Source organism: Paenibacillus hodogayensis, assembly GCF_039536325.1.
Classification (GTDB): Bacteria; Bacillota; Bacilli; order Paenibacillales; family NBRC-103111; genus Paenibacillus_AB; species Paenibacillus_AB hodogayensis.
Genome location: NZ_BAAAYO010000012.1, coordinates 173,015 through 217,581 on the forward strand (window position 1 = coordinate 173,015; position 44,567 = coordinate 217,581).

At 52.1% G+C, this 44,567-nt stretch carries 43 protein-coding genes, 6 tRNA genes and 1 pseudogene (1 of these 50 cut by a window edge); 18 read left to right on the plus strand and 32 right to left on the minus strand.

Translation table 11 applies throughout. From position 1 onward, the window contains the following. From ABD796_RS25890 to coxB, 10 genes are all read right to left on the minus strand, one after another. Nucleotides 1-522: the 5' portion of an ABC transporter ATP-binding protein gene (locus ABD796_RS25890; protein WP_344913498.1), read on the minus strand. 384 nt of this gene lie to the left of the window's left edge; 522 of the gene's 906 nt are visible here — the first part of the coding sequence; the start codon lies at nt 520-522; the stop codon falls past the left edge of the window. A gap of 2 nt (nt 523-524) precedes the next feature. Beyond that, on the minus strand, nt 525-1,430 hold the full coding sequence (locus tag ABD796_RS25895) for an ATP-binding cassette domain-containing protein (protein WP_344913501.1): 906 nt from the start codon (nt 1,428-1,430) through the stop codon (nt 525-527). After that, the gene (locus ABD796_RS25900) at nt 1,430-1,852 is read right to left on the minus strand and encodes a GntR family transcriptional regulator (RefSeq protein ID WP_344913505.1); all 423 of its coding nucleotides are present in this window, start codon (nt 1,850-1,852) and stop codon (nt 1,430-1,432) included. The genes ABD796_RS25895 and ABD796_RS25900 overlap by 1 nt, the downstream gene beginning before the upstream one ends. Nucleotides 1,853-1,872: 20 nt before the next feature. After that, entirely contained in the window at nt 1,873-2,595 is a 723-nt protein-coding gene (locus tag ABD796_RS25905) for an ABC-2 transporter permease (RefSeq protein WP_344913509.1), read from the minus strand. A 172-nt stretch (nt 2,596-2,767) separates the two neighbouring features. Beyond that, entirely contained in the window at nt 2,768-3,220 is a 453-nt protein-coding gene (locus ABD796_RS25910; RefSeq protein WP_344913512.1) for a DUF420 domain-containing protein, read from the minus strand. A gap of 18 nt (nt 3,221-3,238) precedes the next feature. Further along, entirely contained in the window at nt 3,239-4,144 is a 906-nt protein-coding gene (gene ctaG, locus ABD796_RS25915; RefSeq protein ID WP_344913515.1) for a cytochrome c oxidase assembly factor CtaG, read from the minus strand. A gap of 139 nt (nt 4,145-4,283) precedes the next feature. Next, the gene (locus tag ABD796_RS25920; protein WP_344913518.1) at nt 4,284-4,598 is read right to left on the minus strand and encodes a cytochrome C oxidase subunit IV family protein; all 315 of its coding nucleotides are present in this window, start codon (nt 4,596-4,598) and stop codon (nt 4,284-4,286) included. Between the two features lie 3 nt (nt 4,599-4,601). Beyond that, nucleotides 4,602-5,219, minus strand: a complete 618-nt coding sequence (locus ABD796_RS25925) for a cytochrome c oxidase subunit 3 (protein ID WP_344913521.1) — start codon at nt 5,217-5,219, stop codon at nt 4,602-4,604. Continuing rightward, entirely contained in the window at nt 5,216-7,060 is a 1,845-nt protein-coding gene (ctaD, locus tag ABD796_RS25930; protein ID WP_344913524.1) for a cytochrome c oxidase subunit I, read from the minus strand. Before ctaD ends, ABD796_RS25925 begins: the two co-directional genes overlap by 4 nt. Nucleotides 7,061-7,156: 96 nt before the next feature. Beyond that, nucleotides 7,157-8,233: a cytochrome c oxidase subunit II gene (coxB, locus tag ABD796_RS25935; protein WP_344913527.1), complete on the minus strand. Its 1,077-nt coding sequence runs from the start codon at nt 8,231-8,233 to the stop codon at nt 7,157-7,159. Nucleotides 8,234-8,570: 337 nt separating this feature from the next. Between coxB and ABD796_RS25940 the strand changes: the two genes are divergently transcribed. The 5 genes from ABD796_RS25940 to ABD796_RS25960 all read left to right on the plus strand — a co-directional run bounded on the left by ABD796_RS25940 (nt 8,571) and on the right by ABD796_RS25960 (nt 13,052). Continuing rightward, nucleotides 8,571-9,248, plus strand: a complete 678-nt coding sequence (locus ABD796_RS25940; RefSeq protein ID WP_344913530.1) for a hypothetical protein — start codon at nt 8,571-8,573, stop codon at nt 9,246-9,248. Nucleotides 9,249-9,487: 239 nt separating this feature from the next. After that, nucleotides 9,488-10,297, plus strand: a complete 810-nt coding sequence (gene motA, locus ABD796_RS25945; RefSeq protein ID WP_344913533.1) for a flagellar motor stator protein MotA — start codon at nt 9,488-9,490, stop codon at nt 10,295-10,297. Further along, nucleotides 10,269-11,078: a flagellar motor protein MotB gene (gene motB, locus ABD796_RS25950; RefSeq protein WP_344913536.1), complete on the plus strand. Its 810-nt coding sequence runs from the start codon at nt 10,269-10,271 to the stop codon at nt 11,076-11,078. Before motA ends, motB begins: the two co-directional genes overlap by 29 nt. 141 nt (nt 11,079-11,219) lie before the next feature. Beyond that, nucleotides 11,220-11,816, plus strand: a complete 597-nt coding sequence (locus ABD796_RS25955) for a guanylate kinase (protein ID WP_344913539.1) — start codon at nt 11,220-11,222, stop codon at nt 11,814-11,816. 93 nt (nt 11,817-11,909) lie between these two features. Continuing rightward, nucleotides 11,910-13,052 (plus strand): conserved virulence factor C family protein, encoded by a 1,143-nt coding sequence (locus ABD796_RS25960; RefSeq protein ID WP_344913542.1) that lies wholly within the window; start codon nt 11,910-11,912, stop codon nt 13,050-13,052. Nucleotides 13,053-13,115: 63 nt separating this feature from the next. On the opposite strand, the gene ABD796_RS25965 is transcribed toward ABD796_RS25960, so the two are convergent. Further along, nucleotides 13,116-14,423, minus strand: coding sequence for a DEAD/DEAH box helicase (locus ABD796_RS25965; RefSeq protein WP_344913545.1), 1,308 nt, complete (start codon nt 14,421-14,423; stop codon nt 13,116-13,118). 200 nt (nt 14,424-14,623) lie between these two features. Between ABD796_RS25965 and ABD796_RS25970 the strand changes: the two genes are divergently transcribed. The 4 genes from ABD796_RS25970 to ABD796_RS25985 all read left to right on the plus strand — a co-directional run bounded on the left by ABD796_RS25970 (nt 14,624) and on the right by ABD796_RS25985 (nt 18,744). Further along, nucleotides 14,624-16,078 (plus strand): spore germination protein, encoded by a 1,455-nt coding sequence (locus ABD796_RS25970; RefSeq protein ID WP_344913548.1) that lies wholly within the window; start codon nt 14,624-14,626, stop codon nt 16,076-16,078. A 3-nt stretch (nt 16,079-16,081) separates the two neighbouring features. Then, on the plus strand, nt 16,082-17,278 hold the full coding sequence (locus ABD796_RS25975) for a Ger(x)C family spore germination protein (RefSeq protein ID WP_344913551.1): 1,197 nt from the start codon (nt 16,082-16,084) through the stop codon (nt 17,276-17,278). A 130-nt stretch (nt 17,279-17,408) separates the two neighbouring features. Further along, on the plus strand, nt 17,409-17,612 hold the full coding sequence (locus ABD796_RS25980; protein WP_344913554.1) for a hypothetical protein: 204 nt from the start codon (nt 17,409-17,411) through the stop codon (nt 17,610-17,612). A 43-nt stretch (nt 17,613-17,655) separates the two neighbouring features. Beyond that, entirely contained in the window at nt 17,656-18,744 is a 1,089-nt protein-coding gene (locus ABD796_RS25985) for a GerAB/ArcD/ProY family transporter (RefSeq protein ID WP_344913557.1), read from the plus strand. Nucleotides 18,745-19,003: 259 nt separating this feature from the next. On the opposite strand, the gene ABD796_RS25990 is transcribed toward ABD796_RS25985, so the two are convergent. The 5 genes from ABD796_RS25990 to ABD796_RS26010 all read right to left on the minus strand — a co-directional run bounded on the left by ABD796_RS25990 (nt 19,004) and on the right by ABD796_RS26010 (nt 20,956). After that, nucleotides 19,004-19,077, minus strand: a tRNA-Gly gene (locus ABD796_RS25990). A 19-nt stretch (nt 19,078-19,096) separates the two neighbouring features. After that, nucleotides 19,097-19,173, minus strand: a tRNA-Pro gene (locus ABD796_RS25995). A gap of 81 nt (nt 19,174-19,254) precedes the next feature. After that, on the minus strand, nt 19,255-19,362 hold the full coding sequence (locus ABD796_RS26000; protein ID WP_344913620.1) for a LuxR C-terminal-related transcriptional regulator: 108 nt from the start codon (nt 19,360-19,362) through the stop codon (nt 19,255-19,257). A gap of 180 nt (nt 19,363-19,542) precedes the next feature. Continuing rightward, the gene (locus ABD796_RS26005; protein WP_344913560.1) at nt 19,543-19,755 is read right to left on the minus strand and encodes a hypothetical protein; all 213 of its coding nucleotides are present in this window, start codon (nt 19,753-19,755) and stop codon (nt 19,543-19,545) included. A gap of 607 nt (nt 19,756-20,362) precedes the next feature. Beyond that, complete coding sequence (locus ABD796_RS26010; RefSeq protein ID WP_344913563.1) at nt 20,363-20,956, minus strand: TetR/AcrR family transcriptional regulator; 594 nt, start codon at nt 20,954-20,956, stop codon at nt 20,363-20,365. Nucleotides 20,957-21,404: 448 nt separating this feature from the next. Here ABD796_RS26010 and ABD796_RS26015 point away from each other — a divergent pair, with 448 nt between their 5' ends. The 5 genes from ABD796_RS26015 to ABD796_RS26035 all read left to right on the plus strand — a co-directional run bounded on the left by ABD796_RS26015 (nt 21,405) and on the right by ABD796_RS26035 (nt 27,520). Beyond that, nucleotides 21,405-22,331, plus strand: a complete 927-nt coding sequence (locus ABD796_RS26015; protein ID WP_344913565.1) for a TauD/TfdA dioxygenase family protein — start codon at nt 21,405-21,407, stop codon at nt 22,329-22,331. A 72-nt stretch (nt 22,332-22,403) separates the two neighbouring features. Further along, the gene (locus ABD796_RS26020; protein WP_344913568.1) at nt 22,404-24,548 is read left to right on the plus strand and encodes an arylsulfatase; all 2,145 of its coding nucleotides are present in this window, start codon (nt 22,404-22,406) and stop codon (nt 24,546-24,548) included. Between the two features lie 86 nt (nt 24,549-24,634). Next, the gene (locus tag ABD796_RS26025) at nt 24,635-25,705 is read left to right on the plus strand and encodes an aliphatic sulfonate ABC transporter substrate-binding protein (RefSeq protein WP_344913572.1); all 1,071 of its coding nucleotides are present in this window, start codon (nt 24,635-24,637) and stop codon (nt 25,703-25,705) included. A 95-nt stretch (nt 25,706-25,800) separates the two neighbouring features. After that, a complete protein-coding gene (locus ABD796_RS26030; protein WP_344913576.1) occupies nt 25,801-26,571 on the plus strand; it encodes an ABC transporter ATP-binding protein in 771 nt (256 codons plus the stop codon). Between the two features lie 133 nt (nt 26,572-26,704). Further along, nucleotides 26,705-27,520, plus strand: coding sequence for an ABC transporter permease (locus ABD796_RS26035; protein ID WP_344913623.1), 816 nt, complete (start codon nt 26,705-26,707; stop codon nt 27,518-27,520). Between the two features lie 325 nt (nt 27,521-27,845). On the opposite strand, the gene ABD796_RS26040 is transcribed toward ABD796_RS26035, so the two are convergent. The 6 genes from ABD796_RS26040 to ABD796_RS26065 form a co-directional block, all read right to left on the minus strand. Further along, entirely contained in the window at nt 27,846-28,403 is a 558-nt protein-coding gene (locus ABD796_RS26040; protein WP_344913579.1) for a peroxiredoxin family protein, read from the minus strand. An 18-nt stretch (nt 28,404-28,421) separates the two neighbouring features. Continuing rightward, nucleotides 28,422-29,144, minus strand: a complete 723-nt coding sequence (locus ABD796_RS26045) for a cytochrome c biogenesis CcdA family protein (protein ID WP_344913582.1) — start codon at nt 29,142-29,144, stop codon at nt 28,422-28,424. After that, nucleotides 29,137-30,015 (minus strand): hypothetical protein, encoded by an 879-nt coding sequence (locus tag ABD796_RS26050; RefSeq protein WP_344913629.1) that lies wholly within the window; start codon nt 30,013-30,015, stop codon nt 29,137-29,139. The genes ABD796_RS26045 and ABD796_RS26050 overlap by 8 nt, the downstream gene beginning before the upstream one ends. Beyond that, nucleotides 29,982-31,073, minus strand: a complete 1,092-nt coding sequence (locus ABD796_RS26055; protein ID WP_344913585.1) for a sensor histidine kinase — start codon at nt 31,071-31,073, stop codon at nt 29,982-29,984. Before ABD796_RS26055 ends, ABD796_RS26050 begins: the two co-directional genes overlap by 34 nt. Then, nucleotides 31,060-31,746, minus strand: coding sequence for a response regulator transcription factor (locus ABD796_RS26060; protein WP_344913588.1), 687 nt, complete (start codon nt 31,744-31,746; stop codon nt 31,060-31,062). Before ABD796_RS26060 ends, ABD796_RS26055 begins: the two co-directional genes overlap by 14 nt. Before the next feature lie 218 nt (nt 31,747-31,964). Then, nucleotides 31,965-33,062: an MBL fold metallo-hydrolase gene (locus ABD796_RS26065; RefSeq protein WP_344913592.1), complete on the minus strand. Its 1,098-nt coding sequence runs from the start codon at nt 33,060-33,062 to the stop codon at nt 31,965-31,967. Nucleotides 33,063-33,445: 383 nt separating this feature from the next. Between ABD796_RS26065 and ABD796_RS26070 the strand changes: the two genes are divergently transcribed. Then, the gene (locus ABD796_RS26070; protein ID WP_344913595.1) at nt 33,446-33,901 is read left to right on the plus strand and encodes an Lrp/AsnC family transcriptional regulator; all 456 of its coding nucleotides are present in this window, start codon (nt 33,446-33,448) and stop codon (nt 33,899-33,901) included. Nucleotides 33,902-33,913: 12 nt separating this feature from the next. On the opposite strand, the gene ABD796_RS26075 is transcribed toward ABD796_RS26070, so the two are convergent. From ABD796_RS26075 to ABD796_RS26090, 4 genes are all read right to left on the minus strand, one after another. Next, the gene (locus tag ABD796_RS26075; RefSeq protein WP_344913626.1) at nt 33,914-35,122 is read right to left on the minus strand and encodes an MFS transporter; all 1,209 of its coding nucleotides are present in this window, start codon (nt 35,120-35,122) and stop codon (nt 33,914-33,916) included. Nucleotides 35,123-35,369: 247 nt separating this feature from the next. Continuing rightward, nucleotides 35,370-37,691, minus strand: a complete 2,322-nt coding sequence (locus ABD796_RS26080) for a M13-type metalloendopeptidase (protein ID WP_344913598.1) — start codon at nt 37,689-37,691, stop codon at nt 35,370-35,372. Nucleotides 37,692-37,732: 41 nt separating this feature from the next. Continuing rightward, entirely contained in the window at nt 37,733-38,044 is a 312-nt protein-coding gene (locus ABD796_RS26085; RefSeq protein ID WP_344913601.1) for a YbjQ family protein, read from the minus strand. 284 nt (nt 38,045-38,328) lie between these two features. Next, nucleotides 38,329-38,640, minus strand: coding sequence for a YbjQ family protein (locus ABD796_RS26090; protein ID WP_344913604.1), 312 nt, complete (start codon nt 38,638-38,640; stop codon nt 38,329-38,331). A gap of 212 nt (nt 38,641-38,852) precedes the next feature. Here ABD796_RS26090 and ABD796_RS26095 point away from each other — a divergent pair, with 212 nt between their 5' ends. Both ABD796_RS26095 and ABD796_RS26100 read left to right on the plus strand, forming a co-directional pair. Next, complete coding sequence (locus tag ABD796_RS26095) at nt 38,853-39,587, plus strand: response regulator transcription factor (protein WP_344913608.1); 735 nt, start codon at nt 38,853-38,855, stop codon at nt 39,585-39,587. Beyond that, the gene (locus ABD796_RS26100; protein ID WP_344913611.1) at nt 39,584-41,323 is read left to right on the plus strand and encodes a sensor histidine kinase; all 1,740 of its coding nucleotides are present in this window, start codon (nt 39,584-39,586) and stop codon (nt 41,321-41,323) included. The genes ABD796_RS26095 and ABD796_RS26100 overlap by 4 nt, the downstream gene beginning before the upstream one ends. 21 nt (nt 41,324-41,344) lie before the next feature. Here the strand turns inward: ABD796_RS26100 and ABD796_RS26105 are convergent. From ABD796_RS26105 to ABD796_RS26120, 4 genes and pseudogenes are all read right to left on the minus strand, one after another. Then, nucleotides 41,345-41,812 (minus strand): annotated as a pseudogene (locus ABD796_RS26105) (NAD-dependent epimerase/dehydratase family protein); the annotation flags it as partial. A 116-nt stretch (nt 41,813-41,928) separates the two neighbouring features. Continuing rightward, nucleotides 41,929-42,007, minus strand: a tRNA-Leu gene (locus ABD796_RS26110). 10 nt (nt 42,008-42,017) lie between these two features. Next, a tRNA-Gly gene (locus tag ABD796_RS26115) sits at nt 42,018-42,089 on the minus strand. Nucleotides 42,090-42,399: 310 nt separating this feature from the next. Continuing rightward, nucleotides 42,400-43,137 (minus strand): glucose 1-dehydrogenase, encoded by a 738-nt coding sequence (locus tag ABD796_RS26120; RefSeq protein WP_344913614.1) that lies wholly within the window; start codon nt 43,135-43,137, stop codon nt 42,400-42,402. A gap of 206 nt (nt 43,138-43,343) precedes the next feature. Between ABD796_RS26120 and ABD796_RS26125 the strand changes: the two genes are divergently transcribed. Beyond that, on the plus strand, nt 43,344-43,943 hold the full coding sequence (locus tag ABD796_RS26125; RefSeq protein ID WP_344913617.1) for a TetR family transcriptional regulator: 600 nt from the start codon (nt 43,344-43,346) through the stop codon (nt 43,941-43,943). Between the two features lie 253 nt (nt 43,944-44,196). On the opposite strand, the gene ABD796_RS26130 is transcribed toward ABD796_RS26125, so the two are convergent. Next, nucleotides 44,197-44,280: transfer RNA gene (locus tag ABD796_RS26130), tRNA-Leu, on the minus strand. Nucleotides 44,281-44,329: 49 nt separating this feature from the next. After that, a tRNA-Leu gene (locus ABD796_RS26135) sits at nt 44,330-44,412 on the minus strand. Nucleotides 44,413-44,567 lie beyond the last annotated feature (155 nt).

The window sequence follows — 44,567 nt, forward strand, 5'->3', positions numbered from 1 at the left end:
TACCGTCGCTTTCAACAGCTCCACATTGACCGGGTCAAGGCCGCTGAACGCTTCGTCCAGAATTAGAATGGCCGGGTCGTGGATGACAGCGGCGATAAACTGGATTTTTTGCTGATTTCCTTTGGATAGCTCTTCTACTCTTTTGCCGTAGTAGTCCGGTACCTCGAAGCGCTCCAACCAATGACGCAGCCGTTTGTCCGCCTCCGAACGTTTCATCCCGCGCAATTCGGCCAAGTACAGCACCTGATCGCTGACCTTCACCTTCGGGTACAGGCCGCGCTCCTCGGGCAAATACCCCATCAGACGCCGCAGCTCGACGGAATAGCCCTGGCCTTGCCATAAAATATGTCCCTCATCCGGATGGATCAGCCCCAGCACCATTCTCATCGTCGTCGTCTTTCCGGCTCCGTTCGCCCCGAGCAGACCGTATATTTCCCCCTGTCCGACTTCAAAATCAATGGCGTTTACCGCCACCTGCTTCCCGTAATGCTTGGTCACGCGACTAATCTGCAACGGCTTCATGATCAATCTCCTCTCTTCGTTCCGGCTTCCACCGTTTGCTTGACCGATGCTCTCATCATATAATGCAAAATTTCGTCAAGCTCCACCGCTTGTCTCCGTACGATCGCAATCCCGGCCTCCTCCAGCGCCCGCTCCGTGACCGCGGCGTCGCGGGTCACAATCCGGGTCAGTACCCCTTCCTCCCGCTCCACCTCGCCTGGCAGCCCGCTTGCCGTCTGTTGTTCGACCCAGAACATTCTCCATTTGTCCAGCATCGTGTCCTTTTCCTGGTAATGGAGCAGACGGCCCTTATATAAGAAGGCCACATAATCCGCCAATCGGCGCACTTCCTCGACCGTATGGGTGGCGATGAGCACCGTTCTCTCTCCGGTATTGGCAAACTCGCGGATTTCATCCAGCATCGTTCGCCAAATAAAAGGGTCCATGCCTGCGGATGGTTCATCCAGTATGAGCAGCTCCGGCATTTGCGCAACCGCGAGGCTGAAAGCCAGCCGGCGTTTCATGCCTTTGGACAACGTGCGGACTTTCGTCATTGGATTCAGTTCGAATTTCCGGCTCAGATCGGTCCATTTCTCCGCACTCCATGACGGATACCAGTGGGAATGAAACTGGGCGACCTCTTCGACGCGTCCGCTGGCTTCCTCGATATAGGACAGGTCTGGAACATAGCCAATTCTCCGCTTCACCAGCACATCATCCTGGCCAAGAGCGTTGCCCAACAGCTGGATTTCTCCCCGGTCGGGCTTGATGATGTCCATCAGCATATGGAACAAGGTCGTTTTTCCCGAGCCGTTCGGCCCGACAAAAGCGACGACAACCCCCGGTTCGATATTCAGTTCGAGCGGTCCCAGTTGGAACGACTCGTACGATTTCTCCACACCGCTTGCCGAAATTACAAAATCGTTCATCATCGATCGTCCCCTTCGCTGCGATTGGCCGCTTCCCGCGGCATGATGCGATCCAGGCAATCCTGGAACAGCTTGCCGATCTCTTCGCGGGTCATATGCACCCGCTTGGCCGTTTCAATGGCGCTGCGGAACGCTTCCGCAACAGCCCCTGTTCGGTACTGCTCCCGCTCTATTTCCCCAACCGAAGCGACGAATGTTCCGGTCCCCTGCTTCGTGCGCAGCAATCCTTCGTTTTCCAAATCCTGATACACCCGGCGAATCGTAATGATGCTGCAATTCATATCCTGCGCAAACTCACGAATGGATGGCAGCGGCGCCCCCTTAGGCAATGTTCCGCTCAGGATCAGGGACCGGAGTTGTACCTCGATCTGATGATACATCGGCTCCGCCGAATCGGCGGAAAGTTGAATCGGTATTCGCACGTCTACTCCACCTCCGATAGTCACCTGACGAATGACCGATTTTTGATTTTCAGAACGGTCCATCCGAACCACAACCGGCCCCATACGATTGTAAACAAGAAAGCTGGGGCAAGTATAACTCCGCCATACCAGGAGGAAACCTTGATAGTCATCTCCACTAAGCTAAAGCCGCTAAGCCCGCTGAGGAGAGCCGCTGCCAGCAACACGAACGTCGCTATGATGCTGAACCATAAGTATGACTTACCGTTTCCGCCGAGTTCCTTGTAGGCAAACACAACCCCGAAGCATAACCCGAAGCACACCCACATGACCATGAAGCCAAGAAAAGAACCGACCGGCAGCAGCTCATTCACCCGGCTGAGAAAGGCGAACGGGATAAAGAACAAAATGCCTTGAATTAGCGTCGTGAAAGCCAGCTGTACGTACCGGGCCATCACGATCTCCTGAAGACTAATGGGCAGCTGCTTCATATAAATCAGTCTGCGGGAGAAAATATCGTTCTGATAGTACTTCGTATAGTCGCCGGTAAAAGAGAACGCGATGCAGCTCATCGCGATCAGGAACAAAACGTCCGTAGGGACCAGCAGCGCCCCTTGGGCTTCCTCCAACCCTTTCTGTACGAGAGCGTTGACCAAAAATCCAGAGAAACTGCCAAAGTACAAATAAATAGCGACGGACGCCAACGTTCCCCACCCGGACCGCTTCAACTCGTATTTCGTAATAAACCATGCATTGTTCCACATGCCCAGCACCGCCTATTCAGTGTGTTTACTGTGTATATCTATATGCACAGTATACAGTCAGAGATAATGAATTGCAATCCTAATTTGTTAAGTTCCAGATAAGAAAAATAAAAAGCCTTTCCCGACGAACATGCTCGTCAAGAAAGGCTTTCTTGCAAATCTCATTTATTCGTTAAAAAATGGCGTCCCACAGAGGCTTCGTTTCCCCGCCCGGGTAAACCCAATAAAGCAAGATGTAAACCGTCGCACCGGTAATCGCCGTCGCGAACCAGACGTTGGACGTGATGGGACCGATCTTTCTGTGCTTGGCCAGCTGGTTTTTGAAGCCCCATACGAGCGTCACGATCCCCATCACGCCGCCGACGGTCGCCAGCGTGATGTGAAACAGCAAAAAGATCAAATAGATATTCTTGATGTTGTGAGGACCGCCAAACTCGGTATTGCCGACGAAAATCGTCCTCGACATATACACCGTAAAGAACAAAGGCGCAAAAGCGGCAGCCCAGGTCATCAGCTTTTGATGCTTGGCTATATTCCGCTTCGCAATCTGCCTCCAGCCCAAGGCTACCAAAATCGCGCTGATGATAATAAACGAGGTGCTGAATGCAGGCAAAATGGTGTGCATAGTGACAAGTCCCCTCCGTTACAAGACCGGATCGGGCATCGCCGTACGCGAATCCTGATCGTCTTTTGCCCTTTCGCGAATGTACCAGTTGAAGAAAATATAAGCGAGCGCAGCGCCGTACGTAATCTCTTGCAATATTTTCATGATGACCCCGCCAAGCTGCTGGTCTTCCTGCGGATCGAGCAGCGCGAAGTATTCGGGTCCGGAGAAACTATCCAGAAGCGCCTGCGCATTGCCGGGGATACAGTAGCCCATCGCTTTGGCCCACATTTGCGGATCGTTGTAGGTGGCGAAGACCGGTGTACTGGCAAAAATAATCAAAGCGCATGCGGGCGTAATAAGCACGCCGTTGGCGAATATATACCCCATCTTCTTCAGCTCGCTGAGCCCATTTAATTCCGGGGTTGGCGATAAGATTGGCCACCACATCATGAATGCCGCTATTAACAGGACGAAGAAGAAAATCGTGTGCACCGTATAGTGCGTCATGACGTAATCGTGCACCAGCGGCAAATGATAAAACGAGAACAACATATTGAACGTAACAACGGTAATAAGCGGATTCGTCAAAGCGCGGATCGTCGCGCCTACAGGCTTCCTCGAGATCACCGGACGAACGAGCCAGCCGGGAATGCCCAGCAGTATGAGCGGCGGAGCGGCCAAATAGGCTAGCGACATGGACGTCATATGCGCGCTGAACATCAAGTGTCCCAGCAAGTTCAGCGGACCGCCTTGTGCAAAATAGTAAATCGCGATACCGAGCAGAAATAGCGTTTTTCTGCCCGCCGTCACAGGCGAGCTATTCGAAAACCGGAGTCGTCCAGGCCCCGTCAGCCACAGATAAACGGCTCCGATCGCGATCGTTAACACCATCTGCCACGGGTTCCACAGTTCCCAGAACGAAAAATATTGCAACCCCAACATGGCTTTGCAAACCTCCTTAGTTCAAGCCAAACTCTTGCGCATCGGTCTAATCCCCTAAACCCGACAAACTCAGGACCACGAATGCGCGATTGTTTCTAAACGAAAAGGGGGCGCTTTTATCCAAAGGCCCCCTCCGACATTACCACCAAATCCAATATGTGACTGCCGCGACTCCCGTCAGCGCGATAATGAAACCGAAGGCGATTCCCGTTATCGCGTACGCATGACCGCGGTCTTTCATATGCATCCAGAACGCAAGCTGGAATACCGCTTGAATAATACCGAGTACAAGGATGAACAAAATGGTAAACGTTCTGCCGATCTCCGCGTAGACGACAACAAAAGCGAGAAGCGTCAGTACGATGGAGAAGATGAACGACAAGTAGTGATTTTTCGGACCTTCATGGATGTGCCGTTTTCCGGCGTCCGATGCGGAATGATCATGGCCTGCCATCGTTTAGCCCACCTTTCCCATCAAATACACGACGGTGAAAATGAATACCCATACGACGTCGACAAAGTGCCAGTACAAGCCGAACAAATACAGCTTTGGAGCGGTTACGACGGTCAATTTCTTCTTGCTTAGCTGCAGAAGCAGCAGAACCAGCCACAGCACGCCGAATGCAACGTGAGCTCCGTGGAAACCGACCAACGTGTAGAAGGCCGAGCTGAAGGCGCTCGTCGAGAACGTATGACCTTCGTGCACATATTCAACGAATTCGTATATTTCCAATCCGAGGAAGCCAAGGCCCAGCAGCAGCGTGACAATGAACCACAGATTGATTTTGCCGATATCTTTGCGGTGCATAGCCTGAATGGCCAGTACGCTGGTCAAGCTGCTTGTCAACAACAGGAGCGTCGCGAGAGCGACTGTCGGAAGCTTGAAAAGCTCATGAGCCGCAGGCCCGTCGCCGATCTGGTTGCGCAAGCCGATGAACGTTGCGAACAGTGTACCGAACAGTACCGTCTCTCCGCCGAGGAACAACCAGAAGGCGAGAATTTTATTGCGTCCCTCAAGAGTCGCTTTCTCCGGTTCGGCCGGTAAATTTTTACCTGTCAAATCCGCAGAACTCATACTTTCGCCCCCTTATCCTGAAGCTCTTCGACTTCGATGTGGTAACCGTGATCGTCATAAATGGAACGAAGCATCATGCAGATCAGCGTGACGATAACGCCGCCGGCGCCGACGAAATAATTGTGGTACATAAATCCGTAACCGGCAATGAACAATCCCAAAGACATAACAAACGGCAAGATCGAAGGAGACGGCATGTGAATCGGGCCAAGCGGCTCGGCCGGCGTCATTTCCTTGCGGCCTTCCATCTTTTCTTTAAACAGCGGGTCAAGACCGCGAACGAGCGGAAGCTGCTTGAAGTTGTACTCCGGAGCCGGCGACGGAATCGCCCATTCCAGCGTGCGAGCATCCCACGGATCGGCAGGAGCGTTCATCGGCTTCGTATTCGTTGCGATGATATTGATCAGGAACAGGATCGTACCTACGCCCATGGCGAACGCGCCAATCGTACTGATAAAGTTAAATGTATCAAAGTTCTGGCCTTCCAGATAAGTAAATACGCGACGCGGCATCCCCATCAGACCGAGGAAATGCTGGACGAAGAACGTCAGATGGAAGCCGATGAAGAAGAACCAGAACGTCAGCTTGCCGAGCGTTTCGTTCAGCATCCGTCCGAACATCTTCGGCCACCAATAGTGCAAGCCGGAGAAAATACCGAACACGAGACCGCCTACGATAACGTAGTGAAAGTGCGCCACGACGAAGTAGCTGTCATGGAACTGGAAGTCAGCCGGAGGAGATGCAAGCATAACCCCGGTCATACCGCCCATAACGAAGGTCGGGATAAAGCCCAGTGCGAACAAGCTTGCGGTGGTAAAGCGGATCTGCCCGCCCCACAGCGTAAACAGCCAGTTGAAGATTTTGATGCCCGTCGGCACCGCGATAAGCATCGTCGCTATCGAGAACAAGGCGTTGCCGACAGGGCCGAGTCCGACGGTGAACATGTGGTGGACCCAAACCATGAAGCCAAGGAAGCCGATGATAACGGTAGCAAATACCATCGCGCTGTAACCGAACAAGCGCTTGTGCGAGAACGTACTGACGACTTCGGAGATGATGCCGAAAGCCGGCAATATCAGAATGTATACCTCAGGGTGACCGAATATCCAGAAGATATGCTGCCATAGGACGACGTTCCCGCCCGCTCCGACATCGAAGAAGTTCGCTTCGAATAATCGCTCGAACATGAGAAGCACGAGACCTACGGTAATCGCCGGGAAGGCGAACAGGATCAAGGCCGATGTAATAAAGGATGCCCAAGTAAAGAGCGGCATACGCATGAAGGACATTCCCGGTGCGCGCATGTTGATGATCGTAACCAGGAAGTTGATCCCGCCGATCAGCGTGCCTATACCGGCAATCTGCAGCCCCAGAACATAAAAGTCGACGCCCTTGCCGCTATATGTCGTTGAGGACGAGAGCGGCGTATACGCCGTCCAGCCTGCGTCAGGAGCCCCTTGAAAAAACCAGCTTGTGTTAAGCAAAACGCCGCCAAAGATGAACAGCCAGAGGCCGAGAGCGTTAACGAACGGAAACGCAACGTCGCGCGCCCCGATCTGCAAGGGCACGATCGCATTCATAAAGGCGAATATGAGCGGCATCGCCGCCAAGAAAATCATTGTCGTCCCGTGCATGGTCAACAGCTGATTGAACATGGACGCGTCGACTGCGTCGTTCATCGGTTTAATAAGCTGGACGCGAATCAGAATGGCTTCCAGACCACCGAACAGGAAGAAAACCCCGCCGGCCAGAAGATACAAAATTCCGATTTTCTTATGGTCCACGGTTGTCAGCCAATCCATCAGCCCGCTGTATTTTTTAACCGTATGTGCGTGTGCCAACGTGTAACCCTCCTAAGAACTTTTTCGCCAGCAAAGGCCGCTTGCGTAAGCATCCGCTGAGCTTTACCGGCGATTAAGCTTTCTTGTACGCGAATCTTAATGCTTTTGACCAGCCAAGTATTCAACCAACGCGTTGATTTGTTGATCATTCAAATCGAGGCTTTGCTCCATCTTGCTACCCGGGACGTTTTTCGGATTCGGCATCAAGTTGCCCGGTTTGACTTTTTGCGGATCGTTAAGCCACGTTTGCAGGTTGTTCTTCAAATCGCCAGGATCGCGGTTGAACAATATTCCGGCTACGGTCGAGCGGTCCGCGTAGTTCAAGAGGCTCGGTCCCACTTTGCCGCCTTCGACTTGTTTCGACTGCGTATTGTAGATGGCATGGCAGGCAAGGCACTTGTCTTTGAAAATTTTCTCGCCTTCTTGCGTTTGGGCGGAAGCGGCAACGACTGTCGGCGTTTTCATACCGCCTACCCAACGGTCGAACTCTTCCGGAGAGACTGCTTTCACTTTAAAGTCCATCAAAGCATGGGATTGTCCGCAAAGCTCGGCGCATTTACCGTAGTAAGTACCCGGTTTGTCGGCTTTCAAATAATGCATATTGGTCATGCCCGGATTGGTATCCTTCTTGCCGCCAAGCGCCGGTACCCAGAAGGAGTGGATGACGTCGGCCGATTCCAGGTGGAACGCAATCGTTCTGCCTGTCGGAATGACCAAATCCTGAGCAGTCGTTACTTTCTCGTTCATGTATTCGAATTCCCACCAGAATTGGTGTCCGGTTACTTTGACTTGCAGCGCATTCGGATCCTTGGAGTAATCCTTGTCCAATTCAAACGTATACTTGACGGTCGGTATCGCAATGACGATCAGCAGCAGAAACGGAATAACCGTCCAGATAATCTCCAGCTTGTGATTGCCTTCCACCTGCTTCGGAACCCCGGTTTGCCCCGGCCGTTTGCGAAAACGGACCAGAACATAGACGTAAATGATCGCAACAACCGCAAATACGGCGATCATAACGATCAAAGAGAGGTAAATGACCGATAATTGCTTTTCCGCCACCGGACCTTTCGGATCCAAAGCCGTCAAATTTTCCAAACCACAACCCGTAAGCATGAACGTTAATACCGCAAACAATGGAATTATACGCCATGCAGACTGCCACCGTCTCATTCACTCATCAACCCCAATTCTCTGTGTTTAATAGACCGATCGTCCCTCCAAGACCAATCTATTAGCGCTATCATGGATGGCCACATTTTGTCAACAAACCTAATCACCTTATTAAATATAAATTCGCCGAAACCTTTTGTCAATCGATGTGGGAAAGTTCACAAATTGTTCTAAATCAAAGGGTTTCGGGCATTTTCCGTTTGCAGCGCCGCGCCAAAAGCGCACATCAAGGTTATTTCCATTAAACAGACGGTTTATGCAAAACCGGCCGATTGCATATTTAGAGGGAGCAAAGCAAATGATACGAATGGACTTCTTCTTGACAAGGAGGCAAATCATGAGACGGAATATAACGCTCACCTGCATCGCCTTGGCCGCCCTCGTCTGGATCGCCGCCTGCTCGTACCAGAAACAATTCGAAAGCGGTCCTTCCGATTACGGCAGCCGGACCGAAACGGAGGAAAAACGCAATTACCGCAGCTACAATACGCAGCTCAAGGCGGCAGACCACAACAATACCCGTCTGGACTTCGTCCAATCGACGACCGACGCCGTTGACGAGTTGAAGGGCGTTCGCAGCTCATTCGTCATCGTGACGGACAAGAACGCTTATGTAGCTGCCGTACTGGACAATACGGCGACGGGCATGAAAGGCAAAGGCACGATATTGTTCAGCGACAGGACCATCGCCTCTCCCGGCGTCGACGATCATTCCGATGTGTCTTACGTGCTGCCGCCCGGCGATATCGTGATGGACAAATACAGCTTCGATACGATTCCGAACCCGCAGGATTTATCGAGCGAGCTTGTACGCCGCTTGACCGAGCGCGTGATGGAGCTTCATCCGAACGTAGCCCATGTATTCGTTTCGGCCAATCAGCAGTTCATCAACCGTTTCAGCGAATATGCCCATGAAGCGTGGCGCGGTTCCTCCCTTCAGCCGTATGTCTCCGATTTCAACGCGCTAGTTCAGGATCATTTTGGGGACCATGGCGTTATTGATCCGAATCCCTAATACCCGGGACGCATTCCGAATGTATTTCTTCATCTAAATAGGTTGTTTCCGCTCTGCTCTGCAGCGACCCGCATCGTCCGATGCGGGTTTCTTTCGTCTGTTCTCCCCAAAAAACGAGAAATAGTTCGTTGAACTGGATACATTTATGTAAGAATAGGCAGGAAATTGTCGTTATGAATCGAATAAGTAGTTCTATAACGCCCGCCATATAGGTCGGATTACATAAGGACGGTGTAATAATGGAAAAGTCTACAGGCATTGGCATAGTTTTAGCCTTTGTCGCTCTCTTGGTAGGTATGGTATTAAAGGGAGCTCATCTTAGCTCGCTTGCGAATCCTGCCGCGATTATGATTATCATCTTGGGCACGGTTGCGGCCATCTTCATCGCCTTCCCGATGTCTGACTTGAAAAAGGTCCCTAAGCTGTTCGCCATCCTCTTCAAGCAGCAAAAGCTCGTATCCAAGAAGGAATTGATCCAATTGTTTATCGAGTGGGTTTCCATTACCCGCCGCGAAGGGTTGCTCGCGCTAGAAAGCAAGGTCGACGATATCGACGACATGTTCCTGCGCAACGGCATGCGGATGATCATCGACGGCAACGATCAGGAATTTATCCATGACGTATTAATGGAAGAAATATCGGCTATGGAGGAACGGCACCGCTCGGGCGCGCTGATCTTTACGCAAGCGGGCACCTACGCCCCTACTCTCGGCGTTCTGGGGGCGGTTGTCGGTCTGATCGCCGCGCTCAGCAACTTGAACCAGGTCGAAGCGCTCGGACATTTGATATCGGCGGCCTTCGTGGCCACCTTGCTCGGTATTTTTACCGGCTACGTGCTCTGGCATCCGTTCGCTAACAAGCTGAAGCAAATTTCCAAAAAAGAAGTCGAGGTCAAAATGATGATGGTTGAAGGACTGCTGTCCATTCAATCCGGCATCTCGGCTATCGCGATCGAGCAGAAGCTGTCCGTATTCCTCGCCCCATCCGAACGTTACGCCAGCAATAAAGGAGAGGAAGGCAGTGAACAAAAAGCACAAGCAGCATCATGAGGAGCATATTGACGAGTCCTGGCTTATCCCCTATGCCGACCTGCTGACGCTGCTTCTCGCCTTGTTCATCATCCTGTTCGCTTCCAGCGAAATGGATTCGAAAAAATACAATTCGATCATGCGCAGCTTGAATTCCGCCTTTACCGGCGGCTCGAGCTTTTTCGATCAGCCTCAGGTCGTACCGATCATGGAAGACCCGGCCTCCGATCTGAACAAAAAGCTCGAGGAAGCCAAGCAGCTGTCCGAGAAGCAAGGAGCCGAACAAGAGCAAATCCGCAAGGAAACGGCGGAGCTCCAAGAACTGAAGCAAAAGCTCGATCGATATATTCAAGACAATCAATTGACCACGCAGCTGGAAACGAAGCTGACCAACGATATGCTCATGATTACGATTCGCGATAATGCCCTATATGCGTCCGGCAGCGCAAACGTCAAGCCGGAAGCCCAGAAGCTGGCGGTCACCATCTCCGATATGCTGACCCAATACCCCCAGTATCAGATCGAGGTATCCGGTCATACGGACAACGTGCCGATCCGCAATGCGGAGTTTGAGACGAACTGGGATTTGAGCGCCAAGCGGGCTTTGAATTTTATGAAAATCCTGCTGCAGAACGATAAAATTACCGCCAATCGTTTCCGCGCCATCGGTTATGGGGAATTCCAGCCGATCGACTCGAACGATACCGCCGACGGCCGGGCCAAAAACCGCCGGGTGGAAGTGTCCATCCTAAGAACGATCAAATCGCCTAATGTCATCGGCGCCGACGGCAAGAAGCAATGACCGAACAGCAACGGAAGAGCCCTTTTCTTGACAGGGCTCTTCTTTTTTGCGTTATTGCCGAATAAGATGATACATGACATTCGCAGCCTGTTCGTTGACGCCATGGGTCAACGACCGATTACGGAACGGGAGGTGCGATCTATGACGGATAAACGGGAAGCCGGCGCGAAGCCGCGTTTGTTTGTTTTTACCGGGCCCGACGGTTCGGGACGCAAGACGATAGCGGATATGACGGGATCGACGCTGGAGCTGAAGAAGGCGCTTTCTTACACGACACGCGAACCGCGGCCGGGGGAACGGGAAGGCCAGGACTATCATTTCATCGACCAGGAATCGTTCCTGCAAGCCAAGGCGAACGGAGAGTTTGTCGAAGCGGTGTTTACGGAAGGGCATCATTATGGAATCAAGCAATCCGATATCGAGAAACTTTGGTCAGAGCACCGGTTCGTCTACGTGATCCTGAACCCGGAAGGCGCACGGATGCTGAAGCAGGCTTATGGCGACCGCGTCATCCGTCTCTTCCTGTACGCTGACCGCGAGTCGCTCTGGAGACGGCAGGTGGATCGCGGTGACGGCGTAGAGGCCGTGGAGAGCCGCATGTCGCTGTACAGCGCCGCTATGTCTCATTTGCCGGAATGCGAGCATAGCTTCGAGAACGTGGATTTGTCCCATACGGTGTTTTCCATTACCAATGTGATCGAACGCTATTTGAACCGACAGCTTCTGAATCTGGATTAAACCTATCACAGTATTCTCCATCCCCTCCCCTCGCTCGCGCGGGGTTTTTTCTTGCTTCATTTTGTGACACAATAGAGGCAGGAGGGATGAGCAATGAGAATAGTATCGATCGAACCGACGCCGAGTCCGAATTCAATGAAAATCAATCTGGACGAAAGCTTGCCTAAAGGCGCGAAACGGACCTACACGAAAACCGATTCCACGGCCCCTACCGTCTTTCGTTCCATTCTTGATATACCGGGTGTTACCGCCGTTTTTCATACTGCCGATTTTATCGCGGTGGACCGCACGCCCAAAGGCGACTGGGAACACATTCTAACCCATATTCGCGCCATTCTGGGCTCCGATGAAGTTCACTCCATGGGGGTTCCCGATCCTGCGGCGGGTATGGATACGTACGGCGAAGCGACCGTGCTTATGCAAACGTTCCGCTCGATCCCGATGCAAATCCGCGTGCGCACCGGACTCGAGGAGGCGCGCCGGGCCATGCCGGAGCGTTTCGTTCAAGCGGCCATGAAGGCAGGCAGCGCCTCGCCGAATCTGATTAAGGAGCGAACGCTGGAGGAAATGGGGGTTCGTTACGGGGATTTGCAGGAGATTGCCGAACAAATCGTGCAGGAGCTGGACGCCTCCTATTCCGACGAACGGCTGGCCGAACTTGTGCAGGCGGCCGAAACGGCCGGAACTGGTGGAGAGGTGACTCCACCGGCTCCTAAGGAGGAGCTGCCCTCCGAGGAAGTCGATCGTTTGCTCGACGACCCCGACTGGAAAGTACGCTATGCCGCTTTGCAGCAAATGAAGCCCGTTCCCGAGAAGCTGCCCTTGTTGGCCAAAGCGATTAACGACCCGCAATCGTCGGTACGGAGGCTTGCTTCTGTTTATTTGGGCGATATTCGCGAGCCGGAGGCGCTCCCCTACTTGTTCCAAGCTTTGCGCGATGATTCCGTATCCGTACGCAGAACCGCCGGCGACACCCTATCCGACGTCGGAGATCCCGCGGCGATCGGTCCGATGACGGAAGCGCTGCGCGACAAAAACAAGCTCGTCCGCTGGCGCGCTGCCCGCTTCTTGTACGAAGCCGGAGATGACACGGTTTTGCCGGCTCTTCATGAAGCAGCCGACGACGCCGAATTCGAAGTCCGCATGCAAGTCAAAATGGCCATCGAGCGGATCGAAGGCGGCGGAGCGGCCGAAGGCTCGGTTTGGCAGCAGATGACGCGCCGCAACGAAAGCTGAATCTCTACCGGAATAACAAAGAAGGGTTGTCCGACGGACAGCCCTCCTTTGTTATCGATTTCGTTATTTTCCTCTGCTTGCCCCTTTTTTAGCTGTCGAGGCATAGCGCGGCGTATGTTTGCCGCCTTTTCCTGCGGGCTTGGAACCGTTCCGGTCAAAACTTCCGTTCCGCCCGCGGCCTTGCCCGAAGGAGGAAGGCTTGCGGCTTGCCCCCGGTTTGGCGACAGGCTTCTTGGCGACTTCGCTTGCCATGAGCGAACCCTCTGCGTTGCGACGCGGAAGCTTCGCGCCGATCTTGCTTTCCAGCTTGGCGAGACGGATCTTGTCGCGTGTCGTGGCCAAGGTGATCGCTACGCCGCTTTCTCCGGCGCGTCCCGTACGGCCGATGCGGTGAATGTACCACTCCACATCCTGCGGCACGTCATAGTTGAAGACGTGGGTTACCCCCTCGATATCCAGACCGCGCGCGGCAATGTCCGTTGCGACAAGCACCTGCAACTTGGCTTCGCGGAACCGCTTGAGCACGAATTCGCGCTTCGCCTGGGAAAGCTCGCCATGCAGCGCATCGGCTTCGATGCCTTCCTCTTTCAACGCTTCGTTGAGCTTGTTCGCTCTTCCTTTCGAGCTGCAGAACACGATAGCCAAGTAAGGACGATAATGCGCAATCAGTTGAAGCAGCGTCTTCGTTTTATCGGATTCGGGCGTCTCTACTACAGCCTGCTCAATCTCCGCGACCATTACCTGCTTGCCGGCAACCCGCAGCTGTTCCGGCTTGCGCATATACCGTTCGGACAGCTCGCGGATCGGCTGCGGCATCGTGGCGGAGAACAGCATCACCTGTCTCTTGTCCGAGGTCAGCGCGATCAGCGTCTCCACTTCCTCCAGAAAGCCCCTGCGCAGCATTTCGTCAGCTTCGTCCACAACTACCATGCGTACCCCGATTAACGAAAGCGTCCCGCGTTTAACATGATCGAGCAGTCTCCCCGGCGTACCGACGACAACGGAAGGAATTCGCTCCAGCTTGCGGTTTTGCCGGTCGATATCCGTACCGCCGTAGATCGCATGAACCTCGGCTTCTACCAAAGGAGCGAGCCGTCCGGCTTCTTTGGCGATCTGTACCGCCAGCTCCCGCGTCGGCGTGATGATCAGCGCTTGCGTGAAAGGCCGCTTCGGTTCAAGCCGCTCCAATATCGGCAGCACAAAAGCAAGCGTCTTCCCGGTGCCGGTCTGCGCTTGAGCGACCACATCCCTCCCCGCCAGAAGCAGCGGAATGGATTGCGTTTGAACCGGCGTTGGTTCGTGTATGCCATGGGAGGCCAGTTCTTTTTGAAATTCCGGCCGAACGCCCAGTTTTACAAATTCGGAGCTCATCGTTGTTGTTCACCTTTCCCGTTTCGGATGCAACCATTTTTCCCACTATATCACAATGGTACAGGTTCTACAAACCGCATGGAATACCGGCAAATAACAAATACCATTATTTTACGCATAGTCGCGGGAATGATGGGAACGATAGGTATGAACTGGATAGACCGGGAAACGTCGTACCGGAAAGAGGGAAAAAAGCCCGTATGTCACATCTGCGCGATATCCATCCGAAGCAATTGGCGGACCGTCTTGCCGATCGGCTCAATCACCCGCCGGACTTGATTAACCGAACGTTTACCCTATCGGAGAGCGTTCAACTGCACTGCCTGTTTATGCAAACACTCGTCGACATGGGGAAGATTGAGGATTACGTATTTCAGTTTCTGGATGGAGCACAGGCAGGCGGCACTGGCGACAAGCCCGAAAAGCTCGCTTCCGATTTATTGAAGAAAATACCGCTCGTCCCCTCGCAGGTAGCAACCGAGTTCGATGCCTGCATCCAAGGCTTGCTGAACGGACAGTGCATTCTGCTGCTGCCGCATACGAATGAAGTTTTGCTGTTGGACGCTTCCGCTACAATCAATCGGGCGATTTCCGAGCCCAAAACCGAGACCACGGTGCACGGGCCGCGTGAAGGGCTTACCGAAAATATTGAGCTGAATTTGTGCCTGCTGCGCAAAAGAATCAGAGACCCCGATTTCTGTGTCGAGCTGCTGGAAGTCGGAAACGTGACCAAAACGAAGCTCCATCTCCTTTACCTGCGTCACATGGCTCCTCCCGATGTCTTGGCATGCTTCCGGTCGCGGATTCGCTCGATCAAAACCGATGCGATACTGGACAGCACCTTTGTAGAGGAGTGGATTCAGGATAAAACGTTCTCCCCGTTCCCGACCATGCTGGAGACGGAGCGCCCAGATGTGGCGGCTTCGCATATTTTGGAGGGACGGGTGGTCGTGCTGGTCGATGGCAGCCCTTTTGCGCTGGTGGGCCCGATTACGTTTTTTCAATTTTTTACGGCGCCGGAAGACTATTACCAGAGAGCTGATATCGCGACCTTGCTGCGCTGGCTGAGAATGCTGTCCTTTATGCTGGCCGTGTTCGTTCCTTCCATTTACATCGCCGTCGTCTCTTATCATCAGGAACTGCTGCCGAATCCGCTGCTGATCAACATTGCGGCTCAGCGGGAAGGCGTCCCTTTCCCCGCTTTTTTAGAGGCGCTACTTATGATGGTTACCTTTGAAGTGCTGCGTGAGGCAGGCCTTCGCATGCCGCGCATTGCCGGTCAGGCTATCTCCATCGTAGGCGCGCTTGTGCTGGGAGAGGCAGCTGTTCAAGCAGGGCTAGTTACGGCCGCTATGGTCATTGTCGTGTCGACTACGGCGATTTCCAACTTCGTCTCTCCCGCTTACAGCTTTGGCATTACCCAAAGGCTTCTGCAGTTTGTCTATATGGCTCTTGCCGGCTTTATGGGGCTGTTCGGTGTTTTATGCGGAGTGTTGTTCACCCTCGTCCATTTAACCTCCATCCGGTCATTTGGCGTACCTTATATGGCCCCGTTGGCGCCAACCGTGTTACAGGATTGGAAAGATATTGTGGTTCGGGCACCCCGTTCGTTCATGAAGAAGCCTCCGCTCATGAACCGCAAGAAGATCAAGTAGAAGGTGAGACGATTGCGTGGAGAAAAGCTGTTGCTGCTCGTATGCGCCGTGTGCTGCCTGTTCGGGCTGACCGGATGCTGGGATTTGGCCGAGGTCAATCAATTGGCGATCGGCTCGCTGGCCGGGGGAGACGTGGACCCGAAGACGAATAACCAAATCGTCTACTACCATATTATTAATCCTTCGGCGATCGCCGCCCAGCGGGGAACGACCGTTAAGGCTCCGGTCTACTCGTACCGGGTGGAAGCCCCGACACTGGCCCAGTTGTCGAAAAAGTCCTCCGATGTGATCCCGCGAGAGCTGTTTCCCGACCAATTTCAATCTTATCTGGTGTCGGAACGGTTTGCGAGGCAAGGTCTCGAGCCGTTTATTAACTTTATTGAGCGGCAGTACAACCGCCGAACCGATCTTTACCTTCTCGTAACCGATACGCCAATGGAAGAGATGATGGATACCTTCACGCTGCTGGAAAAAGTGCCGGGACGCTATTTGCGTTCGTTGGTCGAGTGGCAGGCCAAATCGTCCAGCACAGTCAGCCTGAAATCCAGGATCAAGGATCTGATCGAGAATATGGAGAGCTCGCGTCTGACCGTACTTCCCCTTGTATCGCTACACCAGCCAACACAGGCGGACAATACGGCAAGATATGAGAAAATAGACGGCAGCAAGAGCAGTATCCAGGTGAACGGAGGCGCGGTATTCAACAAGGATACCATGATCGGAAAGCTCGATTTGCTCGATGTGTCCGTGTACCATCTGCTTAAAGGAGACACGAAGATCTTTTATTCGAACATCGAGCTGCCCTCCGGTCCGGTCGACCTTTCCGCGACCAAGATCAAGTCGAAAAAGCGGCTTTCGCTCGTAGAAGGCAAACCCGTCCTAGAAGTGAACCTCCGGGCCAGCCTGGTAATTCTGAACAATGAACAAAAAGTAAAATTGACAACGGCCAACGTCGCCGAGATCAAAGAAGCGTTCAACGATCAAATCAAAGCGCTGGGGGAAGCTTTCTTTCAGCATTACACGGAAAAGGGTTGGGACTTGTTCGGACTGGAGGAGAGCGTCAAGAACAAACGCGGGGAGCAGTGGGCCCAAGCCCGGGAAGACAACAAATTGTGGCGGAAGACGATCATCCGCGTCCAAGCGTCCAGTACATTAAGAGATGTCGGTGGCGCGATTGATCCGTATAAAGGAGCGCATTGACCTAGTACAAAGTCAGAGCTAATCCTGTGTATGCCAGGAGGCTCGCTCCCTTGAGGTACAAGGGATTCAGTCTATTCCAAGGATACCGATTAAGGTCTGACTTTGTACTAATCCAGAAGGAGGCTTGCGGATGATCTGGTTTATCCTTTTTTTCATCCTGGCGTTCGGCCTCGCACTCTATCAAATGCGCCGGCAGCGCAAGCCGGCCAAGGAAATCGCCGTTTTCTGCACGATCGCATCGATAGGCTTTGTGTGCTGGATCTTTGTGTTTCTGGAACGGCCTCTCAAACCCAATCATTGGATTGCCTGGGTTATAGACAGGCTCGGGCTCTAAGCAAAAACATGGAAGACGTCACCATCTTAGGCGGGGTGAGGAAATGAGAGAACAGGTTCGGATCAGCAGCTGGCAGTTTTATCTTCTAAGCTTCGTCTATACGATGGGGACGACGTTCTTTCTCCGTCCCGGAGCCCTTATCGCCATTGCCAAGCAGGATGCCTGGATAGTATGGACGTGGACTGGAGCAGCCGGAATCGGAATGGTCTACTTATGGGTAAAACTGGCAGAGCAGTACCCCCAAATGACATGGATTGAAATATGTACGGCGGCTGCAGGCAAATGGCTCGGCGGCGCGATCGCCCTGCTGTATATCGGCTTCTTCATCCAATTATCCAGTTGGGTTGTCCGGAATTTGGGCGATTTTATGACCACTACTTTAATGCCGCGGACCCCGATTTCCGTCTTTCACATCATGCTGCTGCTTGTAGTCTGCTATGCCGCGATCAAGGGACCCGAGACGATCGCCAGAACGAACGAGATTCTGACACCCGTCATTATGTTGACGTTCCTGGTCATATGTTTTCTAATGATTCCTGAATGGGATACAGAACGGCTGCAGCCCGCCTTCCGCCTAAACGTGTGGAAGACGGTAAGGGAGACGCGCAACATTATCGCCTTCCCCTTCATTGAGGTTATCACATTGATGATGCTGTTCCCGTATGTGCGGAAGGGTGGAAAAAAAGCGTTATTCTGGGGAGTGCTTATCGGCGCGCTCTTCCTATGCGCCCTAACGTTGTTTATGGTAGGCGTTCTGGGGGTCACGCGCGCGTCGCACGGAACGTCCCCCTTGTTTCTGATCGTCCAGGAAATCCGGATTGGCTCGTTCATCGAGCATCTCGAGGCTTCGGTCACGGTTGTTTTGCTGGTGGCGATCTTCATCAAGCTGTCTACGACGTTTTACGCCGCCGTATTCGGACTTTGTCAGCTGCTCGGCCTGAAAGATAGAACGTGGGTCGCCGTGCCGCTTATCTTGATCGTCTCCAGTTTGGCTCTTGGCAGCGAAAACATTGTGGAAAATATTTCGTGGGACACCCGGTATGTGTTCGAATACGAGCTTTTGTACGGCCTTTTGTTTCCGCTCCTATTCCTGGTGCTTGCCCGGTTTCGCAAGCGGCGTGTACGAAGCTGAATTCTGGATCTGCCCCGCCTCCGGAGGGCAACGTTTGCAAGCGGCAGCAAGCCGCCCTCCGGGGCGAGAACTTAGGTGAGGCGCACCTTGTGCATTGGCATCTACCTTGCGAACACGATTGTTGCGAGAATCTGCGGTATAAGGTTGCCTGAATGTCCGTGCGACCGGAAGGGCGATCTAATTGAGCTCCAGCGCCAGATCTGAAGCTTTATCAAAAACAAAAAAAAGCCTTATGAATCAAGGCTTTTCGATCTCATGATGGAGCGGGTGATGGGAATCGAACCCACGCTATTAGCTTGGAAGGCTAAAGTTCTACCATTGAACTACACCCGCATATCAGGGAAATACAAAATGGTCGGGACGACACGATTTGAACATGCGACCCCCTGGTCCCAAACCAGGTGCTCTACCAAGCTGAGCTACGTCCCGTTTCTGAAAGTCACATATGCTATTTTACCATAAGCGACTTTCATGTCAACCTTTTTTCCCAGAATTATCATCATCGGTATGCTACAGCATCGATTGCAGACGGACGACTGCCTGTACGCGGTCGACTACATCCAGCTTGCTGTATACGGTGCTGATATAATTGCGAACGGTCCCTTCGGCAATGCGCAGCTACGCCGCGACTTCCCGGTTGCTTGCTCCTTTCACGAGCAGAAGGGATATGCTTTTCCCGCTCGCCAAAATAAGACGACGTGACAATCGAAAGCTCAAGTCGTGCCGTTGAGTGCCTTCTCCGCCGAGGTCGGGAGCCCCGGCCGATACAAAGGAATCCGGATGAGTAGCAAACAGCCTTCACCCTCTCGAGGAAAGCTTGAAGCATAATCGCATACCGGCTTGCCAGCATTGTTCATCCAGCAATTCCGTCGCAAGGCGCAAATAGGCCAGCGCTGTCTCGTAGGCAAGCGCCTGCTTGGCCTGCAGCGCCCTTCTTACGTTCAGTTCTGCAAGCTCCACCTGCCTAGAAATGTGTCTAGCCGATTCCGCCGTTCGATTCAAATGATGCAAAATGAGAAAAATATCTTCCTCCTCTCCCCGTTTCCACTTATCCGCCAGTTCCCAGCCTATCCCAGCATGAATCCGGAGGCGATCGGCCTGAGGGAGCCGGGTGTACAGTGACGTCTGGATTTGATCGTGCCGGAAGACGTACTCGCCGGCCCATGCCCCTTTAGGCTACAAAAGCCGTTCGCGAACGGCATCCCCTGCCAGTTCCCTAACCGTTTCAGACGGAAGGCCCGTTATGCGCGCTAAGCGCTGGCGTAACGAGACGGAGGCATCTTCTCCAAACATTTATGAACGATTTCCGCTACCATCGAATCGAGCCATTGCACTCATGGACGAGCTCCGGCCAAGAAGCCAAATGGTGATAAGCCCATTCCAGAGCATTGTTTCCGTGAAACGGCAGGCTTCCGGTAAACCATTCATATAGCAGCACGCCGATCGAATACACATCAGCCCGATAGTCCGGCGCCTGTCCCATACAAGACTAAGTTAAGAGCCGGGATACGGCTCCGCAATAGAAGGCAGCCGGCCAGAAGCGATCGACTGCCTTTATTAAATCGAGGGAGAAATGTTTTTTGATGTCGTCCCTACCCCAGCAGAGCTATTCGCCGTCTTAAGGGCTCTTAATCAGACGCATGATCGTGTCGACAGCCGACAGCGATACTTGCGGATACCCTTTTACCGGCAGCAAAATAATGCCGTGCAGCAGCGAAATGAACAACAACGCCTTTTCCTCCGGGTCGCCCTGGATCACCGATCCGTCGCGCTGCCCTTCCTCCATAATTTGAATCAGCGGCCGATAATTGTCGACCGACTGTCTGATCATCGCCTGCTTTTCTTCGTACGGGAACATTTCCACCGTTTTGGCCTGCAGGACGAGTAAAAAATATTTGACGATATCGCTGCTCTGCACGTACGTTTCGGCCAGCCAGCGCAGCTTGTCGATGGCCAGACCAGGCTGTGCCCGCGCTTCGCTCAGCCGCTCGACAAAATTACTGCCCGCCGTGCCCAGCAGGTGCGCATAAATTTCCTCTTTCGAAGCGAAATAGTTATAGAGATTGGCGTGGCTCAAACCGACAGCAGCTGCAATTTCACTCATTTTGGAAGCGACGAGCCCGCGGCGGGAAAATACCTCCAGCGCAGCATCGAGAATTTGCTGCCGACGCGCTTCGCGCTGCAGGCGGTCCTTGCTTGCATTTCGGGCCAACCGAAATCCCTCCTTACATTAAACCATCTGTCGATGCATATGTAGCACGTGCGGCCGCAACTGGCGGAAGCTCGTACGATCTTATGACGGGGCGGCTTCAGCGACACGGTGATTATATCACGTTTGGGGAGGAGGAAAAAACACTCGGTTTAAAAACCGACTATTCCGAGTTGACAAAAGGTATTTAGGGTGATACGCTTAGACCATTCTAAACTGACTGACACATCAGTAAGTTAGTAAAACTGAGGTGCTTCATGAATCTACTGGACTACCGGAGGTTCAGCTTGCAGGACATTCTGCAGGTTGTGCCTCCATTTTTTTACGAGATCAGAAAGTATAAGCTCCGGAGCAATTCTCCCTGATCTCGCATGAAAAGTTTCCGCTAACACCGGGCCAACTACCCGAGGCGATTCAATAGAAGCTTTTCTCATTAGGAGGAGGAATATCCATGTCAGACACGATCGCTCAAGAGGAACGGCCGCTAAAGCTGCCATATCGCAACCAGTTCAAGGGAGCCCGCGTGCTGAACAGGCTGCCGGCGGGGGTGCAGGAACGGCCGTATACGCTGTTCGTCGTCAAGCCGCTCGGACCGCTGATCGGCGCAGAGATCACCGGCATCGACCTGAGCGAGCCGATAGGGCCGGAGATTAAGGCCGAGCTGAACCGGGCCTTGCTCGAATGGAAGGTGATTTTTTTTCGCAACCAGCGCATAACGACCGAGCAGCAGCTTGCTTTCGGCAAGCTGTGGGGCGAGCTGGAGACGCATCCCTTCTCACCGCGCGGCGCTCATGACGAAATCGTCCGGTTGGCCAAGGACGAGAAGGAGGCCGGCAAGGAGAACAGCTGGCACGCCGATGTGACCTGGCGGCCGAATCCGGCACTCGGTACGGTGCTGCGGTTGATCGAGGTGCCCGCGCACGGCGGCGATACGCTGTTCGCTGATATGGGAGCGGCTTACGATAACTTGGCCGATGACGTCAAAGCGCAAATCGACGGGCTGAAGGCGTACCACGATTTCACCCATGTGTTCGGCAGCCGTCTGTCGCCCGAACGGTTGGCCGCTTACCAGCAGCAGTTTCCGCCGGCCGCTCATCCGGTCGTGCGTACGCATCCGGAAACCGGCCGCAAGCTGCTGTTCGTCAATTCGTCCTTTACGACGCGCATTGTCGGCTGGGAGCCGGAGGCGAGCGAACGGCTTCTGCAGCACCTGTTTCAACAGGCGGCCGTACCGGAGTATCAGGTTCGGTTCCGCTGGGAAGCCGACTCGATCGCATTCTGGGACAACCGCGCAACCCAGCATTACGCCGTGTCCGATTATTACCCGCACCGCCGAGTGGCGGAGCGCGTGGCGATCGTAGGCGACCGGCCATACTGAAGCGCAGTACGCAAGGCGTTTGCCGGACGACCGGCAAACGATCGATTTTTCATAAAAAGCGAGGGAAATTCGATGAGCGGTAAGAAAGACGTTGTTTATATCGTTTTCGACGATGTCGGCTTTTCCGATTTTGGCTGCTACGGATCGGAAATCCGCACGCCCAACATCGACCGGCTAGCCGCGGGCGGGCTGCGGTACAACAATTTTACGGTCACGCCTCTTTGCTCGCCTACGCGCGCCTGCTTGCTGACGGGGCGCAACCATCATACGGTCGGCATGGGCGCGCTGGCCAATGTCGACCTCGGTCCCGAAGCGCCTAGCTACCGGGGGCGCATCGAGCCGTCGGCGGCCACGGTGGCGGAGGTGCTGCGGGACGAGGGGTACGGCACGTATGCGGTCGGCAAGTGGCACCTTACGCCCGCCTATGAAATTTCGCCGGCCGGACCGTACGACAATTGGCCGATCGGCAAAGGCTTCAGCCGTTACTACGGCTTCTTGCGGGGCCAAACGAGCCAGTATTTCCCTCAACTGACGTACGACAATCATATGATCGATCCGCCGCAGAAGCCTCGCTACCATCTGTCCGAGGATTTGGTCGACCGTGCGATCGGGTTCGTTTCGGATCATGTGTCGGTCCGGCCCGACAACCCGTTCTTCCTGTATCTTGCCTTCGGGGCGCAGCACCGTCCGCACCACGTCCACCAGGAGTACATCGACGCGTACAAGGGCATCTACGAAAAAGGCTGGGATGCGATTCGCGCGGAGCGTTTCCAGCGGCAGAAGCAGCTAGGCATCATTCCGGCCGACGCGGAGCTCGGCACACCAAATCCGGACGTGCGCCAGTGGAACGAATTGTCAGACGACGAGAAGAAGGTGTTCGTGCGCTTCCAGGAAGCCTATTCCGGATTCCTGACGCATACGGACGAGCAGATCGGACGGCTGCTTGCTTTTCTGCAGGAAACCGGTCGGCTCGACAACACGCTGATCGTGCTGCTGGCCGACAACGGAGCCAGTCAGGAAGGCGGAGACAATGGCTCCTTCAACAATTCGGCTTATTTTAACGGTATTCCGGAGCGGCTCGAAGATCATCTGCGGCATATCGACGAAATCGGCGGACCGTATTCCTCCAACAACTACCCGAAAGGCTGGGCGCAGGCGGGCAACACGCCGTTCCGCTTCTACAAGCAGAACAGCCACTTCGGCGGCACGCGCGTTCCGTTCATCGTGTATGACGAGCATGGCATCGCCGACAAAGGCGGCGTTCGCGAACAGTTTCATCATGCCATCGATGTGACGCCGACGGTGTACGATTTGCTTGGAATCCGGCCGCCTGACGTACATAAGGGAACGGCGCAGCTGCCGCTGCACGGGGTGAGCATGGCGTATTCCTTCGTCGAAAGCGGCAGGCTGTCGCCATCCACACGAACAACGCAATATTTTCATATGAAAGGACACCGCGCAATCGTACACGAGGGCTGGAAGGCCGTCACCCGCCATACGGAGGGGGAGCCTTTCGAGGACGATAGATGGGAGCTCTACCACGTAGCCGAAGACATCGCGGAAAATTGCGACCTCGCGGAGGAACAACCGGAGAAGCTGCAGGAGCTGCGGGAAATTTGGTGGCGGGAAGCGGGTGCCTACAAGGTGACGCCGCTGCTTGACAAGGGCGTGTCGCTGTTCGGCGCAGTAAGCGCCAATTCGCCCGCAAACCGCAGGCGAATGACCTACTATCCCGGGCTGACACGGCTGGAGTCGTTCGCCGCGCCATCGCTGATCGATCGTTCCTACACGATCGACATTCCGATCGAACGGCAGTCGGCGGCGGAGGAAGGCGTGCTTGTTGCCTACGGCGATCACAGCAGCGGGCTGACGATTTATGTGCTGAGCAACCGGCTTCATTACGAATACAACTACCTCGGCACGATTTACCCGATCGTCTCCGAGCGCGAGCTGCCTGTCGGCAAGCTTGCCGTCCGCTTCGCGTTCGAAAAAAGCGGGCGTCTGCAGGGCAACGGCACATTGTATGCGGACGGAGTCGCCGTCGGCAGCGTGTTTCATCCGGCGACGATGCCGGTCATTCTGTCGATGGAGGGACTCGACGTCGGAGTCGACAAGTTGTCGCCGGTAAGCGCTGCGTACCGGGACAGAAACGGGTTTCCTTTTACAGGCTCAATCGAAAAGGTCGTCTTCGAGCTGGCGGATGACCAGAATCGCTAAACGGATTTCTTACGATGCGGGTTGCGGGTAACAGGCATGAGAAATGAATACCTTACTTCCAAGGAACGGGAGATGGCAATTGAAAAATGAAAACAAGATGGTTTCAAGGATGGATCTTGCTTGCAGCAGTAATGCTGCTGCTTGTCGCATGCGGCGCCAAATCGAATGGAAGCGGCGGGGCGAGCCAGCAACCGCCGGCGAGCCAATCACTAGCCGGCTCTCAGGCCCAATCCCCGGCGCCAAGCCAGCCGGCGGCGCCGTCAGGCAAGAAGGTGACGGTCAACGTGGCCGTTCAGGGAGGCTTATCGCCGATGCATCTGCTAAAGGACAAAGGCTGGCTGGAGGAGGAATTTGCCAAGCTGAACGCCGAGGTGAGCTGGAGCGAATTCGCCAGCGGACCGCCGATGTTCGAAGCGATGCAATCGAGCCGGGTGGACATTTCCTATGCGGCTGACGGCGCGGTGCTGGTGGCGCAGGCGGCCAACGCCGATTTCAAGGAAATTTCGCTCATCAGCGTCGGCGACAGGCAGAACGGCCTGATCGTGCCGAAGGACAGCCCAATCAAATCGGTGGCCGATCTGAAGGGCAAACAAATCGCCGTGGCCAAAGGCACAACGCCGCATGTGTTTCTGATCAAGGTGCTGCAAAAGCACGGTCTGAAAGAAGACGACGTGAGGGTGGTCAATTTGGCGACAGCCGATGCGCAGCCCGCTTTTGAAACGAAAAGGGTGGACGCCTGGGCAACGATCGACATATCCATTATTCCGCAGACGAACAAAAACGGGGCGACGCTGATCGCAAGCGGTGAAACCGAGCACATATCCGCGCCGGCCTTTTTGGTAGCAAGAGGCGCTTTCGGCAAGGATCACCCCGAGCTTGTCGCCGCTTTTCTGAAGGCTTTCCAGCGGGCGACCGATCTGCAGAACAACAGCAAGGACGAAGCCGCCGACATTTACTCGCGGGTTCGGAAGCTCGACAAGCCGTCGGTCCTGCAAATTCTCGACTTTAAGGACGCGATCAACGCACCGATTACGGACCAATATGTCAAGCTGCAGCAAGAATCGGCGGATATTTTGCTCAGCAACGGCTCGATCAAAACGAAAATCGACCCTTCCAAAGTCGTCGACAATTCTTATCTGGAGAAGTCCAAAAAGTAACCGTTCGCCCGGTTTGCGCTCCGGGCAGCCTGTTCGCCGCACAAGCGCCGGACAGATTGCTCGGGCGAACGGGAAACGAAAGGGAGAGGAACCCGATGCCGTCCGCCGCTTTGGAAATACGCGGGTTGAACAAATCGTTTCACAACGCCGACAGCACGACGCATGTACTGGATCGTATCGAGTTGACCGTACGTCAGAATGAAATATTGTCAATCATCGGACCGAGTGGCTGCGGCAAAAGCACGCTGCTCAAAATCGTCGCCGGCCTCGATGTCGATTATACGGGCAGCGTTCAGCTCGAGGGCAAACAGGTCGATCGTCCTTCCCGGGAGAAAGGCTTCATTTTTCAGGAGCACCGGCTGTTCCCCTGGCTGACCGTCGAACGCAACATCGCTGCGGATTTGCCGCTGAAGAAGCCGGAAGTGCAGCGCAAGGTAGATGAACTGATCCGCCTGGTCAAGCTGCAGGGGTTTGAGAAGAGCTACCCGAAGCAGCTGTCCGGAGGCATGTCGCAGCGGGTGGCGATTGCCCGCGCGTTAATGCGCAGCCCGCAGGTCCTGCTGCTCGACGAGCCGTTCGGCGCGCTCGACGCCTTCACGCGCGGCCATATGCAGGAGGCGCTGCTCGATATTTGGCGCGAGAATCAGACCACGATGCTATTCGTGACGCATGACATCGACGAAGCCGTCTTTCTGTCGAGCCGCATTGTCGTGCTCGACGCCCGACCCGGTCGCATCAAGGAAGTCATCCCGGTCGATTTGCCTTATCCGCGCAAACGCACAAGCGTTTCGTTCCAGGAGCTGCGCACCCTGGTGCTGCGTACGCTGGAGCGAACGGAGCCGGATGAGCAAAGCTGGGACATTTAAGCCCGAAATGCAAAGGAGAGTCCTTATGCCCTTACCAGCCCAGTCGCAGGCGCCTGCCCTGCTGCCGGATGCGACAGATACGACGAATACGACGAATACGACGAATACGACAAATACGACGGATGCGCCGGCGATGCCGGAGGAACGCATCGTTTCACCCGACGTCGCCAAACGGCGGTCTCGCGGCAATGTGTCGCGGCGCGTGCTGTTGGGCAGCACGGTGCCCCTGCTCACGCTGCTCGTTTGGCAGTTCGTCAGCGCGTGGGGCATCGTGTCCCAGCAGCTGTTTCCGTCCCCCGTCTCGATCGCCATCGAAATGTACCGCATGATCGCTTCTGGCGATCTGTTCGAGCATTTGCAAGTGAGCGTCGCGCGTGCGGCGCTCGGTTTTGCGCTCGGCGGCAGTCTCGGCCTTACGATCGGCCTGATTGTCGGCCTCTTTCGCAAAGCCGAGCAGGTGCTCGACCCGACCGTGCAAATGCTGCGGACCGTTCCCTTGCTGGCGATTACGCCTCTTTTCATTTTGTGGTTCGGCTTCGGCGAACTGTCGAAAGTGCTGCTGATCGCCATGGGAGCATTTTTCCCTTTATATGTAAACACCTTTCTCGGCGTGCGCAATGTCGATGCCAAGCTGTTCGATGTCGCGCGTGTTCTGGAATTCAGCCGCTTCAAGCAAGTGACGCAGCTGGTGCTGCCCGCCGCCCTGCCGAATGTGCTGCTCGGCCTGCGGCTGTCTCTGAGCATCGCCTGGCTTTGCCTTGTGGTAGCGGAGCTGATGGGGGCCGATGCGGGGATCGGCTATCTGATTATGGATGCGCGCAGCTTCATGCGGACGGGAGAGGTGTTTGTCGGCATCCTGGTATTTGCCGTGGTCGGCAAGCTGACCGATTCCGTTGTCCGATTGTTGGAAGGAAAGCTGCTGAAATGGCAGGATAGCTATCGCGGTTAGAAGGGCCGCGTTTGCCGGATTGGCATGAAAAAAAGAGCGGTGCCGTTCCCTGTCGGAACGGCACCGTTTTTTCTACATCAGAAAGTTTTCGTTCGCTAAAGCGCTAAAGCGTAGCAGACTTTCTGTTCGGCATGAAAAGTTACACTAACGCCGGGCCAACTTCGTGTGAAGTTGTCATTCTATCACAGTTTATAAAACGACACAATGTATATGTACAGGCACTTTGGAAAGGAACAAGCTGATGCCGATAGTACCAATGTCAGCTTGTAGGTTTAAGCCCTATATTCTGTTAGGTCAAACGTTCAAAACAAGATCCGATTCTCCGTTATCTGATTTTGGCAACGGCATCTTTCATGATTTCATAATGAATCGCACCCCGGAATTTCTCACGGATAACCCCCTTGGAGTCCAGCAAGTACGTCGTCGGATAGGCAGCAATCCGATACGTTTGCGTAACGCTTCCTTCCATATCTAGCACAATCGGGAAAGTCAGCCGTTGTTCGTCTACGAAAGCCTGGACAGAATCGATCGTTTTCTCGGAAGGTGTCAGATTAACACCAATAATCACGATGTCCTTTGAATGATAATCCTCATAAAATTTTTGCATATGCGGCATTTCGATGCGGCACGGCGGACACCATGTCGCCCAAAAGTTAATCAAGACGGTTTTGCCTTGAAAATCAGAAAGACGAACTTCCCGTCCTTGCAAATCGTGCAATACAAAGTCCGGAGCAAGCTGGCCTTTTTCAGTCCCTTTCTCCAGGCTCGTTTCCCCTGTATTCCCAGCTTCCTCCGTTTTCGCAGATGACTTGCTAACATAATCGTAGCCGCCGTAAGCAACTAACCCGAGCAATATCATGATCGCGATCCAGCTTTTTTTCATTCCGCTCATCTCCCTGTATTAAAAATTGATTTCCCAAATCGTAAACCGGGCAAGGTAAGCGCTGAGCTTTTGCAATTGTCCCGAAAACAGCAGCAAGCCCATCGCAATGAGCAGCCAGCCATTGATCTTAGATAGCAGCGGCATCCATCTGCTCATTCTTTTTATGATGGTCATTGAGTATGTCAGCAGCAAAGAAATCAACAGGAACGGAACCCCTAACCCAAGCGAATAGACGGCCAGCAAGCCGATTCCGCTCCATAACGTCTCTGTAGAGCCGGCCAGCAGAAGAATAGACGAGAGCGCCAGTCCCACACAGGGGCTCCATCCGGCCCCAAACGCCAGCCCGGTAAAAAACGATCGGATTGCTCCGCGGCTGCTATCCGTTTTGGTCCCCCAAGTTTTACCTGACATCAGGATGCGAAGGTTTAATAATCCAACCATTTGCAGACCAAATACAACTATCAGCAGACCGCTAATTCTCTGTACCAGCTCGCGTTCTTGCGCAAAGAACCGACCAACAAAGCTTGCGGAGGCGCCCATAGCGATAAAAATCAGGCTGAAGCCGACAATAAAAAATAGAGATTGGTACAGTAAACTCCCCCGATGCACCACAAGCTTGCCGTTTTCGAAGGACGAGCCGGTTAAATAGGACACGTATGCGGGAATGAGCGGGAATACGCAAGGCGATAAAAAGGAAAGCATTCCTGCCGCAAAAGCGATGACAAGCGTAATATTATCCATGAGTACCTTCCTTCTTCCTCCTCTCGGCATACGCGGACCACCCTGTTAAACAGACGGCAGCCAGCATAAACACTAGTTGTTGTGTACTGAACGACAGCCACCGCAACGGACGGTCTGATACTAAAAATGGCAGCAGCGCATTGCCAACTGAGAACCAAACGGCATAACCCACATACTTTCCACTATCTGTCCGGCTTTGCGACGCAACTAATAGAATGAAACAACCTGCGGCCAAGGCGGCGCTTGCCGCATGAAACAAGACGGCTTCCCCGCTTATAGCAAGCAATAAGCTATGATAGACGAACCAGCATCCGAATAGGAGCCATACTCCGAGATCCAACCACATTTGGATCGATAAGGAGCGTCTCCAAGACCGATACCCGATATAGGCTGCGGACACCAGACTGGCGGTCCACATCCCGCGAGTCCCACCGTCAAAATAAAGCAAAGCCATCGGCTGCTGAATAAATTCAACCGGATGAGCCAACATATAGCTTCCTTTCCAGACGATCAACCAAAGCCAGAACGCATTCGCTGCACAGGATAGGATCAAGTCTCTTTCCGCTGCTTCGCGAAGCCGGTATTTCATGATCAACCAGCCAACTGCTCCAAATAGCACATACAGAAGCAATGGCCCGTTCAAGACCACGGTTCCGATTTGAATCGTGTGCAAGATCCATAACCCCTTTCTGTACTCCAGCTTACCTGCCTTCTTTAAAGAAACGATAAAGCGATTCCCTGAAAAATCTTCCGTTTCTGCCGAAGCCGAATGCAAGTTCTCTATAAGCACAAAAATTCGCATGACAAAAAAGACTAACAAACAGAGTACGCTGTTTGTTAGCCTTTCTCGATGCGGGGAATCGTGATCCAAAACGAGTGCTTGTTATTCCGTGATGTCAGCCCAACCTTTCCGCCAAGCTTGTTGACGATTTCCTTCACAATGGCGAGGCCAAGCCCGCTTCCGGATGTACTCCCTCCGCGATGTCTTGCCGGGTCCGTCCGATAAAAACGCTCGAACACCAATTCCTGAAGCGGCTCCGGCAGCGGCTCCCCCATGTTGCTGACCGTGATTCGATAGTCACAAGGTTCAATAACGCCAGATATCCAGATCACTTGGCCGGTGTTATGGCTGATTGCATTCTGGATCAGATTGGTCAAAACTTGCTTTAACGCATCCTCGTCCGTCCTTACTATTTCTTGAGCGACCGAAATATCCAGTTCCAGCTCCTTGCTCTGGAATTCGAGTTGAAACGATTTTACGCAGCGCACAATCACTTCATCGATTGAAATCGGGCTCGCGGCTATGCTTCCAGCCTGACGGTCTTCCCACACGGAAAGCTGATGCAATTGCTCGACGAGCCGCGTAATATGCCGGGTCTCTTCAAGCAGGGACATGTACAAGTCTCTGTCTCCAGAAATCACTCCATTGCTCAAAGCCTCCAGATAACCATGCAAATTGCTAAGCGGAGTGCGTAAATCGTGGGAAACGCTGCTTAGCATTCGTTTGCGGTTTTCTTCCGTTTGCTTCAACGTTAAAGTCATCGCATTAAAATGCCGGGCCAGTTCGCCGATTTCATCTGTAGATGAAACTTCCACGGGCTTCGGGTATGACCCGCCTGTAAGCTGACGAGTAGATTGCGTTAATCTTTTGAGTGGGGACAATATTTTTTTAATAAATACAAAATGGATGATGGCAGCGACGACAATCGCAAGCAAGCTGGCACGAATCAAATAAAAATGCATCGTCCGGTCAAAAAAGTAATTCTTTTCATCGCCGACAAGCTGGTATTGAGCAACTAGCAAACAGGCAAAATCTTTCACCGAAACGCCAACCAGCCATATGACAATAAGCATGACCAGCACATTAACCCCGATTAATTTCCACGCTACATGCTGTTTCCACATAGTAAGCCGTTTAATAGGCAGCAAAGCGATACCCCATTCCACGAACAGTCTCAAAGAAACGCGGTATTTCGTCAGACGTCTCGATTTTTTCCCTGAGTTTGCCCATATGCACATCTACGGTTCGGTCGATCACGCTCTTTTCCTCGTTCGGATATAGCTCTCCCAAAATCTGCTCTCGCGACAAAATTTGATTCGGATTTCTCATCAGAAAATACAGCAATTTGAATTCATGCTGAGTCAGCGAAATGTTCGTTCCTTTATACTTGACCTCTCCGCGCGACGGTTTGATGGTGAGGCCGTTGAAGCTGATCTTGCTGCACCGGTTAGCCGTCCGCCGCAGGACCGTATTTACGCGCGTCACCACCTCTTCAGGGCTGAAAGGCTTGATAATATAGTCGTCAGCGCCCATCCGGAGTCCTTCAATCCGCTCTTGTTCCGTTACTTTGGCGGTCAGCATGATCAGCGGTACATCGCTTTTGAGCTCCGTTCGAATCCATTTGCACAATTCTTGTCCGCTCCGCTTGGGCAGCATCAAGTCTGTAATGACAAAACAAGGATCGAATGTTTGGAAAGCTTCCATGCCGGCTTCCCCATCTTCCGCCTCTATGATTTGGTAGCCGTCTTTTTCCAAATACAATCGAAGAAGCTTTCTTATTTTCGCATCGTCTTCAACGATTAAAATGTGTGTGTCGAGCATACATCCCTCTCCCCCCCACTATCGTTTAAAGTTTAACCTTTCATTTTAAAGAAACGTTAAAGTTCAACGGTCATGTGCCTTCGCCATAACACACCTTAAGGAAAATACCATTATGGCATAAGTCCTGTGTAAAATGAAATGGTGATATATACAAGAAAAAGCAGCCGACATTCAATCGGCTGCTTCTCCATGTGTGGCGGATGAACCTTTCCATACCATCAGTCTATCTCTTCCCACCAGTTGGAGGATGGGAATTCCTTCGTACCTATTGTTACGATTTCCCCTATTTTGGGTGTTGCCAGTGCCAGATCCCGTTGATCGGCTGCTTGTTTCACTCGCTCAATAGGATCTGTCCAGCTGTGTAACGCTAATGTGAAAGCCCCCCAATGAATGGGGATCATCCGTTGACCTTGTACGTCGAGGTTTGCCTGCACGGCTTCTTCGGGAGTCATATGAATATTGGCCCATCTATCATCATATTGGCCCGATTCGATGAGCGCGAGGTCAAACGGTCCATATTGATCGCCGATAGCTTTAAAATGAGGTCCATACCCGCTGTCCCCGCTAAAATAGATCTTCGAGTTTTCACTAAGAATAACCCAAGAGCTCCACAACGTACTTCCGCTATTGCCGCCCCGGCCGGAGAAATGTCTTGCCGGCGTACTAACTACCGTTAGTCCCTGAAACGAATGCTCATCCCACCAGTCTTGCTCCTGAATACGATCCGGATCTACGCCCCATTTCGTCAGATGTCCCGCAACGCCTAACGGGACTATAAATTGCTTTACTTTTCCTTTCAGCTTTCGAATGGTGCCATAGTCCAGATGATCATAATGATCATGCGATATAATCACAGCATCAATTTCAGGCAAATCCTTGATCTCGGCCGGCAGCTTCTTGCTGTAGCGCTTGGGACCAAAGTAAGAGACCGGAGAAGCATACTGCCCGAATACGGGGTCTATCAATAAATGAACCCCATTTACTTTCAGTAATAGTGTCGAATGCCCAAACCATACCACTTGGTCCTCTGTCTTTTCCTTGAATGCTTTCGCATCAAAGGGCTCGATCGGGAGACTGCCCTTGGGCCTGCCGCGCGGATTCCCTTTTATCGTTTGTATGAGAGCCTCGCTTGTGTCCTTTAGACTGTAGTCCATAGGTGTCGGAATAGCATTGCGGAATTTCCCGTCGCTAAATTGCGGCGATTCCTTTATTCTTTTCTGACTTTCCGCCGAGCTTTTTCCGCCAAGAGGAGGATAATAGTTTAGTACCAATAAAATCAAGATCACGATTACGGCCAATAAAATGATATATTTCATTCGGTTTTCTTCACGTCTCCTCACAGCAGATTATTCTCTTCATTATCGAAGCCATTCCTCCATTTTAAACGTTAAAGTCCACTTTAAGTCAAGCTCTTTTTTGATCGGAACGACGACTACGGACATGAAACAAAATCGCCAGGCAGCAGGGGCTGCTCCAGAAACTCCCCCTTAGCGGAGAGACCCTACTGCAAGCACAATAAGAACCGTGGCAAAATGCGCACGGCCCTCAGAACCAGTATTGATTTAGTGTATCGAGACATTTTATAATCATAATAACTATTCACAAAGCAGCAATAGTTTCAACAATAAAAAAGCATTTTTTAAATGAAAATCAGTTGATTTTATCAATAATGCCTTAATTTTTAAAGGAGGTTTTATCTATGGATCAGATTGACCTGAATATCCTGTACCATCTTCAACACCAAGCGCGAATTTCCATGACGGAGCTTGGCAAGTGCGTCGGCCTGTCACAACCGGCTGTTACGGAAAGAGTAAAACGAATGGAAGAAAAGGGCGTAATCGAACAATATCGTACGATTGTTTCTCCCGAAAAAATCGGAAAACATGCCGCAGCCTACATGCTGTTTCATACAAGAGACTGTGACGGGTTTATTGATTTTTGCCGCTCCTCCCCTGAAGTGATCGAATGTCACCGCATAAGCGGAGAATACAATTATATGTTGAAGGTCATTACGGATTCCATAAAGTCGCTAGAAATGTTCGGAAACCAATGCAACAAATATGGAACTTATACGATTCTAATCGTGATGTCTTCGCCTATTGATCATAAATTTTTCATTTCCGGGGATGGAAGTTCTCTAGCCGATTCGCATTAGAATGCAACTGCTTCAGCGTTCCGCGGTTCGAAATCCATGCTCTCGGGCACGCCCTGTGACGAGTAGAGCAAGCAGCAGAAGCAGGAGCACTACCCATGGGAAGTTCCGGATCCCAAGTGTTTCGAGAAGGATGCCGCCGAGTATACCGCCAACACCGATGGCCATGTTCCAAACTGTTACCAGCATCGACTGGGCTACATCCGCATTTTCGCCAGCCGTTTCGGCGACCGCTGTTTGAAGGATGGTCCCGGCCCCTCCAAACGTCAGCCCCCACAACGCAATGCTGAAATAGACGATTACAGGTTGATCGCTGCCGATACCCAGCAGTACAGAGCCTACGGCGAAACCGGTTAAGCTTAATAAGGTGAGCACTCGTAACCAACGGTCGATCAACAGGCCAATTGCCCAAATGCCAACGACGGAAGCTACGCCGAAGAGAAGCAGTATCAAGTCCACTCGCCCGGAGAGCCCTGCCCTCGCAAGGAACGGCGCAATATAGGTATAGAGAACGTTATGCGCCAGTACCCATAACAACACGACCCAGAGAACGGATCGTACACCAGGCATAATGAAAACCTTTCGAAGGGAAAGTCGCTTTTCGGCAGCTTGCCCCGGAAAATTCGGGACCCCCTTGAATACCCAAACGATGAGCAGCAGCGACAGCAAAGAGACGATCCCAAAAACAAGTCTCCACCCTATGAACCCCCCGATAAAGGTTCCGACAGGGACACCAAGCAGAAGCCCGAGCGGAGAACCGATCATCGCGACCGCCAACGCCCGCCCTTTCAAAGATTCGTGCACCATGCGACGCGCATAGCCTGCGGTTATCCCCCATACAACGCCTCCGGCTACGCCCGCGAAGAAACGGGCAACCAATGTCAGACTATAATTGGAAGATATGCTTGTAATCGTGTTGAATACAAAAAAAACAAGCAGGCACATCAACAGCAATGGCCGTCTTTGCCACCCGCGTGTAGCCGTGATTAACGGGATTGCGGCCAAGGTCGAGCCAAGGGCGTATAAGGTGGTAAGTTGGCCGGAGAAAGCTTCCGAAATTCCGAGCCCCTCGCTGATCTGAGGCAATAATCCCGCTGGAAGCGTTTCGGTTAAGATACAAATAAACCCGGCCATCGCCAAAGCGAGTAATCTCCCCCATGGAAGACGATCGGAGGAAGCATGGCTCGCGGCACTCTTCGGGGCTGAAGCTGCGTTTCGGTTCATCATGTTAGCACCTCTACTCCATCATTTCTAGATCTATGCCCAGCGAGCGCTCGCTTCATGATGTATAGTTTACAGGATAAAATCAAGATTTTGCATACATAGTTAACGGTATTTTTATCGTTTTGACTTAAATACCAATTTGTTTTTTGACATATTCCTATAATTTAAAAAACCTCAAGAATGCAGCGTTAAACGTCAAAAACCAAGGAGCTAAGCAACATCAAGTCGCTTAGCTCCTTGGTTTCTTTTACCAAAGACTGACTCTGTCTTCCGGAGCAATGTACATCGCATCGCCCTCTTTGACACCAAATGTGGAGTAGAATTCATCCGTATTGGCAATACCTGCATTTACTCTAATTTTATTTGGCGCATGATGGTCGATTAACAAAAGCAACTGTTCCATTTCAGGGCGAGTTTTCTGTCTCCAAATCATTGCCCACGATTTATAGAACTCCTCCAGATTGGTATCCGGCAATTGCTTTGTCGCTTCTAACGCAACGGTCAGTCCGCCAATGTCTGCAATATTTTCGGTTACGGTCATTTGACCGTTGAGTTTTTGGCCCAAATATTCCACTTTATTATAATGAGCAATAAAAGCCTGGGCTTTTTCCTCGTATTTCTTAAAATCTGCTTCTGTCCACCAATTGACCATATTGCCAACCTCATCGTACTTCGCGCCGTTCGGATCAAACGCATGAGAGATTTCGTGGGCAATAATGGCACCTATGCCGCCATAATTCTGACTTGCGCTTTGATTTTTATCGTAAAACGGCGCCTGTAGCGATGCAGCAGGGAATGTGATCGTGTTGTTCAGCGGTTGATAGGTCATATTTGCCGTATTGGCAGTCATTCTCCACTCGTCTCGATCAACTTTCATATCCACTTGTGCAAATTTATTTTTAGTAAGGATCTCCTGCAAACGTTTATTATTTTCATATAACGACTTATTTTCATCCACTTTCAGCTTCGAATATATCGTATCCAGCTTGTCCGGATAACCTACGTGTACTTTCATCGCATCCAGCTTTTTGATGGCTTCTTTTTTGGTGGTCTCGGACATCCAGTCATTGTTGCGGAGTTTGGCTTTGTAGATGTCGATCATGTTATACACCATGTCCGTAACATCCTTCCTTGCTTCCGTTCCAAAGTATTTCTCTGCATAATAGTTCCCGGCGACGTGGCCGAAAGCATTATTTACGATATTGTATACCGTGTCTTCCGTAGGTATCGTTTTTTCTTGACCATACATCGCTCTTTTCAATTGCGTCGATTTGTCTACAAATTCATCGGACAGCATCGATGCGGATTTTAATACAAAGTTGGCATAGGTCCAACTTTTTATGATGCCCCAATTTTCTTCGTTTACAATCTTATCGAAATTTTCAAAGTATTTCACGGTAATTACGGACATACTTTGGGGCGTTTTGCCGGCAACATCTACGATTAACTTTTCGAGATCCATATTTTTGCTGTATGCTTTTAGTTCAGCGATTGTCCTTGGATTGAATAGTATTGCAATATCTGACGTTTCTGCAGAGCTTGGATAATACTTCGCAAGCTCCTTCTCGAATTCTAAAGCTTCACTAGCAATTCGATTTGCTTCATCCTTGGTTTCCCCGGCCATTGCCAAAAGATCCGCTATTACATTTTTATGCATATCCAAAACCGTTTGGCTTTGAGGATTTTCGGGCGAATAATAGCTCACATCCGGCAACGCAGGAGCAGGAGAAGAAAGATATAGCGCATTTTTCGTTGCATCCTTCATATCGGATAAAAAGTCAAACGACACGGGTAAAGCAAACCCTCTGTAATAAAGATCTTTTTGGTTTTTGGCAAACTCCGCCAAACTGTTAATCGATTTCAATTTTTCTACATCGGACCTGATTGCCTCTGCTCCATCTTTGCCCAGCTTTTCTCGATCGGCAGCAAGCTTATAAAATGTAACCATGTTGCCGATTTCGTCATCGATTTTGCCGCGACCTTCGCTTGCCATGGCAGCAAAATCCTTTGACAACAGCTTTCTTACCTCAGCATCATTGTCCATCAGACCGCCGACTATTAGCTTATCTTCGGGCAATTCCGTTGATTCAAACCACTTCGCATTAACGGCTTCGTAAAAATCGTCTTGTAGTCTCGCCTGCCTGGGGGCAAGGGTAACCTGGCGCAGCGATTGGTTCCATCCGACCTGATAGCCTACCGTCTCAGCGACAAAGCGGAGCGGCACATAGGTGACATTCCGGATGAGCTTTGGCGCTACTTCCAGTGTGACTGCTTTGCCGTTTGCCGTGGCATTCGTGCTGCCAACTTGAAGGGACAAGGAGAAGCCTTCTTTGGCGCCGCTGACGGTTTGGGTCGCTCCATCCCAATTCAATTGGACATCCAGCTTCTCCAGAACCTGACGCATCGGAACGAGTGTCACCCCGTTTTCCAAGATCGGTTCGGACTCGCTGAACTGGATTTTCTTTCCATTCAGCCATATGGATAAGGCATGCTCTGCTGCGTGAACGGAAGAAGAAAATATAGAAGTAAGCAAGAATGCGGAAAGAACGAAAGCGCTCATTTTTTTCATCTGTCTATCAGCTCCTTTTCATGAAACGATCCAGCGGCTGCTTAAAGAATGACGGCCGTTCCGCTGACAGCGACCATCAGCATGCCTTGACGGACAACTTCGTAATTGATTGCTACACCGATAACGGCATTGGCTCCCATCTGCGATGCTTCCTGTGTCATTTCTTGAAAGGCAGCCTCTCTTGCTTCCCTTAGCTTGGTTTCATAGGCTTTCGAGCGCCCGCCTACAAGATCGGTAATCGAAGCAAGCAGGTCTCTCCCGACATTAGCACCCATGATGACTTCACCGGTTGCAACGCCGATATACTGCCTGACCGGGGAACCTTCAACGATTGCTGTTGTTGTAATAACCAAAGTATTGCCCTCCTAAACACAAATGGATTGGAATTGACTGATGATCTTGCTACGAGTTTGTCCAAAGCCGGCTTGTCCTCGGCCAGCTTGCTTTCTATTCTACGTGCCCTATTGAAACGGAGCCTAAACGAATCGTTGAACGTAAGATTACCTTTGCTCCCGTCGTTTGGGTTTCTCTTCATGTCGTCGGCCAATTCCAGAAATTGTTGCCCCTTTGCCCCCGCTCCGTGCTGATGGACACGGATAATGGAGGCATCGGACTAAGGAAATGACCAATCGGCTGCTTAGATCATGACGGCCGTTCCGCTGACAGCGACCATCATCATGCCTTGACGTACAACCTCGTAATTGACATCTACGCCGATAACCGCATTGGCTCCCATCTGAGATGCTTGCTGCGTCATTTCTTTAAAAGCTGCGTCTCTTGCTTCCCTTAGCTTGGTTTCGTAAGCCTTGGAACGCCCGCCTACAAGATCGGTAAAGGAAGCAAGCAGATCTCTTCCGACATTAGCCGCCATGATGACTTCACCGGTTGCAACACCGATATACTGCCTGACCGGGGAACCTTCAACAATTGCTGTTGTTGTAATAATCAACTGTTTTCCTCCTAATACAACTATATTGGAATTGATGGATGACCTCCCGAACGAGTTTGTTCTAATCTGCTTGGCCTCGGCCGGCTTACTTCCTATCCTACCAGCCTCATTGAAACGGAGCCTAAACAAATCGATGAACATCAGCTTAATTTTGCTCCCGCCGTTTAGGTTCTGTTAATGTGGGTATGCTACTATCGAAATGGGTGAAACTTATGACAAATCTATCCGATATTAAAATCGCAATCGTCGACGACGAGCCTTCGATTGTCACAATGCTGCAAATGGTGCTTCGCAGGGAAGGGTTCCATCAGCTGTACGCGGCTTCCACCTGTGCAGAAGCACTTGACTTAGCGACGCGCATATCCCCCGATATCGTCCTGCTCGACATTACGCTCCCCGACGGCAGCGGACTGGAGCTCTGCTCCAAGCTCCGCGAATACGGGAATCCGCATATATTGTTTTTGACTGCCAAAGCTTCCGATCTCGATGTCCTGCGCGGCTTCGCCATGGGCGGGGACGATTATATCACGAAGCCCTTCAATCCCCTCGAGGTGGCCGCAAGAATTCAGGCGCGCATTCGCCGTCTGGAGCCGGAAGCCCCTGCAACCAGTCCGGTGAAGCGGCCCGATTCAGGCGTTTACCGATTTGGCCGCTTCACCGTCAACGAGGCGGAGGGCGAGCTGATTGTGGAGGGGCAGCCCGTTCCTTGCCCCGCGCAAGTTTTCCAACTGCTGCTGCATTTCTGTAAGTTTCCGGGGATTGTATTTTCCAAAACACAACTCTACGACAAGGTTTGGGGAATTAACGGACAGGGCGACGACTCGACCGTGATGGTGCATATCCGTCGCATCCGCGAGCGGATCGAGATCGATCCCGGCAATCCGAAGCTACTGCTGACCGTACGGGGGCTCGGCTACAAGCTGGTGAAGGAGCCGCAGGAGCAATGAAGATCCAACAGCGCATGGCATTCCACTTCACTTATCAATTGATCTTCTACGCCCTGGTGATTGTGGCCATTACTCTAATCGCCTGCGTCATATTTTTTCAAAACATGACGAACAATGAGATACGCCGGAACTTTCCGGTTGGCGTCCTGCAACAGATCGCTCAAGAAGCTCTTTACAAAGACGGGGCGATAAAGATCTCCCCCGAGTGGGACAAGCTTATCGAGGAGAAAGGGATGTGGCTGCAGGTTGTCCGGGCAGAAGGAGAGGTGATCTACGCCGTCAATACAACTCCGCCTCATGCGCTGCCAACCTCCTACTCCATCGCTCAACTGCTCGATATTCAAGAGACACGAACGCTCGGGACGTATGCCGTACACACTCAGCTGAATTTTTCTTTCCAGGAGCCGCTTCTGTATATGCTGGGTTACCCAAATGCTAACCTTGACCAGCTCGTAGCCTGGTTCGACGCTTATGAACAGTATGGAATTGTGCGTAGCGAAGCGGTTCCCCTCTTGGAGCAGAGGCTACGCGAAACCGGCAGCTATCTGCAGGTGATCGATTCCGCGAGCCGTATCATTCAAGGCATCGGCGATGGAGCATTCGTGCAGAATGCGTTTCGACCGTTGGATATCCTGGCAATCCAGCAATCGCCTGCCAACTATGACACGAATATTGTCACCCATCGGGACAAGCTGAGTGGAATGACCTGGATCCTCTATTCGTCCCATCCAGCGGGAGCTCCTCTGAAGCATCCTGTGATGGAATCGGCAACGCGTGGACTCATCTGGTTTTCGGTTCTCATCCTGCTCTTAGCGCTGCCGATCTCCATCTGGCACGGCTACCGCTACGGCCAGCCGCTGATTCTGTTCGCAGGCTGGTTCGAACGTATGGGCCGGGGACAATATGACCAAGTACTTACCGCCAAGGACATGCGCAAGGTATTCCGCCGCAACGGCACGATGCGAATCCGCTATAGGCTCTATAAGGAAGTCATTCAATCCTTCTATCAGATGGCCCATCAATTGGCTCAAACCGAGAAGGAACGCGAGAGGTTGGAGAAGTCGCAAGCGGAGTGGATGTCAGGGATTTCTCACGATCTTCGTACACCCCTGTCCACGATTCAAGGCTACGGTTATATGCTGGAGAGCTTGCCTGCGCAATGGAGCCAAGAGGAGATGCGGATCATGGGATCGACGATCCGGGAAAAAGGGGATTACATGCTGGAGCTGATCTCGGACTTTTCTCTGATTCATCAGCTCAAGCAGGGCGATTCGATCATGGAGCTTCGGGAGATGGACTTGGTTGAGCTGATCCGCTGCACCGTACTGAAGTACGTCAACGATGCTACGATGTCCGAGTATCAGTTTCTCTACGTCGGGGCGGAGGGCCCCTTGCTGATCAAGGCGGATGAAACCTGGCTGCAGCGGCTAATGGACAATCTGCTGTCCAACGCCGTGAAGCATAACCCGCCTGGCGTGATCGTCACCGTCTCTGTCGGCAGGACGAGCGACAAGGCATGCATCCGAGTCGTCGATAATGGCAAAGGGATGGACGAGGAAACGCTGCATTATTTGTTCAACCGCTACTACCGGGGTACGAATACGGAAGAATCAACGAATGGCTCCGGGCTCGGGATGAGCATCGCCAAAACCATCGTGGAAGCGCACGGCGGCGAAATCCATGTCCAATCCAAAGTGTGGAAAGGTACGAAAATCGAGATCTTGCTGCCCTGCTGAGCAAAATCAAATTCTTAATTCTTATCTTAAAGCTTGCGCAAACCCCAATCTCCAAGTCGGAAATACCGGTTCCCAGCCGTACTCCTGCCGTGCTTTGGCATTCGATGCACCACGTTCCCAGTCATTGCTGCCCAACTGAAATTCGGGCATCGGAGCTTTCAAAGCATCGGCGTAAACGGGCAGCCATTTCGTACCCGGGGCAGGCTCATCGTCTACAATGTTCAACGTACCGGCCGGCCAATCCAATGCCAGTAAGGCTGCATTCGCCGCATCCTCGACATGCAGGAAAGAGACGACCCCATTCGTTGCCGTGAGCTGGTGATTCCGTATTTTTTCCGCCATAGCGCCCTTGCTGTCATACCAGGTATCCGGTCCGTACAGCGTACCGTACCGGAGAATGACGTGATTCGGGATTTCGGCAGCAGCCCCTTCCAATGCGACAATGCCATCAATTGTCGTTTTCCGTGGTAAAGGCGCCAGGGTATCCAAAAATTCGGAATAATTAGAAGGTTTCTTCGGCTAATGCCGGGAATGCGGTTTTAAATCTAAATAAAAAAAAGCCCATTAGATTGAATCTCTAATGAACCACTTCGTTTGCGAATTGATGCCGGTGAGAGGACTCGAACCTCCACGGTTTCCCTCACGATTTTGAGTCGCGCGCGTCTGCCATTCCGCCACACCGGCAAATAAAAAAAGCGGACGACGAGATTCGAACTCGCGACCCTCGCCTTGGCAAGGCGATGCTCTACCACTGAGCCACGTCCGCATATTCCTTAAAGTCAAGCTTTTTAACCACTCAGGTTTTTTATTATACACGATGTTGCAGCTAGGCTCAAGTACCTTTTCACAAATTTTTAATGCTATTAAAGAAATGCCGCGTATTCAAAGATGGTTCGGGGCTTAACATAAACGGTCTACTTGTTTAACGTTGTTTATAATTCGCTCCGCTTACATCGCTTCGAAACGATGAAAACCGTCAGGGGTAACTTCAAACTTCAATTCACCCTGACGGTCTTGATCATGGACGTTATTAAGATAACGTGATGAATGCCCTCTATTTCGAGATGGTGTTTGGGTTACATGGCGAGGATGCCCCCGTCAACCACAAAGTCTGCGCCTGTCGAGTAGCTGGAATCGTCCGATGCCAAATAGACGACCAGCTTGGACACTTCGTCCGTCGAAGCGAGACGCTTCATCGGAATGCCTTTTACGAGTTCCGCCACTCGATCCTCATCCGGTTCGTCGACCATCGGAGTTTGGATAATACCCGGCATGATCGTGTTTACGCGAATGTTGTCCTGTACGAATTCGAGGGCGGCAACTTTGGTCATACCGCGAACCGCATATTTGGTTCCACCATACGCAACGTTTCCCGGAATGCCTTTGTCGCCTGCAGCAGAAGAGACGTTGATAATCGAGCCGATGCCGGCCCGGCGCATGGATGGAAGCACCGCCTTCATACCCAAGAATACGCCGACCTGATTGACGTCTACAACCTTTTGAAACTCTTCGTACGTCGTATCCGCAATATCTTTCAACAAGGCAATCCCTGCATTGTTTACGAGAACGTTGACTGGTCCGAAAGAGGCTTCCGTCTCTGCGACGACACGTTCCCAATCCGCGGGACTCGCCACGTCTTGTTGGATGAATAACGCATTCGGTCCGAGCTCCTTAGCTAACGCCTCGCCCAACTCAACACGAATATCAGTAAAGGCAACCTTGGCCCCTTCTTGAATTAAAGCACGAACGTGGGATGCCCCCTGCCCGCGAGATCCTCCCGTTACAATAGCTACTTTTCCCGTTAACTTCGACATATGATGTTGACCTCCTTGTAAGCAAGCGTTTGCAATTTTAAGACATCTTTACTATATCAATGTGCAAATGGAGGGACAACCAACAAAACCGGCAGTTTGTTGCTTAAACAATAGAATAGAAAAACTGTATCTTTTTACTCATAGAAAAAGACAACAGTTGTTGTGTAAAGGACGAATCTATATAATAAAAGGTGGAGGTGACTTTTATGCCACGCGTTCTCAATACGAATGATCCCCGCGTCGTTCGCACGCGTCAACTTATTTTGCAAGCCTTTGTCTCGCTACTAAACAAGAACGATTTTAACGATATTACGATTAGCGATATAACGAAGCAAGCGACTGTAAACCGGGCTACCTTTTACGCTCATTTCGCGGACAAGTACGCCTTGCTGGAAGCGCTGCTTGCCGATACGTTTATGGAATACATTCATAATCATGTTCATTCGGACGCCGATTTCTCCAAGCGGACGCTCAAGAGCATCATCTTTGCCTTATGCGACTATCATACCGAATCCAGCAACCGAATCGCCAAACACTACGGATCGGCGGCCTCTGTTGTCGAGGAGAACATCAAGACGCAGTTGGAGCAGCATATGTCTCGCATGCTCGGTCAGAAATACCCGGTTCAAGATCCAACGGTCAACCTGGTCATTACGATGACCTGTTGGGCGTTTTATGGAATAACGTATCGCTGGAACAGTCAAGGCAGGAAGGAACCCCCGGAAGATCTAGCCGAACGCGCCGTTTCCATCGTATTGACCGATGGAGCCAGTATGCTGCATCAAGCGATTTTAGTGGAACGCTGAACTTCGCTTCCTTTCAGAAAAATTTTTCCCTTCAAACTAAAAGTCGAATACGTTCGTGCAGCAGATCAGGGTTGCCAATCCGTGCAACACCTGTAAAACTAGATAAAAAGCGCCCTTGAGTTGGGCGCTTTTATTATAAGATGTATTCGTGTAATGGATGCCGTTCGAGATCGGGTGAGCTTATGCTCCAAAATGAAAGCTCCACAACGAAAAAAGGCTCCAGCCGCATGGACTGAAACCTTTGATCATCTGATGCGGTCGAGAGGACTCGAACCTCCACGGCTGTTACACCACTAGAACCTGAATCTAGCGCGTCTGCCAATTCCGCCACGACCGCACATTAAGAAGAAGCTTGTAATGCTACTTGCATCTTGCAGAAGCAAGGATGCGGTTGAGAGGACTCGAACCTCCACGGGCTTTCGCCCACTACCCCCTCAAGATAGCGTGTCTGCCATTCCACCACAACCGCAAATGGCACAGGGGAATAATCCTATTGCTCCCTGAAAACTGAATGCGAAACGAAACGAGAAGTGCGAGTAGAAGGCTGGTTGGGTAACCAGCGTTAGTGGATAAGCCCTCGACCGATTAGTATTCGTCAGCTGCACACGTTGCCGCGCTTCCACC

Excerpts from the sequence above, each read along its gene's own strand:
- ABD796_RS25920 (WP_344913518.1), bottom strand. The coding sequence starts at position 4,598 with ATGGCAGGCCATGATCATTCCGCATCGGACGCCGGAAAACGGCACATC.
- ABD796_RS26070 (WP_344913595.1), top strand. The coding sequence starts at position 33,446 with ATGGATCAGATTGACCTGAATATCCTGTACCATCTTCAACACCAAGCG.
- ABD796_RS25905 (WP_344913509.1), bottom strand. The coding sequence starts at position 2,595 with ATGTGGAACAATGCATGGTTTATTACGAAATACGAGTTGAAGCGGTCC.
- ABD796_RS25895 (WP_344913501.1), bottom strand. The coding sequence starts at position 1,430 with ATGAACGATTTTGTAATTTCGGCAAGCGGTGTGGAGAAATCGTACGAG.
- coxB (WP_344913527.1), bottom strand. The coding sequence starts at position 8,233 with ATGAGACGGTGGCAGTCTGCATGGCGTATAATTCCATTGTTTGCGGTA.
- ctaG (WP_344913515.1), bottom strand. The coding sequence starts at position 4,144 with ATGTTGGGGTTGCAATATTTTTCGTTCTGGGAACTGTGGAACCCGTGG.
- ABD796_RS25970 (WP_344913548.1), top strand. The coding sequence starts at position 14,624 with ATGTCACATCTGCGCGATATCCATCCGAAGCAATTGGCGGACCGTCTT.
- ABD796_RS25985 (WP_344913557.1), top strand. The coding sequence starts at position 17,656 with ATGAGAGAACAGGTTCGGATCAGCAGCTGGCAGTTTTATCTTCTAAGC.
- ABD796_RS25955 (WP_344913539.1), top strand. The coding sequence starts at position 11,220 with ATGACGGATAAACGGGAAGCCGGCGCGAAGCCGCGTTTGTTTGTTTTT.
- motA (WP_344913533.1), top strand. The coding sequence starts at position 9,488 with ATGGAAAAGTCTACAGGCATTGGCATAGTTTTAGCCTTTGTCGCTCTC.
- ABD796_RS26125 (WP_344913617.1), top strand. The coding sequence starts at position 43,344 with ATGCCACGCGTTCTCAATACGAATGATCCCCGCGTCGTTCGCACGCGT.
- ABD796_RS26100 (WP_344913611.1), top strand. The coding sequence starts at position 39,584 with ATGAAGATCCAACAGCGCATGGCATTCCACTTCACTTATCAATTGATC.
- ABD796_RS26060 (WP_344913588.1), bottom strand. The coding sequence starts at position 31,746 with ATGCTCGACACACACATTTTAATCGTTGAAGACGATGCGAAAATAAGA.
- ABD796_RS25960 (WP_344913542.1), top strand. The coding sequence starts at position 11,910 with ATGAGAATAGTATCGATCGAACCGACGCCGAGTCCGAATTCAATGAAA.
- ABD796_RS25940 (WP_344913530.1), top strand. The coding sequence starts at position 8,571 with ATGAGACGGAATATAACGCTCACCTGCATCGCCTTGGCCGCCCTCGTC.
- ABD796_RS26040 (WP_344913579.1), bottom strand. The coding sequence starts at position 28,403 with ATGAAAAAAAGCTGGATCGCGATCATGATATTGCTCGGGTTAGTTGCT.
- ABD796_RS26075 (WP_344913626.1), bottom strand. The coding sequence starts at position 35,122 with ATGAACCGAAACGCAGCTTCAGCCCCGAAGAGTGCCGCGAGCCATGCT.
- ABD796_RS26095 (WP_344913608.1), top strand. The coding sequence starts at position 38,853 with ATGACAAATCTATCCGATATTAAAATCGCAATCGTCGACGACGAGCCT.
- ABD796_RS25980 (WP_344913554.1), top strand. The coding sequence starts at position 17,409 with ATGATCTGGTTTATCCTTTTTTTCATCCTGGCGTTCGGCCTCGCACTC.
- ABD796_RS26035 (WP_344913623.1), top strand. The coding sequence starts at position 26,705 with ATGCCGGAGGAACGCATCGTTTCACCCGACGTCGCCAAACGGCGGTCT.
- ABD796_RS26045 (WP_344913582.1), bottom strand. The coding sequence starts at position 29,144 with ATGGATAATATTACGCTTGTCATCGCTTTTGCGGCAGGAATGCTTTCC.
- ABD796_RS26030 (WP_344913576.1), top strand. The coding sequence starts at position 25,801 with ATGCCGTCCGCCGCTTTGGAAATACGCGGGTTGAACAAATCGTTTCAC.
- ABD796_RS26020 (WP_344913568.1), top strand. The coding sequence starts at position 22,404 with ATGAGCGGTAAGAAAGACGTTGTTTATATCGTTTTCGACGATGTCGGC.
- ABD796_RS26015 (WP_344913565.1), top strand. The coding sequence starts at position 21,405 with ATGTCAGACACGATCGCTCAAGAGGAACGGCCGCTAAAGCTGCCATAT.
- ABD796_RS25965 (WP_344913545.1), bottom strand. The coding sequence starts at position 14,423 with ATGAGCTCCGAATTTGTAAAACTGGGCGTTCGGCCGGAATTTCAAAAA.
- ABD796_RS25925 (WP_344913521.1), bottom strand. The coding sequence starts at position 5,219 with ATGAGTTCTGCGGATTTGACAGGTAAAAATTTACCGGCCGAACCGGAG.
- ABD796_RS26080 (WP_344913598.1), bottom strand. The coding sequence starts at position 37,691 with ATGAAAAAAATGAGCGCTTTCGTTCTTTCCGCATTCTTGCTTACTTCT.
- ABD796_RS26065 (WP_344913592.1), bottom strand. The coding sequence starts at position 33,062 with ATGAAATATATCATTTTATTGGCCGTAATCGTGATCTTGATTTTATTG.
- ABD796_RS25910 (WP_344913512.1), bottom strand. The coding sequence starts at position 3,220 with ATGCACACCATTTTGCCTGCATTCAGCACCTCGTTTATTATCATCAGC.
- ABD796_RS26120 (WP_344913614.1), bottom strand. The coding sequence starts at position 43,137 with ATGTCGAAGTTAACGGGAAAAGTAGCTATTGTAACGGGAGGATCTCGC.
- ABD796_RS26025 (WP_344913572.1), top strand. The coding sequence starts at position 24,635 with ATGAAAACAAGATGGTTTCAAGGATGGATCTTGCTTGCAGCAGTAATG.